This is a genomic window from Peptidiphaga gingivicola, assembly GCF_001652275.1.
Taxonomy (GTDB): domain Bacteria; phylum Actinomycetota; class Actinomycetes; order Actinomycetales; family Actinomycetaceae; genus Peptidiphaga; species Peptidiphaga gingivicola.
The window spans coordinates 519041-576711 of sequence record NZ_LVZK01000001.1; the positions used below are offsets into that span (position 1 = coordinate 519041).

The 57671-nt window shown below is 64.1% G+C and carries 48 protein-coding genes and 1 tRNA gene (2 of these 49 running past the window's edge); 26 read left to right on the forward strand and 23 right to left on the reverse strand.

Annotated elements, in window-relative coordinates; translation table 11 throughout:
* On the reverse strand, positions 1 to 950 hold the 5' portion of the coding sequence (locus tag A4H34_RS02095; protein WP_064230905.1) for an acrylyl-CoA reductase family protein. 64 nt of this gene lie to the left of the window's left edge; the window shows 950 of its 1014 coding nt (coding positions 1-950); its start codon is at positions 948 to 950; its stop codon lies beyond the left edge, outside the window.
* Positions 951 to 1124: 174 nt separating this feature from the next.
* The gene (locus A4H34_RS02100; RefSeq protein ID WP_064230906.1) at positions 1125 to 1679 is read right to left on the reverse strand and encodes a hypothetical protein; all 555 of its coding nucleotides are present in this window, start codon (positions 1677 to 1679) and stop codon (positions 1125 to 1127) included.
* Between the two features lie 195 nt (positions 1680 to 1874).
* On the opposite strand from A4H34_RS02100, the gene A4H34_RS02105 reads away from it, so the two are divergent.
* A complete protein-coding gene (locus A4H34_RS02105; RefSeq protein WP_009198059.1) occupies positions 1875 to 2384 on the forward strand; it encodes a peptidylprolyl isomerase in 510 nt (169 codons plus the stop codon).
* Positions 2385 to 2484: 100 nt separating this feature from the next.
* Positions 2485 to 3213, forward strand: coding sequence for a rhomboid family intramembrane serine protease (locus A4H34_RS02110; protein WP_064230907.1), 729 nt, complete (start codon positions 2485 to 2487; stop codon positions 3211 to 3213).
* Between the two features lie 114 nt (positions 3214 to 3327).
* Here A4H34_RS02110 and A4H34_RS10570 read toward each other — a convergent pair whose 3' ends face one another.
* Positions 3328 to 4020, reverse strand: coding sequence for a cell division protein CrgA (locus A4H34_RS10570; RefSeq protein ID WP_082903000.1), 693 nt, complete (start codon positions 4018 to 4020; stop codon positions 3328 to 3330).
* 379 nt (positions 4021 to 4399) lie between these two features.
* On the opposite strand from A4H34_RS10570, the gene A4H34_RS02120 reads away from it, so the two are divergent.
* From A4H34_RS02120 to A4H34_RS02125, 3 genes are read left to right on the forward strand one after another with little or no spacing between them, the layout of a single operon-like run.
* Positions 4400 to 5293, forward strand: a complete 894-nt coding sequence (locus A4H34_RS02120; RefSeq protein ID WP_231870920.1) for a class E sortase — start codon at positions 4400 to 4402, stop codon at positions 5291 to 5293.
* Positions 5294 to 5306: 13 nt separating this feature from the next.
* Positions 5307 to 5462 carry a hypothetical protein gene (locus A4H34_RS11165; RefSeq protein WP_040322492.1) on the forward strand — a complete coding sequence of 52 codons (156 nt, stop codon included), beginning with the start codon at positions 5307 to 5309 and terminating at the stop codon, positions 5460 to 5462.
* Complete coding sequence (locus tag A4H34_RS02125) at positions 5462 to 6097, forward strand: anthranilate synthase component II (protein WP_064230908.1); 636 nt, start codon at positions 5462 to 5464, stop codon at positions 6095 to 6097. Before A4H34_RS11165 ends, A4H34_RS02125 begins: the two co-directional genes overlap by 1 nt.
* Positions 6098 to 6379: 282 nt before the next feature.
* Here A4H34_RS02125 and pknB read toward each other — a convergent pair whose 3' ends face one another.
* From pknB to A4H34_RS02155, 6 genes are read right to left on the reverse strand one after another with little or no spacing between them, the layout of a single operon-like run.
* Positions 6380 to 8281 (reverse strand): Stk1 family PASTA domain-containing Ser/Thr kinase, encoded by a 1902-nt coding sequence (gene pknB, locus A4H34_RS02130; protein WP_064230909.1) that lies wholly within the window; start codon positions 8279 to 8281, stop codon positions 6380 to 6382.
* 46 nt (positions 8282 to 8327) lie between these two features.
* Complete coding sequence (locus A4H34_RS02135; RefSeq protein WP_082903001.1) at positions 8328 to 9770, reverse strand: peptidoglycan D,D-transpeptidase FtsI family protein; 1443 nt, start codon at positions 9768 to 9770, stop codon at positions 8328 to 8330.
* Positions 9771 to 9787: 17 nt separating this feature from the next.
* Positions 9788 to 11215, reverse strand: coding sequence for an FtsW/RodA/SpoVE family cell cycle protein (locus A4H34_RS02140; protein ID WP_009198050.1), 1428 nt, complete (start codon positions 11213 to 11215; stop codon positions 9788 to 9790).
* Positions 11212 to 12603 (reverse strand): PP2C family protein-serine/threonine phosphatase, encoded by a 1392-nt coding sequence (locus A4H34_RS02145; protein WP_064230911.1) that lies wholly within the window; start codon positions 12601 to 12603, stop codon positions 11212 to 11214. The genes A4H34_RS02140 and A4H34_RS02145 overlap by 4 nt, the downstream gene beginning before the upstream one ends.
* Positions 12603 to 13124 (reverse strand): FHA domain-containing protein FhaB/FipA, encoded by a 522-nt coding sequence (locus A4H34_RS02150; protein WP_009198048.1) that lies wholly within the window; start codon positions 13122 to 13124, stop codon positions 12603 to 12605. The genes A4H34_RS02145 and A4H34_RS02150 overlap by 1 nt, the downstream gene beginning before the upstream one ends.
* On the reverse strand, positions 13121 to 13816 hold the full coding sequence (locus A4H34_RS02155; RefSeq protein ID WP_064230912.1) for an FhaA domain-containing protein: 696 nt from the start codon (positions 13814 to 13816) through the stop codon (positions 13121 to 13123). Before A4H34_RS02155 ends, A4H34_RS02150 begins: the two co-directional genes overlap by 4 nt.
* Before the next feature lie 822 nt (positions 13817 to 14638).
* Between A4H34_RS02155 and A4H34_RS02160 the strand changes: the two genes are divergently transcribed.
* From A4H34_RS02160 to A4H34_RS02200, 11 genes are all read left to right on the forward strand, one after another.
* Positions 14639 to 14722 (forward strand) — tRNA-Leu (locus tag A4H34_RS02160).
* Between the two features lie 1190 nt (positions 14723 to 15912).
* A complete protein-coding gene (locus A4H34_RS11170; RefSeq protein ID WP_009198041.1) occupies positions 15913 to 16050 on the forward strand; it encodes a hypothetical protein in 138 nt (45 codons plus the stop codon).
* Between the two features lie 212 nt (positions 16051 to 16262).
* Positions 16263 to 18083, forward strand: a complete 1821-nt coding sequence (locus A4H34_RS02165; protein WP_064230913.1) for an asparagine synthase-related protein — start codon at positions 16263 to 16265, stop codon at positions 18081 to 18083.
* Positions 18073 to 18366, forward strand: coding sequence for a lasso peptide biosynthesis PqqD family chaperone (locus tag A4H34_RS02170; protein ID WP_082903002.1), 294 nt, complete (start codon positions 18073 to 18075; stop codon positions 18364 to 18366). Before A4H34_RS02165 ends, A4H34_RS02170 begins: the two co-directional genes overlap by 11 nt.
* A 1036-nt stretch (positions 18367 to 19402) precedes the next feature.
* Positions 19403 to 19543 (forward strand): hypothetical protein, encoded by a 141-nt coding sequence (locus tag A4H34_RS11175; RefSeq protein WP_009198034.1) that lies wholly within the window; start codon positions 19403 to 19405, stop codon positions 19541 to 19543.
* A 1760-nt stretch (positions 19544 to 21303) separates the two neighbouring features.
* Entirely contained in the window at positions 21304 to 23061 is a 1758-nt protein-coding gene (locus A4H34_RS02175; RefSeq protein WP_231870921.1) for an asparagine synthase-related protein, read from the forward strand.
* Positions 23051 to 23338 carry a lasso peptide biosynthesis PqqD family chaperone gene (locus tag A4H34_RS02180; protein ID WP_009198025.1) on the forward strand — a complete coding sequence of 96 codons (288 nt, stop codon included), beginning with the start codon at positions 23051 to 23053 and terminating at the stop codon, positions 23336 to 23338. Before A4H34_RS02175 ends, A4H34_RS02180 begins: the two co-directional genes overlap by 11 nt.
* The gene (locus A4H34_RS02185) at positions 23335 to 25611 is read left to right on the forward strand and encodes a lasso peptide biosynthesis B2 protein (RefSeq protein WP_064230915.1); all 2277 of its coding nucleotides are present in this window, start codon (positions 23335 to 23337) and stop codon (positions 25609 to 25611) included. The genes A4H34_RS02180 and A4H34_RS02185 overlap by 4 nt, the downstream gene beginning before the upstream one ends.
* Positions 25612 to 25650: 39 nt before the next feature.
* A complete protein-coding gene (locus A4H34_RS02190) occupies positions 25651 to 26379 on the forward strand; it encodes an ABC transporter ATP-binding protein (RefSeq protein ID WP_064230916.1) in 729 nt (242 codons plus the stop codon).
* Positions 26376 to 27164: an ABC transporter permease gene (locus A4H34_RS02195; protein ID WP_064230917.1), complete on the forward strand. Its 789-nt coding sequence runs from the start codon at positions 26376 to 26378 to the stop codon at positions 27162 to 27164. The genes A4H34_RS02190 and A4H34_RS02195 overlap by 4 nt, the downstream gene beginning before the upstream one ends.
* 2 nt (positions 27165 to 27166) lie before the next feature.
* Positions 27167 to 27853, forward strand: coding sequence for a hypothetical protein (locus A4H34_RS02200; RefSeq protein WP_064230918.1), 687 nt, complete (start codon positions 27167 to 27169; stop codon positions 27851 to 27853).
* 230 nt (positions 27854 to 28083) lie between these two features.
* Here the strand turns inward: A4H34_RS02200 and A4H34_RS02205 are convergent, their stop codons facing one another.
* Positions 28084 to 28899: a hypothetical protein gene (locus tag A4H34_RS02205; protein ID WP_064230919.1), complete on the reverse strand. Its 816-nt coding sequence runs from the start codon at positions 28897 to 28899 to the stop codon at positions 28084 to 28086.
* Between the two features lie 557 nt (positions 28900 to 29456).
* Here A4H34_RS02205 and A4H34_RS02215 point away from each other — a divergent pair.
* Positions 29457 to 31463, forward strand: a complete 2007-nt coding sequence (locus A4H34_RS02215) for an ABC transporter transmembrane domain-containing protein (RefSeq protein WP_064230921.1) — start codon at positions 29457 to 29459, stop codon at positions 31461 to 31463.
* The gene (locus tag A4H34_RS11340) at positions 31460 to 33427 is read left to right on the forward strand and encodes an ABC transporter ATP-binding protein (protein WP_064230922.1); all 1968 of its coding nucleotides are present in this window, start codon (positions 31460 to 31462) and stop codon (positions 33425 to 33427) included. The genes A4H34_RS02215 and A4H34_RS11340 overlap by 4 nt, the downstream gene beginning before the upstream one ends.
* A 140-nt stretch (positions 33428 to 33567) precedes the next feature.
* On the opposite strand, the gene A4H34_RS02225 is transcribed toward A4H34_RS11340, so the two are convergent.
* Together A4H34_RS02225 and A4H34_RS02230 are read right to left on the reverse strand one after the other, a co-directional pair.
* Positions 33568 to 34566, reverse strand: a complete 999-nt coding sequence (locus A4H34_RS02225; protein ID WP_064230923.1) for a DsbA family protein — start codon at positions 34564 to 34566, stop codon at positions 33568 to 33570.
* Between the two features lie 2 nt (positions 34567 to 34568).
* Positions 34569 to 35477, reverse strand: coding sequence for a macro domain-containing protein (locus A4H34_RS02230; protein ID WP_009198015.1), 909 nt, complete (start codon positions 35475 to 35477; stop codon positions 34569 to 34571).
* 140 nt (positions 35478 to 35617) lie between these two features.
* Between A4H34_RS02230 and A4H34_RS02235 the strand changes: the two genes are divergently transcribed.
* Positions 35618 to 36496 carry a ribonuclease H family protein gene (locus A4H34_RS02235; protein WP_064230924.1) on the forward strand — a complete coding sequence of 293 codons (879 nt, stop codon included), beginning with the start codon at positions 35618 to 35620 and terminating at the stop codon, positions 36494 to 36496.
* A 95-nt stretch (positions 36497 to 36591) separates the two neighbouring features.
* On the opposite strand, the gene A4H34_RS02240 is transcribed toward A4H34_RS02235, so the two are convergent.
* The 5 genes from A4H34_RS02240 to A4H34_RS02260 all read right to left on the reverse strand — a co-directional run bounded on the left by A4H34_RS02240 (position 36592) and on the right by A4H34_RS02260 (position 40899).
* A complete protein-coding gene (locus A4H34_RS02240) occupies positions 36592 to 37542 on the reverse strand; it encodes a DsbA family protein (protein WP_064230925.1) in 951 nt (316 codons plus the stop codon).
* A 92-nt stretch (positions 37543 to 37634) separates the two neighbouring features.
* Positions 37635 to 38306: an ABC transporter permease gene (locus A4H34_RS02245; protein ID WP_156510215.1), complete on the reverse strand. Its 672-nt coding sequence runs from the start codon at positions 38304 to 38306 to the stop codon at positions 37635 to 37637.
* Between the two features lie 92 nt (positions 38307 to 38398).
* Positions 38399 to 39736, reverse strand: a complete 1338-nt coding sequence (locus tag A4H34_RS10575; protein WP_082903004.1) for an ATP-binding cassette domain-containing protein — start codon at positions 39734 to 39736, stop codon at positions 38399 to 38401.
* On the reverse strand, positions 39729 to 40571 hold the full coding sequence (locus A4H34_RS02255; RefSeq protein WP_064230927.1) for a hypothetical protein: 843 nt from the start codon (positions 40569 to 40571) through the stop codon (positions 39729 to 39731). The genes A4H34_RS10575 and A4H34_RS02255 overlap by 8 nt, the downstream gene beginning before the upstream one ends.
* Positions 40558 to 40899, reverse strand: coding sequence for a PadR family transcriptional regulator (locus A4H34_RS02260; RefSeq protein WP_064230928.1), 342 nt, complete (start codon positions 40897 to 40899; stop codon positions 40558 to 40560). Before A4H34_RS02260 ends, A4H34_RS02255 begins: the two co-directional genes overlap by 14 nt.
* Positions 40900 to 41154: 255 nt before the next feature.
* Between A4H34_RS02260 and A4H34_RS02265 the strand changes: the two genes are divergently transcribed.
* Complete coding sequence (locus tag A4H34_RS02265; RefSeq protein WP_064230929.1) at positions 41155 to 43404, forward strand: S9 family peptidase; 2250 nt, start codon at positions 41155 to 41157, stop codon at positions 43402 to 43404.
* A gap of 235 nt (positions 43405 to 43639) precedes the next feature.
* Here the strand turns inward: A4H34_RS02265 and mtnN are convergent, their stop codons facing one another.
* The 3 genes from mtnN to A4H34_RS02280 all read right to left on the reverse strand — a co-directional run bounded on the left by mtnN (position 43640) and on the right by A4H34_RS02280 (position 46398).
* The gene (gene mtnN, locus A4H34_RS02270) at positions 43640 to 45019 is read right to left on the reverse strand and encodes a 5'-methylthioadenosine/S-adenosylhomocysteine nucleosidase (protein WP_064230930.1); all 1380 of its coding nucleotides are present in this window, start codon (positions 45017 to 45019) and stop codon (positions 43640 to 43642) included.
* Positions 45016 to 45489, reverse strand: a complete 474-nt coding sequence (locus A4H34_RS02275) for an S-ribosylhomocysteine lyase (RefSeq protein WP_064230931.1) — start codon at positions 45487 to 45489, stop codon at positions 45016 to 45018. Before A4H34_RS02275 ends, mtnN begins: the two co-directional genes overlap by 4 nt.
* A 486-nt stretch (positions 45490 to 45975) precedes the next feature.
* Positions 45976 to 46398 carry a Fur family transcriptional regulator gene (locus A4H34_RS02280; protein ID WP_009198005.1) on the reverse strand — a complete coding sequence of 141 codons (423 nt, stop codon included), beginning with the start codon at positions 46396 to 46398 and terminating at the stop codon, positions 45976 to 45978.
* Positions 46399 to 46620: 222 nt separating this feature from the next.
* On the opposite strand from A4H34_RS02280, the gene A4H34_RS02285 reads away from it, so the two are divergent.
* Positions 46621 to 48099: an L-serine ammonia-lyase gene (locus tag A4H34_RS02285; RefSeq protein ID WP_064230932.1), complete on the forward strand. Its 1479-nt coding sequence runs from the start codon at positions 46621 to 46623 to the stop codon at positions 48097 to 48099.
* Here the strand turns inward: A4H34_RS02285 and A4H34_RS02290 are convergent.
* The 3 genes from A4H34_RS02290 to A4H34_RS11185 form a co-directional block, all read right to left on the reverse strand.
* Complete coding sequence (locus tag A4H34_RS02290) at positions 48080 to 49219, reverse strand: PLP-dependent transferase (RefSeq protein ID WP_064230933.1); 1140 nt, start codon at positions 49217 to 49219, stop codon at positions 48080 to 48082. The genes A4H34_RS02285 and A4H34_RS02290 overlap by 20 nt on opposite strands.
* On the reverse strand, positions 49216 to 50634 hold the full coding sequence (locus tag A4H34_RS02295) for a MalY/PatB family protein (RefSeq protein WP_231870922.1): 1419 nt from the start codon (positions 50632 to 50634) through the stop codon (positions 49216 to 49218). The genes A4H34_RS02290 and A4H34_RS02295 overlap by 4 nt, the downstream gene beginning before the upstream one ends.
* Before the next feature lie 1092 nt (positions 50635 to 51726).
* A complete protein-coding gene (locus tag A4H34_RS11185) occupies positions 51727 to 52032 on the reverse strand; it encodes a DUF4190 domain-containing protein (RefSeq protein ID WP_197480394.1) in 306 nt (101 codons plus the stop codon).
* A gap of 867 nt (positions 52033 to 52899) precedes the next feature.
* On the opposite strand from A4H34_RS11185, the gene A4H34_RS02305 reads away from it, so the two are divergent.
* The 5 genes from A4H34_RS02305 to A4H34_RS02325 all read left to right on the forward strand — a co-directional run.
* On the forward strand, positions 52900 to 53481 hold the full coding sequence (locus tag A4H34_RS02305; protein WP_064230935.1) for a DUF4956 domain-containing protein: 582 nt from the start codon (positions 52900 to 52902) through the stop codon (positions 53479 to 53481).
* Positions 53481 to 54344: a VTC domain-containing protein gene (locus tag A4H34_RS02310; RefSeq protein WP_082903006.1), complete on the forward strand. Its 864-nt coding sequence runs from the start codon at positions 53481 to 53483 to the stop codon at positions 54342 to 54344. The genes A4H34_RS02305 and A4H34_RS02310 overlap by 1 nt, the downstream gene beginning before the upstream one ends.
* Positions 54345 to 54351: 7 nt before the next feature.
* Complete coding sequence (locus A4H34_RS02315; protein WP_064230936.1) at positions 54352 to 55863, forward strand: carbohydrate-binding domain-containing protein; 1512 nt, start codon at positions 54352 to 54354, stop codon at positions 55861 to 55863.
* Between the two features lie 381 nt (positions 55864 to 56244).
* Positions 56245 to 56829, forward strand: coding sequence for a DUF4956 domain-containing protein (locus A4H34_RS02320; RefSeq protein WP_009197990.1), 585 nt, complete (start codon positions 56245 to 56247; stop codon positions 56827 to 56829).
* Positions 56829 to 57671, forward strand: partial view of a VTC domain-containing protein gene (locus A4H34_RS02325; RefSeq protein ID WP_082903007.1) — the 5' portion only. Its footprint extends 18 nt past the window's final position; the window shows 843 of its 861 coding nt (coding positions 1-843); it begins with the start codon at positions 56829 to 56831; its stop codon lies off the right edge, out of view. The genes A4H34_RS02320 and A4H34_RS02325 overlap by 1 nt, the downstream gene beginning before the upstream one ends.

Here is a 57671-nt window from a genome sequence, read left to right on the forward strand (position 1 = left end):
TCGACGATCTGGAAAAGCGACGATTCGAGCTCGTCGAAGGCGATCTCCGAGGTGATCGCGCGCAGAGCTTCGGCCTTGAGGGAATCGGTCAAAATCTGCCACGTGCGTTTCCGCACGTCGTCCGAGGGGAAGGTGACGGTGACCCCGAGCAGGTTGACCCCTCGGAGGATAAAGGGGAGCACTGTGGCATTCAAAGCGTTTCCGCCGGCGTTGCCGAAGGCCGCGATCGACGCCCCCGGCGCCGCCGTTCGCGTGAGCCAGGCGAGGGTGTCGCCGCCGACGGCGTCGATGGCCCCCGCCCACAGGCCCTTTTCGAGCGGCCGCTTGCCAGACGTGTCCGGCCGCGGCTCGACGCGCGCGGCGCCGAGCGAAACAAGGTAGTCTTCGGCGTCCCGCCGGCCGGTGAAGGCCGTGACCTCGTAGCCGCGGGCGGCCAGCAGGGCTGTTGCAATCGAACCGGCGCCGCCGCTGGCCCCGGTCACCGCAACAGGCCCGGCGCCGGGGGCGAGGCCGGCGTCCTCGAGCTTGAGCACCGCCATTGCGGCCGTGACGCCGGCCGTTCCGATGGCCGCCGCCTCAAGGAGCGAAAACCGCGACGGCACAGGGGTGAGCCAGGCGGAGGGAACCCGCAGATACTCGCAGTATCCGCCGCTGTGCCGTTCGGAAAGGGTGGCGCCCACGATCGAGACGGGAGCTCCGACGGCGAGGCCGGATTCTCCGGGTTCGACGACGACGCCGACGGCGCAGCAGCCCCCGACCATCGGGAGCGATCGCGCGATGGGGGCCCGGCCCGTCGCGGCCAGTCCGTCTTTGTAATTGACGGAGGAATGCGTCACCCGGACGAGGGCGTCCCCCTCCCCGAGCTCGGAGAGGGGCACGCGCACGTATCGCCCGCGGACTCCTTCAGGCGTCTCAAACAGTTGGTATGCTGCGGCGTCGTTCGTCATCATTTGTCCAACTCTCGATGCGCAGGCCGGGAAGCCTGCGGCGGAAAGGTTTATCGGGTTCTCGGCTTGCGGCCCTGGGCTTGTGCATCGGGGCTGAACGTTGCGTCAAACCTCGGGCGCTGCCTCAACTGCCCCAAAACCCTGGGCGTTGCGTCAAACCCTGGGCGTCCGCCGTGTTCAGGCCTTGTGCTTGCCGGATTCGGCCTCGTCGGAATCCTCGGTGGGAACCTCGACGTCCTCCCAGTACGACTCGGCCCAGGGGTCCTCGACGGGCTGGCTTCGCTTCCACAGGAGGACGGCCGCGCCTGCTGCGCCGCCGAGGATGGCCAGAGTCCCCGTCAACTTGAGGAACCGGCGCTTCTTCTTGGGCTTGGGGTCGGCGAGGGCTGCTGTCGCGGACGCCTGAACGGCCTGGGCCTTGGTCTTGAGATCGCCCTCGGTCGTGCGGGCGGCGTCGACGGCTGCTCGGGCGACGCGCTTGGCCTTGGGGATGTAGTCGGTGACGGCCTTGTCTTTCGCCTCAGCTGCGAGCTGGGCAGCTTGGGCGGCCTTGGGGGCGACCCACTCCTTGCCCTGATGGGCGAGCTCTTGGGCTTGTGTTGCCAAGTGGGCGGCGACCGGACGGATCTTCTCGGCGGCCTGGCTCGCGACGGCCCCGGCCTGGGCCATGAGGTCCTGAGCCTGGGCGGCCTTCTTCTTAGCCTTCTTTTTCTTGGAACGGCAGCAGAACACTGCGAACCTCCTTCGGTTGTCCGGCGTCGACCGGAAATGACTGTACTCTCCCATTTTGCCGGGTTTGCCGCGAAATGTCAGCCCGAACGCGCTTTGCGCCCGGTGTCTGCCCATTCGTTTTCGCCCGCAGCGCATTAGTTTGCTGTGAATCGACCTGCCGCCCATCCCGCCGCGGCACTGTGGGAAGATGTACACATGGAAGCAACACTTCACACCAATCACGGCGACATCGTCGTGGAGCTGTATCCCAACCACGCGCCCAAAACAGTCGCGAACTTCGTCGAGTTGGCGACGGGCAAGCGCGAGTGGACCAACCCCGCTACGGGAGAGAAGACCACTGAGCCGCTCTATAACGGCACGATCTTCCACCGCGTGATCGACGGCTTCATGATCCAGGGAGGCGACCCTCTGGGTCGCGGAACCGGAGGCCCCGGCTACCAGTTCGAGGACGAGATCCACCCCGAGCTGAACTTCAACGACCCTTACGTGCTCGCCATGGCGAACGCCGGGCCGGGGACCAACGGATCGCAGTTCTTCATCACCGTGGCCCCGACGACCTGGCTTTACGGCAAGCACACGGTTTTCGGCAAGGTGGTCGACGACGCGTCGAAGGCCGTCGTCGACGAGATCGCCAAAGTGTCCACCGACATGCGCGACAAGCCCGCCGAGGACGTCGTCATCGAATCCGTCGACGTCGCTGAATGACATTCCGCAGGCCGCGATGAGTGCATTTGCCTCCGAACGAGACGACCCTGGGTTTTCGCCGTCAGGCGATCTGCCGAGCTCTGAAGAGCCGCGGAATTCCGTGGATGTTCCCGGCGTCGGCGAAACGCGCGATTCGGGCGGAGGCTCCGCGGGCGGCGCTCGCAGACGGCTGACCGTCTTCAGCGAGCATTGGCCCAGAGCGGCCGTGACAATGGTGCTCATCGCGGCTTGCGTAGGAGTCGACCTCGTCACCCGGGTTGAGGGATCGATCGGCTCCTATCTCGTGTTCATGCCGAAGCTCTCGGAGCAGGAACCCTATCGTTTTCTTGCTTCGGCGTTCGTACATGCCAACTTCTGGCACCTGCTGCTCAACATGTACGTGCTGTGGGTGTTCGGATCCGTTCTGGAACCCGTCATCGGGCACGCCAGGTACCTGGGGATCTACCTTCTCTCTGCCGTCGCCGGGAATGCCGCGGTCATCCTCACGGCCGACCCTCTGGGCAACTCGTGGTTCACCGCCACGGTCGGCGCGTCGGGCGCGGTCTTCGGGCTGCTGGGCGCCCAGCTCGTCGTCGCCCGGGTGTCCGGGGCGGACCTGACGGGTTTCCTGGTCTTCATCGCGCTCAATGCCGTCATCTCCCTGAGCCCCGACTCGGGGATCTCGTGGCAGTCCCACGCGGGCGGATTCGTCGCGGGGGTGGTGGCCATGTATGCCTTTTCGCGGGCGCGCGTCCTTTCGCCGGAAAAGAGGCGGATCGTCGACGTCGTCGCCTTCGCGGCGCTCAGCGAAACGCTGGTCGTCGTCGTCGCCGTATGGGGCTATTCCTGAACGCGCCTTCCTCGGCTTCGTCGGCAGTGGCGCTTCTTTCAGGCCAAGCTCTCGACTATGCGAGGCAGCAGCGACCGTTCACGCCGGGCCGGAAGGGCGCCGACCCGGCGGGCGTCACTTCCACCCCATCGTCATGAGGAACCCCGTGAGCATGAAGCCGAAGCCGATGAACAGGTTGCCGTTGCCCAGACCCTTGATCGGGAAGTTGCCGCCGAAGATGTAGGCGGTGACAACGATGACAAGGCCGACGATCATGAGGGTGACGAGCAGGGGCGCCCACCACTTCGGCGATTGAAGCCCCTTGACCCTGGCCGGCTTGCGCTCCTTCGACGAGGCCTTCTTTTCCGCGGCCTTCTTCTCTGTGGAGCGTTTCGTTCCCTTTTCGGGGTTTCCAGAGCTCTTCTTCGAGCCCTTCTTCGAGGATTCGGCGGAAGACTCCTTCTGCTTGCGGCGCGCCTTCGAGCCCTTCTCCGTCGTTTCCTTCTCAGAGGAACCGTCCTTTTTGGACGAGCCTTTTGCGGCGTCCTTCTTCGATGCGCGCTTCTTGCCCCTTTTGCCCTTTGCCGGGGCCTCCTCGGGCTCCCCGTCCTCGCCGGAGCCCTTCGCCGCGACGTCCTTGACGTCCTCCTCGGTGCGCTTCGCGGAAGCACCGTCTACTTCGGCGAGGTCTGCCTCAGCGGCATCCGTTCCGCCTTCGGCGGCGTGGCTCACGACGTCGGCGCCTTCCGCCGTCTCAGCCTGTTTCGCCGTGTCGAGATCGTCGACCTCGCCCAGCTCGTCGGAATCGAGCTTGTCAGAATCAGCCATGGTCATCCTTCCGGGTACGCGTACTCAGCCAAGAGTAGTCAAAAGGCAGGAGTGAGCGCATCTGCCCATCGAAAACTGTACACATTCGCGGCTGCGAAATCGCTGTAGACGAGCTCGGAAATCGGAAAAGCGGACACTCTCGGAACGGCGGGCCTGCAAGACTCCGCACCCAGCGGGCGCCGCGGCTCTGGCGCAAGTCTGGGACGAGCCGTGCGGCGTGATCTTGTACCCATTTGGGGCTCGGGGGCACGCATTGGCGTGGTTTCGCGGCGTCAGACGTGGAAGAGAGGGCCGCATCCCCGTAATCTATAAAGTTGCGGGCGCAAGCCGCCGCTTCACGAGCGTGCGGCAACCTACAGCGGAAGAAAGGACGTTGATCGTGGGACGTCACACATTGGGAGCGGACGGGCCGTTCACGCAACCCGACGCCGACGGCGTCGAGCAGCGGCCGGCCGCCCCATCTCCGTCGGGCGCTCCGGCATCCTCAGACGGGCTCGACTGGCTCCCCGGATGGGAGCGGGATTCTGGGGAAAGGGCCGAAGCCGCAGCGGTTGCCGCGCCTAAGGCTCGACGTCGCCCCAGCGTCTTCCAGATGCTTCTCGGTTTCATCGGCGAGCTGCTCATCACCGCAGGTGTGGTTATCGGCCTGTTCATCGTCTGGCAGGTCTGGTGGACCGACATCATCGCCGGCCAGGAACAGGAAGAGAGAATCGCGCGCGTCAAGGACCAATGGGGCAGCCAGAACGAGACGAAGATCGGCAGGGCCCGCACCGATCCGCCGCCGGCGGTCGACCACGTCACCGGAATCGGCGACGTCGAAGGGATCATGTACATCCCCAAGTTCGGCAAAGACTACGAGCACTCCATAGAGTACGGGACGTCGCTCAGCAAGGTCCTCGACAAGGGCGCCTTCGGCCACTACAAGGACACCGCCTACGTGGGAGAGGTCGGCAACTATTCGTTGGCCGCCCACCGTCAGACTTACGGCGCGCCGATGCGCAACGTCGACAAGCTCAAGGCCGGCGACCCCATCATCGTGGGCACGAAAGACGCCTACTTCGTCTACTACGTCAACTCTTCGTACGTGGTTCCGCCCAGCGACGTCGACGTCGTGGCACCCGTTCCAAAACAACCTGAGACAAAGCCCACTGAACGACTCATGACCATCACCACCTGCCATCCGCCTTTCGTCTCCGACAAGCGATGGATCATCCACGCGAAGTACGACCATTGGGTCGCGCGAAGCGACGGAATACCCGCGGAAATGAAGTAGAGAGGAAACCGACGTGTATTCATGGATCTGGCGCCACTTGCCCGGGCCCGCATGGCTGCGGTTCTTTGAGGCTCTCGCCCTCCTGTTCGCGGCGGTCGCGGTTCTGTTCACCTGGGTCTATCCCTGGGTCGCCGACACCTTCCCCGCCTTCGACAACACGGTGGGCTGATGGCGAAGCTTCTGGTCATCGACAACTACGACAGCTTCGTCTACACGCTCGTCGACTATCTGCGTCTGCTGGGCGCGAGCGCCACGGTGGTCCGCAACGACGTCGTGGATCTGGCTTCCGTCTCCTCCTACGACGGCGTGCTTGCCTCGCCCGGCCCGGGAACCCCGGCCAAGGCCGGGGCGACCGTCGCCGCCATCGAACAATGCGCCCAGACCAAGACCCCCATGCTGGGCGTGTGCCTCGGGCATCAGGCGCTGGCCGAAGTCTTCGGCGGGGTCGTCTCGCACGCGCCGACTCTGGTGCACGGGAAGACGTCCGTCATCCGCCACAACGGCAGAGGGCTCTTCGAGGGGCTTCCCTCGCCGCTTACGGTCGGAAGGTACCATTCGCTGGCGGCCGAGCCGGACACGGTCAGGGAGCTTGTCATCACCGCCCGCACCGACGACGGGATCGTCATGGGCGTCGAGCACGCCGAACTTCCCCTGTGGGGCGTGCAGTTCCACCCCGAATCGGTGCTGACCCAGGGCGGGCATCGGATGCTCGCCAACTGGCTGGCGGTGTGCGGCCAGCCTGAGGCCCTCGAAGCGGCGCGCGGAAAGGCGCCTCTTATACGGTTCGACGAGCAGGCCTCCTAGAGCCATTGAACTGGCCCGCGGAAGCCCTCCTAGTTTTCTAGCGAAAGCTTCTCGGCGCCGAAATCGATGCGACGACGGCGCGCGCTTGAGCAATGAAGGCGGGGCCGAACCAAACTGGTTCGGCCCCGCCTTCATTCACAGCCCGTGTGTTCCGACCGGACCCGCATTTCGGCCCGACCCGCGTGAGCCGGCCCGCCTTGCATCCAGCCCTGGCGCGAGTCGCTTTCGCAGCTCGCCTCTCTGGCCCCCGCGCCTCCCGACGGCAAGCGGCGCGGGCGTCCTTTAACCCGTTGGTGTAGGCGCGGGCGTCGGCACCTCAGTTGGGGGCGCCGTCGTCGGGTTGTTGTGAGTGGGACTCTCCGTCGGCACAGGTGTCGTCGGGTTGTTGCGAGTGGGACTCTCCGTCGGCTGTTGGATATTCGTCGTGTACTTCCCGACTTGAAGGGTGACGTTGCCTGCGCCGTCGACCTTTTTGCCGATGACCTTCCCGTCTTCGGCTTCTGAGTAGACCGGAACGTAGGTCACGTTGACCTTGTATCCTGCGTTCTCGAGCTTCTTCTGCGCATCCTCGGCCGAAAGATTCGAGACGTTGGGAACGTCGGAGTCGCTGCCGCCGGAGACCTTGATGTCCACAGCCGACCCCTCTTCGACGGACTCGCCCGCCTCGGGCGACGTCGAAACGACGGTGCCGCTCGTGGCCGAGTTGCCGCTCGAATTGGTGACTCTACCCACCTTCAGACCGGCTTTGTCAAGCTTCCTCTTCGCCTGGTCGAGGCTCACTCCGGTCACGTCGGGGACGGTGATTTCGGAGTTGCCGGAGGAGAAGTGGACGGTGACCTTCTGCCCCTTGCTCACCGTCGATCCGGGGGAAGGCGACGAGGTGACGAACTGGCCGGCTTTGACCGTGTCCGAGGCTTGGTCGCTGCCCTTGACGAAGACGAGCCCTTCGTCCTCGAGCGCCTTCCTGACCTGCTTTTCGGTCATGCCGGTGAGCTTGGGAACGGTGACCTTGTCGGTGCTGTCGGCGGACGCGCTGTTCGTCGGCTTCGGGTCGGGGCTGTCGCCCGAGAACAGCGCGTAGAGTCCGATGATGGCGGCCATGGCGAGAAGGACCCCGGCGATCCACATCATCTGACGGTTTCGCCTGCTGTTGTTCGTCCCGCCGGAGCCGACGGTCGGTTGAACGCCCGTTTGCGTCGGGGAGATGACGGGGGCCGACGTCGCGGTCCGCGGAAGCGCCGTCGTCGCCTGAGTGGCGGGTGTCGGCGGGTTCACCGGCATTGGCACGGTCTTCATGGCCGCCGTGACCGCGGGAGCGTTGACCCCTTCGCCGCGGGCAGCCGAGAGAAGGTCGCTCCTGAACTCTGCGGCGCTCTGGTAGCGCTCATCGCGATTCTTGGCCAGGGACTTCATGACGACCCGGTCGATAGTATCCGGGATGTCGGGGAACATCTCCGACGCCGGCTTGGGCGCTTCAGAGACGTGCTGGTAAGCGACCGCCACCGCTGAGTCGCCGGTGAAGGGGGGCTTCCCGGTCAGAAGCTCGTAGAGAAGGCAGCCGGTCGAATAGAGGTCGGACCGGGCGTCGACGACCTCGCCGCGAGCCTGTTCGGGCGACAGGTACTGCGCGGTTCCCACAACCGAGTTCGTCTGGGTCATCGTGGCCGCGGAGTCGGCGATGGCTCGCGCGATGCCGAAATCCATGACCTTGACCTTGCCGTCCGGCGTGAGCATCACGTTGCCGGGCTTGATGTCCCTGTGAATGATGCCTTCGTGGTGCGAGTACTCGAGTGCCGAAAGGACGCCCGTGACCACTTGCACCGCCTCTGCGATCGGAACGGGCTCCCCGGTCGTCAAAAGGGAGGCGACGGTGCGTCCCTTGACGTATTCCATGACGATGTAGGGCAGCGAGATCTCGTGCCCGGTGGCAGTTGTGACCGGGGATTCGCCGGTGTCGTAGACGGCCACGATCGACGGATGGTTGAGCGCGGCGGCGGATTGGGCCTCGCGCCTGAAGCGCGCAAGGAACAGGGGGTCCGCGGCCAGGTCCGTGCGCAGGATTTTGATGGCAACCGTTCGTGACAACCGGGTGTCGTAGCCCAGGTGGACCTGGGCCATGCCTCCGCGTCCGATGAGATCGCCGATCTCATAGCGGCTGCCCAAGATGCGGGGGATGTCAGTCACGCCGTCACCTTTCTCTCGCAGTGATTGTGGATTGGGGACGCCGTCATCATGAGGACCCCAAGTACGCTTGTATGACTTTCTTTGCGATGGGCGCGGCCACCGAGCCGCCGTCGCCGTTCCATCCGGCGTTGCCCGAGTTCTCGACCACCACGGCGACGGCGATCTTCGGATCGTCGGCGGGTGCGAAGCTCACGAACCACACGTGCGGCGGCGTCGAGGCGTTGATCTCCGCAGTGCCGGTCTTCCCGGCGACCTTCACGCCCGAGATCGCGGCTCTGTGGCCCGTTCCCGATTCGACGTCGGCGACCATCATCTCCTGTATGTGCTTCGCCGTCGTCTTCGACATTGCACGCCCGAATTCCTTCGGCTTGGTGGTCGAGATGACGTCGAGGTCCGATGTGAGGGTCTGCTTGACGATGTGCGGTTCCATGACGACGCCGTCGTTGGCGATCGCGGCGCCGATGAGGGCCATCTGCATCGGGGTGACCCGGATGTCTTGCTGGCCGATGCTGTCCATTGCCAGCGCAGATTTGCTGGAGGGCTCCGGGAACCGCGAGGAGCTGACTGTCTGCGGCGTCTCAAACGTCGTCCCAAAGCCGAACTTCTTGGCTTGTGCCAGCATCTTCTCCCCGCCTACGTTGACGCCTCCCATCGCGAAAGGAGTGTTGCACGACTGGATGAAGGCCTGGCGCAGGGAGACGCGCCCGGATCCGTCCCCGCAGGAGAGCTCGCCGGGGTTGTCGATCTTGTGGGTCGTCCCGGGAGGGGTCCAGGTGTCGGGCGCGTCGACGATCGAGTCGGGCGTGAGGTCCGAGTTCTCGAGCATCGCGGTGGCCGTGAGCATCTTGAACGTCGAGCCGGGGGCGTACTGGTCGCCTCCGAGGGCGCGGTTGACGAGCGGGCGGGTTTTGTCCGTGCTCAGCTGGCTGTAAGCGGCCCTTGCGGCCTTTGAGTCGTGGGTCGCCAGCTGGTTGGGATCGTAGGAGGGCGTGGAAACCTGGGCGAGGATCGCGCCGGTCTTGGGATTGATGGCGACGACGGCGCCGCGCTGGTTTCCAAGGGCCTCGGTGGCGGCCTTTTGCGCCGCGGGGTTGAGTGTGAGGGAAACTGCGCCGCCCTTGCGGTGCGAGCCCGATATCATCTCCTGGATTCGCTGGGTGGTCAGTGCGGAGTCGGACCCGCCGAGCACTCCGTTTTCTGCCCGCTCGATTCCCGTCATCGAATTGTGGGCGGTTGAAAAGTAGCCCGTGATATGCGCGTAGGAGCTTCCCGCCTTGTACTCGCGTTGATACTTGTACGGGTCGTCGACGGCAGTCGAGACCACGATGGATTCGCCGTCGACGATGATCGGGCCGCGTTCGGTTCCGTATTCTCGGTAGAGGGTCCGAGCGTTGCGCGCATCCGAATTTAGCTTCGGTGCCTGGACGTACTGCACGTAAGTGGCCATAGTCATGAGCGCCAAGAACATGGCGAAGACAAGGGAGGCCATTCTGCGGATTGGGCGATTCACAGTTTCACCACCTGCGTCTCAAGGGCGTCGTTCTTGTTCGAGGAGCTGTCTTTCTCCAGTTCGGGTATGGTCTTGAGGAAATCGTCCGAAGGCAGCGGGTCGGCGGTGGCCGGGCGCCTGGCCGAGTCGGATATGCGCAAAAGCAGGCCGATGATGATCCAATTCGTCATAAGGGCCGAGCCTCCGTGTGCAAGGAAAGGCATCGCGAGTCCCGTGAGCGGGATGAGGCGAGTGACGCCTCCCACGACGACGAAGCACTGGATGGCCACGGTGAAGGCGATTCCCGTCACCAGGAGCTTGCCAAAGCCGTCGCGGAGGACGACCGCCGTGCGCAGGCCGCGGACGACGATGATGAGGTAGATGCAAAGAAGCGCCAAAAGCCCGATCAAACCGATTTCCTCCGCGAAGGAGGCGATGATGAAGTCGGAGCTGGCCGCATAAACCTTGTTGGGGTAGCCCTGGCCCAGACCGGTGCCGAACAATCCGCCCGAAGCCATGCCGAAGAGCCCCTGCACCAGCTGGAAGGATCCGTGGGCGGAGTCGTAGACGTCCGGGTCCAAGGCGTGCAGCCACACGGTGAAACGGGCCTGAACGTGGGAGACCTGGCTGACGATGACGGCGACGCCGAGGGCGGCGAGAAGGCCGCCGATGGCTATCCAGGAAACCCGCTCGGTCGCCACATACAGCATGCCAACGAACAAGCCGAAGAAAAGGATCGCGGTTCCGAAGTCCTTTTCCATCACGAGGACGGCCATGCACGCCGCCCAGGCTGCGAGTATCGGAATGAAATGGCGGGCTTTCGGCCAACGAATGCCCAAGAACTTCGGACCCGCCAACGAAAGGTTGTCCCGTTCGGTGACGAGGTATCCCGCGAAAAACACGGCAAAGCAGATCTTGGCCAGCTCCGCCGGCTGGAAGGACATTCCGATGTTGATCCAGATGCGCGCGCCGTTGATCGTCCGTCCGAGCCCGGGAACCATCGGCAGCAACAGGAGGACGATGCCCGCAATGAGGCTGGTCCACGTGAAGCGGCGCAAGGTGCGATGGTTGCGCAAAACGATGACCGTGCCCACCATGAGCGCTATGGCGACGAAGGACAGCAGGAGCTGATTCGAAGCGTGGTCGGTCTCCTCGGCGATGTCGACCCGGTAGATCATGGCGAGCCCCAGCCCGTTGAGGGCGAGGGCGGCAGGGAAGAAAACCGGATCCGCGTAGGGCGCAAAGCGCCGGACGGCGATGTGCGCGCCTGCGGTGGTCAGAACGGTGACGAGGAAGATCTGGGGGAAGGAGGGCGGGAGGCCCGACTCTCCGACGCCCAAATGGACGAGGCAGTACGCGGAAAGCCCTGAGAAGAGGGCCAAGCCCAAGAGGACCGCCTCGGGAAGGCGTCCGCTTCGCGGGGAGGTTTGGGTGACGACACTCATGGATTGGCCCCCGGCGTCGGATTGGAAGTTTGGCTGGGCTGGCCGGGTTGCGCGGGCTGGTTCGACTGACCCGGTTGAACCGGCTGGCCGGGTTGCCCGGGTTGTTCCTGCCCGGGCGCGGTGGGCGTGGGCGAAGTCGTGGAAGGACTTGGCGAGGGAGACGGGCTCGGGGTGCTGCGCTGGGCCCTGAGATTGGAAACCACGGCACGGGCCTCGCCCAGCGAGCTGCGAGTGATCGGCGACGACAGCCGCTCGCGGGCCACCGACGGAAGCTGCGAGACGGGGATGTTCGTCCGCTCGTAGACCGAGGAGAACGAGATCGGGCCGATGGATTCGGGTATCCCCCGGTAGATCGTCACCTTGCCGCCGTCGACCGCGACGTAGTACTGCCCCTGGGTCCAGCGATAGGCCGCAAACAGGCCTCCGAACACGATGGCCAGAACGGCGAAGACGACGGCGAGCCTCGCGGCGGCGCGGGAACGAGGCGGCTCTTCGGGCACGGCCTCCGATTCGCTTTCCGCCGCGTTTTTGACGGCCCTCTTCGAGGTCAAGGCGGCGGCCTTGGCGGCTGCCGATGTGCCGCCGCGGGTCGGCTTGCGGTAGTCGACCGCGGCCGAGCCCACGACGATGGGATATTGGCTGCGGGGCACCTCGTGGGTGCTCTTGTCGTCGACGACTTCTGCAAGCACCACGGTGACGTTGTCCGGGGCTCCGCCCGCCAAGGCCAGCTCAATGAGGCGCTCGCCGGCGTGGACGATGTCCATGCCCGCCAGAGTCGACTCAATCGTGTCGTGGGCAACCACGCCGAACAGTCCGTCCGAGCAAAGCAGCCAGCGGTCGCCCGGAACGGCTTCTCGAATTGACTCGTCGATCTCGACGTCGCCGGGGGTGTCGCCGAGCGCTCGCATGATGACATTGCGCTTCGGGTGGTTCTCCGCCTCTTCGGGTGTGATCTGGCCGTGGTCGACGAGGAACTGGACGAGGGTGTGGTCATGCGTGACCTGGGTGAGAACGCCGTCGCGCAGGAGGTAAGCCCGAGAATCCCCGATGTGGACCATTCCGAGCTTGTTGCTGGAACGCAAGAGCGCAATGCATGTCGTACCCATCCCGCTGAGCTCGGGGTCGGCTTTGGCGCGGTCGACGAGGTCCGTGTGCGCCTCGTTGACGGCCGTGCGCAGAAGCGGAATGAGGTCGTCTGCGCCGTAGACGTCGTCGTCGAGCGAGGCAAGATGCCCCACGGCGACGGAAGAGGCGACGTCCCCGGCGGCGGCTCCGCCCATCCCGTCGGCCAAGACGAGCAGATTGGGCGAGGCGTATCCGGCGTCCTGATTGTTGGATCGAACCAGGCCGACGTCGGAGAACGCGGCGAATCGAAGTTGAATGCCCATTAACGCAACTCCATGGTGGTGCGCCCGATGACGACGGGAACCCCCGGCCCCACAGGCGTAGGCGTGGTTATGCGGTTTCCTCCGATGTATGTGCCGTTGGTCGAATCGAGGTCTTCCACCCACCATTGGCCGCCTTCTTGGTAGAAGCGGGCGTGCCTGGAGGATGAGTAGGAATCGTCAAGCACGAGGGCGGAATCGGGTGAGCGTCCGACGATGATCTGAGAGGTTCCAAGCGGAAGCGACGTGCCGGTCAACGGCCCCGCGGTCACGGTGAGTGCGGAGACGGTTGCCGGGGCTTGCCTCGCGGGCGCCTGTTGAGGTTCGCGGCCTGACGACGCTTGTTTCTGCAGCTGCTGCGCGGCCTTCGAAGCCTTCGCGCGCCGCCCCTTGACGAGTGCGCGGCGATCGCGCACCTGGGTTCCGTAGACGTCGCGGCGCAGCGTGAAGACTACGGAGAAGACGAAGATCCACAGCAGGGCGAGGAAGCCCAGGCGAAGAAGTGTGAGGACTAGTGCGCTCATGCTGTTCCCGGTGAGTTCCAGAACATTATGTTTGTGCGTCCGATCGTGATCGTGTTGCCGTCCACAAGAGTGGCGGCCGTGATCTTGTGGCCCTCGACGAAGCTGCCGTTCGTGGAGCCGAGGTCAGTTGCGATGACGCCGTTGGGCGTCGTCTTGAGTTCGAGATGACGGCGGGAGATCCCCGTGTCATCGACGGTGATGTCGCATTCGGACCCTCTTCCGATCACGGTGACCGCGCCGGTCAGGAGATAGCGGTCGGGGCCGATGGCGATGATCGGGTGGCCCGATTGGACCGACGACGTCGCCGGGGCGACCGCGCCTCGTTTGATCAGGGCCTCGACCTGAAGGCTGCCGGCTTTGAGGGCCTCGTCCGTGTCGAAGGCGATTCGAACCGGACCGAGGAGGGTGTAGTCCTGCTCTGTGGCGTAGGAGGTGACCGCCAAGGTGATCTCTTCGATCAGGGCGTCCTCGCTCCACTGAGCCATCGTCTCCCGGTCTTTCGCCGAAAGCCGGATGACGAAGTCATTCGGGCTGATGATGCGGTCGCGGCTCATCGTGGCAGAGTTCGTATCCATCGCCTTCTTGACTGCAGACGTGATCTCCACCGGTTTGAGCTCCGACTGGAAGGCGCGCGAGAAGACGGATGCCACCGCGCTCTCCACGCCCCTTTCGAACTTTTCGAATGCGCCCACAAGACACCTCCTATCAACGCAACATCAGTCTTAACGATACGGCGAAATCCCCCGCAAGGCATCATCGTACGGGCCTTCTCCCCAAAGGTTTGACGGCGAACACACTGGATTTGCGGCGCTTGACCGCGTTCGGGGCACCGAGTAAGCCGATAACGTAACTGCGGACCGACGTCAATCTGTGGAATGAAACACTCTTTAACACGACGGTAGCTGAATATGAAATGAGATGTTCAAGGCCAATCGACTCGACGTCGGAGTGCCCGTCAAGGCCGTCTCGCATGCATTGATCGGCGTAGATGCGGACGCTGGCCCGTCGGATCTGTTTGATGCCCATCTGTTCGAAAACCGAGGCGACCCTGCGTCCTCGGCGTGAAAGGAACCTGCATCGTCGGCGTGAAAGGAAACCGTGCCCAAGGCAATCTATTCTGCGCTCGCGAGAGCCCTCGCGGCAGCGTTATCGCGGCCGGCGCCGCCGCGATCGTGGGAGGCAAGATCGCCCACTCGACGGTCTCGGAGCAACTCGCCCAGGAGAGGATCGATGTGCCCCCTGTCAGGGCGGCGTCGAGGCGCCCAAAGACAAGGAGTCGCAGGAGGCGCTTCGTCCCTGCGTCGGGCAGAGGCTCACAACCGGCCCCGAGCGAAGGCCTTTGCCGACCATTGCATCCGCCAGCACATGCTCGAGGCCTCCGGCGGAGCGGCTCCGGCGGAGGCGGATAAGGCCGGCCGAGTCCGACGGCGCGGAGTGTCGCAAGGATCATCGCCGTCGGACTTGGAAAACCCGGCGGCGGCCTATATGCTGTAGGTCGCCGCGCAAGCGGCCAAGCTCAAGTGGCGGAATAGGCAGACGCGCACGGTTCAGGTCCGTGTGCCCGAAAGGGCGTGGGGGTTCAACTCCCCCCTTGAGCACAGACATGCGCATACACAACACTGCCTGACGATCCATTTTCCCCCCGCAACACGCGAAAATTAGAAAGCTGCAATACGCGAAGATTGGAAAATGGATGCCGACACGGGGCTACATGCCCGAGCATAGACACGCATGCAAAGCTGCCTCTCCTCATCAGGGACCCTTGTCTTTGACTTTCAGGCCTTCCGCGCTTAAATCCAGGAGGTTTCGAATTGTCTTGTACACACTCAAGCAGATCCTTGTACGAAACCTCAAACTTCTCTATATGAAACATTCGGATGCGTAAGATGAATCTTGGCGTTTGGCTCGCGTCTCCAAAGACGGACAATGCGTATTTTGTATTGGCAAAGCAAGGAATGAAATTCATTTATGAATGGCAATGAGATACTCACAATATATTGACCCATATTCGTCGTCTCGAATGTTATACGCGTCATTTGAAGGGAACGCGGGTGAAATTCGTGCGCTCGCTGATAGAGCTGACAGTCCGCCCTCTTTTCATACGCCTCATTGACCCTCGAATTCGATTGGAAGCGATGGACAAGAAGGTTTCATTAGCGGGACTAAACGTGTTTGTCAATGGTGTGAGTAAACCCTTAGTCATGCTTGTGCCGATCGATACTCGCTAGTAGTCTTCAAGCTAAGCGAAGTAAATACGACTAAAGAACACAGCTGACGGTGCCCTGGTACAGCATCGGGTTGAGTCACGATTCGACAGAAGAGAATCGATGCTTCGTAAGCCTTCACCTCTCAAGCGGATCGGTTGGCTATCGCAGCCGGCAAAGCTTGACAACAACCAAATAGAAGACCCGTCACGACTGAGACTGACATTTTCTCTGCTCAGGGGCTTCTATTAGGACGTTTCCATTTTGGCGGCGTTCTTTCCGTCAACCTGTCGCGCACACCCCTGTGCGCGTCGTCAAATGCATCGTTCTTCAATTTCCCCTTGCCACTCCGACCTCGTCAACTCTTCCTTAAGCGCTCGCCGCCCTAAACGCGGAGCGCGTTTCCCAGGCTTGGTTTCCCATTCGGGGGCCGTCAAAGACCAACTCGTTGCTGCCAGTCGTGGCGCCCGCGGCGTGACGGGTATGGAAGCCGCTGTCACATTGCTCTGCCGAACAGAGGAATCGTTCGTCGAAGCACGTGGAACGGCTTAAGTCACAAACAACAAACAAAGGAGGTGGCCTCAATGGCTACGTACGTTTCTCCCATGATCGAAGAGATCGCCGATTACACCGACACCACTCGGGGGTACTACCTCGGTTGGGCCGACGCCTTCGGCGGCGGTTTCGGAGGCGGCCGTTGGTACCCCTTGCCCTGGTGGTGAGTCCGTCGCGCTCCTGAGCGCAGCGAAACCCAGCCAAGGCGGGATTGGACGGCGAGAGCGGTCCGCCGCGGAAGCTCGGCCGTGAGAAGGCTGCGGCCGGGTGCCGCGTCGCCGGACGCCCACGCCGTTCTGATCCTTTCCTGAACGGCACATCCCTGGGTGTGGGCCAGCGTTCTGGCCCACACCCAGGTTTCAACTAGGAGCGAAGACGGATGCAGACATTGCTGGAAACTTTTCGACCCGACGAGCGCCGCCTGGTTTCGGTGCAGCTTTCGCCATATCTCGAGTGGTGGGTCGCCGACGGCCGCCGACGCGAACGGCTGAGCCGCTCCGACGTCGGTTTCGACGCCCCGGAGTCTATGCGCGAGGCGATTCTCGGACTGCCGCACCGTGCGACCATTCGCCGGGCGGCCGAGGAGCTCGTGCATACCGACAGCCCGGGCGTCGCCGTTCTCTTCGACGGCATGGAGGTGATCGCCTTGGTTCCGGCGTGGTCGGGCGAAAGCCTGTACTGGGCGGCCAAAGACGGCGTTCTTCTTCTGTCGACGTCGGCGCGCTCGATCGCCAAGGAGATAGGGGCCGACGTCAACCGCGCGTTCCTCGCCTCATTCTTGGTGGACGGCCTTCCCCTGGGAGTGATGTCCAGAATCTCTCCGTGGGACGGCGTCCAGGCGCTCGCACCCTTCGAAATGCTCCGGGCAGACAGAGATTTGAGAGATTCGAGCGTCAACGCCCGGCCCGTTCAGGTCCCTCCCCGCATCGAGCCGACGGGCGAGGAAGAGGGGGACGTCGACGACGGCGTGACGGCTTTGCGCCAAGCGCTTGTGGAGGCGGCGTATCGGCGGTGCGCCGGGCATGAAGGCGTGATTTCCTGCGACATTTCCGGCGGCGTCGACTCGGCTGCGAACGCCTATCTTCTGCGGGCGCTCCACGTGGACTTCGACGCGACGCACGCCTCGTCGAGCTCTCAGTACAACCTCGACGACATGTGGGCCAAACGCATCGTCAACGACGTCGGCGCGTCAGCCGCGTTCTACCCGGCGCTCGGATCGACAGGGCTCACCTTCGACGCCGGGGCGGCCTTCCCCAACGGCTACATTCCCGAGACGCCCGTCATGTGGTGCGACACCGAAGGATACGCCAAGGCGCTGGCGGACCGGATGGCGCCTGCCCGAAGGCGGCCGATCCGGCGGGGGAGGCACCACGCCGAGCGTTTCGACCCGCCGCCGGCCGCTCGCCTGCAGCTTATGGGGCTCGGCGGCGACGAGCTGTTTGCCCCATTGCCTGCGATAGCGTGGTCTTTGGCGCACCAGGCGCCTTTGCGGGCGCCCCGCCTGGCTATCGGCTACTGCAGAAACAACCGCATACCCCTGCGGCGCGGCATCCCGAGCATTGCCAGCAAAGTCAGGTACGGGCGGTGGGTTAGCCGCTCGATGCGCGAGCTCGCATCCAAAGGCTCGACGCCGAACGACGATCTGTCGTGGTCGGGTGGATTCTCCTTCCCCTCCTATATGCTCAACGACGCAAAGGAGCTCGTGCGCGCGCCGTTCGACGCCGGAAGGCTGGAGCCTTTGAACGAGGACCGCACCGTCAACCAGGCCTTGGAGTCTCTGTTGGGGCAGGCGGCAATCATCCGCCAGGTCAACGACATGCTCGGCCAGGGCGGCATAACGTGGACGTCGATCTTCGTCGATCCCGGCGTCGTGCGCGCGGCCCTCGCGCTCCCCCTGAAGATGCGCCTGCATCCCTATATCAATAAGCCTTCCCTCTACCGCGCCATGCGCGGGCTCATGCCGCGCGAAATCTTCGCGCGGGCGACGAAGGGCGAATACACGAAGGACTCGTACGAGACGTTCTTTGCTCGCCGGGAGTTCCTCGTGGACGAGCTCGCGCACGGATACGTGGGGCAGCTGGGCTTGATCGATCGCAGCGCCCTCAAAGCAAAACTGTCGATGCAGGCGGTCTCCAGCGAGTTCCTCTTCGAATTGAAAAGGCTGGTCGCCGCTGAAAGGTGGATCCGAAGTGTTCGGTAAAAAAGACGGAAAGAAGAACGCGGCGATCGACGGGCTGTCGCTGGCCCCGGGCGTCTCGGTTCTCGAGACGGAGAAGGGCACGGTCCTTTTCGACGGCAGGCAGGGCCGGTATTTCCAGCTCAACGAGCTCGGGCTGATCGTCGTGCGCTCTCTCGAAGAGGGAAAGGACGCTGACGCGATCGTCCGCCGCGTCGTCGAGGCCTACGACGTCGACGCGAAGACGGCCGACGCCGACGTGAGAGCCTTCCTCGCCCAGATCAAAGAACTCGGAGTCGCGGTGTGACAGGCCGACTCGCCTTGTGAACGCTCTCCGCCCCGCACGGTCAAGGGCGGGCGTGGGCGGCTGGTTGAGCATGCGATCGCGAAATGCCGTGAAACCGCGGAGCCTGCGGCGGGCTTCGGCGGGCGGCTCGCAACCCGTGGTCTGTGACGATTGCGGACCTGTCTGCTGACCCGCTGCATAACACCGCGGCCCGCGGACGGGACAATCTCGGGGTCGCGCGGTGGGCAGGCCTCGGCGGTTGACCACTTCGATTGCTCGTGAAATATTCAGGAATTCGAGTTCAGGGCTTTGTGCGGCGCTGCCAAAAGAACTAATCGATGTAATTTTTAAATATACACGTGGTTAAAAACTTAGTTAAATATGTAAGTAATCATTTATAATGATATTAGATTATTAGACGCTAGTCAATAGTCAGTTTGTCACCTTTTGCGCTCTTGAGTCGAGCCCACTTCGGAAGTAAGCTTTTAGTCAAGAAAGGAAACAAGGGTAAACACAATGAATCTGATGTGTTTGTCAAACTGAAGTTCGAGCTGCGGTTCTTTACAAAGGAGCCGAAGCCCCGCGGGATTTGAACCCCGAGACGACTTGATCGGCAATCCCGATCGAGCACGTCAAAAATTTGAAATAATCCATTTTTAAAGTTAAAGGGAAGAGATCCGTGTTCAGAAAGTCTCTCGCAATGATGTCGTTTCCGACGGACTGCAGCTCTACACAATGTATTTAGGTGCGCATCTCCTTTAGGCGTGGTTCTTCTTTAGGACGTGCAGTCGCTTTAAGCACACGCCGCTTAGGCGTACGCGTCGCCGGGCGCACGCCCGTCGGCCCCGATTGAATCGCTCTGACTCACCTCTCTCATTTTCCCGGATTCTCGGGTCTCACTAGCTTGGCTTCCCGTTTTTGGGAGGCCGTCATGGACCAACCCGTCACCGTCCATTCGTCTGTGGCGTGACGGGATGGAGGCCGCGTCGTTCCATGTCGCTCGTTTGAGCGTGCGAAGCGGCTTGACTGTATACAACAACGAATAGGAGGCAGCCTCATGGCTACTTACGTTTCCCCCGCGATTGAGCAGATCGCCGACTACACCGTTGCGACCCAGGGATTCATTCCCGGCCCATTCCGTGACATCTTCGGCGGCCGCGGCAACATCATCTTCTCAAACGGGAACCTCTCCAGCTGAGTCTCGTTAGGGCAGGCAATGTCCTAACGAACTAGCTGAGGCTGGGGGATGCGTCGACGCGTCAGACAGTGAGGGAACCTTACGCGTCGGCGCATCCAGACCGCACCGAAGGAAGCGTTTCGTGCTTCACGAAGTCTCTTGCCGAAAAACGGCATATTCTCGAAGCAATAATCTTGCAGTTTCTTGAAAATTACAAGACTATTAACAGACCAAATCCTTAATTTAAAGGGGGAAAAGTATAAATCAATGACTTCTATGTCACTATTTTAGTTCTTGAAACGACCTGTACTGAATAGTAGTCTTATAACTAAACAAACGGAACGAGGTTAATCAATGCAACTACGGTGCTCTGGTAAAGCAGCGAGTTGAAACTCGATCCATCACAAATGAATAGGATCTAAAATTACCCGTTAGTCTCAAATGGATTGGCTAATGCCAATGATCGCTCATGTCCGGTCCTAGGGCATCCGAGTTTTCGAATCCTTCGTCGAAAGCGCTTCTCGGGTTCGCAAAGATCTGCTGACATGCGTCGATCCCGACGGTGAAGAATCGTCGGCCTCGCGCTAGAGCGCTTTTCGAGAGCTCCTGGCGCTTTGTCATTTCTCTTATTCCCTCATACTTCTTGATCGGCGATTTAGTTCCGTCGGATCAAACAAGGGCATATGGCCTTTGCCGACGGCGACTGCCGCAGGCTTGGCTTTCCCAGGAAAGTCTTTAGACCAACCCGTCGATGCCTATCGAGGCGCCCGTGCAGTCGAAGTGCCCGCGGCGTGACGGGATGGAAGCCGCGTCGTTCCATGTCGTTCGTTTGAGCGTGCGAAGCGGCTTGACTGTATACAACAACGAATAGGAGGCAGCCTCATGGCTACTTACGTTTCCCCCGCGATTGAGCAGATCGCCGACTACACCGACACGACCCGCGGTTGGTTCCATGGATCTTGGAGGGACATTTATGGTGGTCGGGCTTTTGTTAGGGTTGAAAGGCCCTGGTAAGAATTGCGGCGAACCGTTTTTGAGAAGTCTGCGGCGCGGGTGTCACGACTAATCATTTCGGCTACGAGCCTGCAACAGTCTTGATCGGCAGCTGAAAGAGGAGCGGCATCAGTGCGCAGACAGGTTGTGGATGTCCGCAACTTAATTCTCCATGGCGGGGGCTGAGGACTAGATTTTCGGCTCCCGCCGACGGGCCTGACGGCAAATGATCGTCAAGTTCAACAATCAAAACGAATAGGAGGCAGCCTCATGGCTACTTACGTTTCCCCCGCGATCGAGCAGATCGCCGACTACGCCGAAGCGACCCGCGGCTGGTTCTACGGACCGCTGCGTGACTTTATCGGCGGGCGAGGACGCATCGTCCTCTGACCGGGCCGGCGTTGAGGTCGAACTGCGCGAAAAGCAGTGCCTTTGAGGATGTTTAGCGCATCATCGACTCAATGGCTTACAGAGAACACACCCGTCGCGAGCTTTCAAGCGTTGCGTTTGAATGCTGGGCGTCACTTTGCCGGATGCGGGCCGACGCCCTTGGTCCGCATCCGGTTCAAAACAATGCGTCGCCCGGTTCAAAACAATGCGAAGCCCGGCGGCGCCTCTGACGAATCAGGCGACGCGCCTGCGCAAGTCACCAGTAACTTCCGTATTTGGATTGAAAACCGACACAGACATCCCGGTTGAGACACCAACCCAAAGGTCCCGATAGGGACATCGACCCAGACGTTCCGATAGAAAAACTCACACACCCTGCCGGGAAACAGGAGGCAAGATTGACAGAGACACTAATAGAAGGAAGGCGTTCGGAGAGCTCCGGCCCTTCCTCGACACGGGTTCCGCCAGGCCTCGAATGGCGGGTGCTTGACGAAGGCAGGCGTGAGCGGACGGTCCGTTTCGGCGTGGCCTTCGACGTCCCGCAAGCCATGCGCGATGCGGTCGCAGCGCTGCCCGACGAGGTCACGGCGCGGCGTGCGGCGGAAGAGCTCGCAAACACAGACGGTTCGGGGGTCGCCGTTCTTTTCGACGGGGCGCAGACGATCGCTCTGGTTCCAGCGTGGTCCGGGCAAGCCCTCTATTGGGCCGTGAAAGACGGCGTTCTTCTTCTGTCGACGTCGGCGCGCTCAATCGCCAAGGAAATCGGAACGGCGGTGAGCCGGAACTTCCTCGCCTCTTTCCTGGTGGACGGCCTTCCCCTCGGCGTGGCGTCCAGGATCGCTCCCTGGGACGGTGTCCAGGCGCTCGCACCCTTCGAAGCGCTCCGCGTGGATCGCAATCTGACGGGGCGGGACTTCAAAGCCCGCCCGATCCAGATTCCGCCCGTCTTCGAACGGCCGGGAGAAAGCGAGGAAGACGTCGACAACGCGGTCGCGGCTCTGCGCCAAGCGCTGTTTGAGGCGACTTTCCGTTGGTGCGAGCGGGGCGGCCCGATCTCCTGCGACGTTTCGGGCGGGGTCGACTCGGCTGCGAACGCCTATCTTCTGCGCGCGCTCCATGTGCACTTCGACGCGACGCATGCTTCGTCGAGCTCTCAGTACAACCTCGACGACATGTGGGCCAAGCGCATCGTCAACGACGTCGGCGCACCCGCCGCGTTCTACCCGGCGATCGGGTCGACCGGGCTCACCTACGACGCCAGCGTGCCCTTCCCCAACGGCTACATCCCCGAAACGCCGCCCATGTGGTGCGACAGCGAAGGGTACGCCCAAGCGCTCGCGGACCGGCCCCGCCCGGCCGGCGTGCAATTCACGGGGCTGGGCGGCGACGAGCTGTTTGCCCCGCTGCCGGCCATGGAATGGTCTCTGGCGCACCAAGCCCCCTTGCGGGCGCCGTGCCTGGCCGTCCGCTACTGCCTCAACCGCCGCCTGCCCCTGCGGCGCGGCATCCCGAGCATAGCGAGCAAGATCGAGTACGGGCGCTGGATCGACCGCTCGATGCGCGAGCTTGCCTCCAAAGGTTCGACGTCGAAGGACGATCTGTCATGGTCCGGCGAGTTTGCCTACCCCTCGTACCTCTCGGGCGAGGCAAAAGAGCTCCTTCACGCCCCCTTCGACGCCGGGTCTCTCCAGCCGATGAACCGGGACCGGACCGTCCACCAGGTCTTGGAGTCTCTGTTGGGGCAGGCCGCGATCATTCGCCAGGTCAACGACATGCTCGGCCGGGGCCGAACAACGTGGGCCTCGATTTTCGTCGACCCCGGCGTCGTGCGCGCGGCCCTCGCGCTGCCTCTGAAAATGCGCAGACATCCCTTTCTGAACAAGCCGATGCTGTATCGCGCCATGCGCGGGCTCATGCCCCGCGAAATCTTCGCGAGGGCGACGAAGGGCGAGTATTCTCAGGATTCATACGAGACGCTGTACGCGCGCCGCAAGCACCTCGTCGGCGACCTTGCCGACGGCGCCGTCGCGGACCTGGGCCTCATCGACCGCGAGGCCCTCAAAACGAAATTGTCGATGCAGGCGCTCTCCAGCGAGTTCCTCTTCGAATTGAAAAGGCTAGTCGCCGCTGAAAGGTGGATCCGCAGTGTTCGCTAAGAAGAAAAAGGAAACGACGAACGAGGGCCTGTCGCTGGCGCCCGGCGTGTCCGTCCTTGAAACGGAGAAGGGCACGGTCCTTTTCGACGGCAGGCAGGGCCGGTATTTCCAGCTCAACGAGCTCGGGCTGATCGTCGTGAAGTCGCTAGGGGAGGCGATGGGCGTCGACGCAATCGTCCGCCGCGTCGTCGAGGCTTACGACGTCGACGCGAAGACGGCCGACGCCGACGTGAGAGCCTTCCTAGCCCAGATCAAGGAACTTGGAGTGGCGGCATGACGATTCAACTTTTCTCCGAAGAGACCACGCAAACCCGCTGGCGCGATCGGATGCGCGCGCGCCGGGCCATTCTCGCTTCGTCCCGGCTGGCCAAGGCGAAACCCGAACGCATCGAGCGCGTCATCGGCAAGTGGGCCTCGAAATACCCCGTGACGGACATGGAGACGGCCCGCACGGACAGGGCAGCCGTATGCTCCGTGAGCGAGCGGGCCAGGAGCCAGGAGGGATGCCTCCTGCGCTCGATCGCCGTGGCGAGGGCGGCCAAGTATCGCCGACGGTCGATCACGTGGTGCTCGGGCTTCGCCCTCGAGCCGTTCCGCGGGCACGCCTGGGTCGAGGTCGGAGGAGTTCCGGTCAGCGAAAACGTCGAAATAGCGGACTACACAAAGAGCTTGGAGGTTCGGGCGCGCGGCGACGCCGACGTTTCGGCGGCTTCCGGCGAATCCGCGGGCGCAGGCCTCCTCGAACCCGACAGGATGATGGAGCCGCCGCCTGCCGCGCCCGTGCGGCCGCGCGACCTGTTCGGGCTCGCCAAGGACAAGCGGCTTCTCGTCGTCGCCGCCCTCATGGCCCTCGTTGGCTCGGGGCTCACCCTTCTGATTCCGGGGTTCATCGCGAAGTTCTTCAGCGACGGCTCGTTCTCGCTGCCGAGCCTCGGGTGGATCGGGGTGTTTCTGGGGGTGCTGCTTGCCTCCGGCGTGGCGATGGTCTTCCAGTACTACTACCTGCAGAAGGTCGGCGAAACGATCGTCCGCGATGCCAGGGGCAAACTGAGCAACCACCTCCTACGCCTCCAGATCAAGGAGTACGACGAGCGAAGCGCGGGCGACCTCGTCAGCAGGGTCGCGGCGGACACGTCCAGCCTGCGAACCGGATTCCTTCAGATCTTCGTCGCGTGCACCACGGGATTTCCGCTCGTCATCGGGACGTGCGCGCTCATGCTCTTCCTCGATCCGTTCCTCATGGGGACGGCGCTCGCCCTCATCGTCGGCCTCGGCTTCGTCCTCTTCGCGGTGAGCCGTTTGATCCAAGGCGCCAGCCTTGTCGCTCAGCAAAAGCTCGGCAGCCTCACCTCGCAGGTTCAACGGGACATGGGCGGAATACGGACCATTCGCGCGACGAACGCCACCGACTCCGAGGCCTCGATGCTCGAAGGCCGGGTGGAGGACGCCTGGCAAGCCGGGCTGAAAATGGCCAAGGTCCAGTCGATCGTCAGCCCTATCGCCAACATCGGCTTCCAGCTTTCGGCGATCGTCGTCATCCTGGTGGGGGCTTACCGCACGAGCATCGGGGCGATGTCGATATCCGAGCTCGTCCAATTCGCGGCCCTGCTCTTCATTCTCGTCTCTCCGCTGGGCCAGATGGCTTCGGCGCTCTCGCAGCTGCACTCTTCCCTCGGATCTTTGCAGCGAATCAACGAAATCCTGGACCTGCCGCGAGAAGACGAGCTGGACATGGCGAACCTCCTTTCGCCCGAGCTTCTGAAGACCCTCGAGGCGTCTGCCAAACCCAACGCCCCTGCCATCGAATTCGACGACGTCGTCTTCACCTACGGCACCCGCGAATTCGGGCAGGAAATGGACGACGCCGACTCCCTTGTGCTCCACAAACTCAACCTGCAGGTCCCCGAGGGCAAGCGGGTGGCGATCGTCGGCCCCTCCGGCGCAGGCAAGAGCACCGTGCTCCAACTGATCGAGAGGTTCTACGACGTCAACCGCGGGGCCGTACGCGTATTCGGCAAAGACATACGCGACTATTCGCGCAGCGACCTTCGCGACGTGCTCGGATACGTCGAACAGGACGCGCCCGTGCTCTCGGGAAGCCTGCGGGAGAACCTCACGCTCGGCCTGGGCGACGTCGGGGACGACAGATGCATGGAGGCCCTGGAAAGGGTCAACCTCGGCTACCTCGCAACCCGCTCGGAGCAGGGGCTCGACGGGCCGGTCGGGGAATCGGGCGCCTCGCTGTCCGGCGGCGAGAGGCAGCGCCTGGCCATTGCCCGCGCCTTGCTTTCGAACAAGCGGATCCTCCTCTTCGACGAGGCCACCGCCAACCTCGATTCCCACAACGAGCGCCAGATCGGCGACGTGCTGAGGAACATGGCCGGCAACAGAACGGTTCTGGTGGTGGCTCACCGGCTGTCTACCATAATGGACGCCGATCTCATCCACGTCCTAGAGCACGGCAGGCTCGTGGCCTCGGGCACCCACTCCGAGCTCGTCGTCAAGTCGCAGATCTACAGAAACTTGGCAAGCGAACAACACCTGGTATAAGCTGCTCTTGTATATCGTATAATGAAACAGGGCGGGCATATGACCGACATAGAGACAAACGTCAACAGCATCTCCATAAGCGAGCTGCGAAAGAGCCATCGGGGCGTCGAGATTCTTCACGGCGTGGGCTTCACGGCCGCCCCCGGCGAGGTGACCGCGTTCCTGGGGCCCAACGGGGCCGGCAAGAGCTCGACCCTCAGGATTCTTCTGGGCCTCGACAGGGCCGACAGCGGCTCAGCTCTGTTCGGGGGCAAGCGCTACCGCGACATTGACCGGCCGCTCACCCGCGTGGGCGCGCTTTTCGACGGGCTGGCGGGAAACAAGATGCGTTCCGTGGCGTCCCATCTCGCAATCGTCGCCGAAAGCAACGGCATCCCTCACGCGCGAGTCTCGCAGACACTGGAGCAGACCGGACTCTCCGCCAAGCGAAAGTCGCGTCTTGGCACGCTTTCCCTCGGCGAGGGGCAGCGCCTCGGGTTGGCGGTCGCCCTCTTGGGCGAGCCCCAGTTCCTTGTGCTCGACGAGCCGACCAACGGCCTCGATCCCGCCGGAATTCGCTGGTTCAGGAACTTCGTCAGAGAGCAGGCGGCGCTGGGGCGCACGGTCCTGCTGTCGAGCCACGCGCTTTCCGAGGTGCAGGCGGTGGCCGATCGCGCGGTGGTCATCTCCAAGGGCAATATTCTGCTCGACTCCCCCCTCGCGGAGGCCACGGAAAAGATCTCCTCGCTCGAAGACCTCTTCTTCGAACTGACGGAGGGGGTTGCATGAGCGCCTTCTTCAGGAGCGTTTGGCTCGAGTTTCGGAAGATGGGGGCGGGCAGGGGCCTCGTCGTCTTCTTGTCCCTCCTGTTCCTTGTGCAGCCTCTGCTCTCCTACATCGAAGGCAGGCAGCTTCTCGCGATTGGCCTGGACGCGACGCCGCAGACCCATCTCCAGCTGGCCGAGCCCGTGGGAGATCCGCGGTACCTCGGTTTCGACGTTCTATCCGTGGGCGAGCTCGCCGTCCTCATCTACGCGGCCGTCCTCGGAGCGGCGGACTATCGAACGAGGGAAGTGCGGACCACCCTTCTCGCGGTCAACCGAAGGTCTCGCGTTCTCGGGGCCAAGTTCCTCGGCCTGGGTTCCTTCCTCTTCCTCGTCGGCTTTGCGTCCGCGTATCTGACGGTCGCAGCCCAGCAGCTTGCGGTGCACAGTCAAAGCGGAGTGGACCCGGCAACCCTCACCTCGGACGTCTGGCGGCTCATTGCCTGGAACGCGGTGCACTGGACTGCGCTCGGCCTCATGTCATACGCGATTTCGCTCCTGTGCCGCAACTGGCTGCCAGCCGCCGCCGTGCTGGCCCCGCTGACCATTGGAATAGGCAACGCACTTGTGAGCCGGTGGAGCGGAAGCGCCTACCTGCCCTCGGTGGCCGGAAGCTGCCTTTCCGCAATTCCGGACAAGTCGTGCCACGTCAGCCAAAATGCGAGTTTCGCGGCCCTCGTCGCATGGCTCGCGCTGTTCGTCGCCGCCGGATGGGCGGTGTTTTTAAGGCGAGACGTGGGGGCGCGATAGCCGTGGGGCTCTACGCGTCCGAACTGCGCAAGTCCATAACCCACCCGTTTGGCGCCCTCGGGGTCGCAGCCCCGCTGGCATGCGTGCCCGTCGTCGCGATTGCGGCGGCTGGCAACGCAGTCGGGGAAACCGAAAGCCTGCTTCGGTCCCTCCAGCTGTCCCAGCTTTTCACGGCGGTCCTCGCGATGGGGGTTTTGGGGCAGGAGTACGAGAGCTCGAGCCTTCGCGGGGCGCTTCTGGCGACGCCGCGGCGATTGCGCCTTTTGGCGGCCAAGCTGGCCGTTCTGACGACGCTCACGCTCGCCGCCTTGGCGGGAGGCGTTCTCGCGGGTTGGCTGAGCCTGTCGATGTCCGCCGGGGGCGTCGCTCTTCCCGGGGCGGGCAAGGCTGCCATGATCGCGCTTTCCTGGGTGGGAATGGCCTTCGTGGCCGCGGGCCTCGCCGTCGTCTGGCGGTCCGCCGTCGTCCCCGGGGCGGTTCTCATTCCCCTCTTCCTTGGGCTCTCCCAGCTGCTGTCGGGAATAGTCTCGGCAGCCCGCTTCCTTCCCGACCGTTCGACTTTCGCCGTTTTCACGCGGGCCGGGGGAGACGCCCTAGATCCGGGCCCCGGGATGCTCGTTCTCCTCGTGTGGGTCGTGTGCCTCACGGCGATCGCGGCATGGCTGTTCGAACGCAGGGACGTTCGTTAGCTTTGCGGTCGGTCGGCCTTGCAAAGTCGGCCCTGCAAAAGGAGAGAGGCAAGGCTGACTAGGCCTTCCGTTTGCGGATAAGATGACAGGCACCGACCCGGTTAGGAGGTGCAGCAGTGATCACCAGGGTCGACGTCGCCCCCGAGGTGCTCTGCTGGGCACGTCCGAGCCCTTCCGGGACGGCGGGGCGCTTGCATCGGCGGCCCCGCCGTCCGGTTTCTGCTACGCGCTCAAAGCGCCTTGAAGATGCCCGTGAAGGGGACTGAGACCGTCGGGGCAGTCTTGTCCTCAGCCGGGCGGAAGTTCACGAATCCTCCCAGCGGAGCGGTCTTGGAGCCGCCGCGAAGCACGTACTCGTAGAGGCTGTAGCTCGGATCGCTGATGGAAACGGTCACGGTCCGCTCGCCGTGCGCGGGCACCCTCACGCCGTAAATCGCTCTTCCGTCCACGCTGAAGGACGTCCTGAGGCGGGGGTTCGCCCACTTTCCTCCCTCGCCGCCGAGCTTCAGGAGGGTGAACCCGCTGAAGCCGAGGTACTGCGAACGGCTCCCGACGTTGTGCAGACGGACCGTGAATTTCCAGTAGCCGTCGGCAAACTCCGCCCGCGCTGCGAGATTCGAGGGGTCTGAGGCGCCGTCGACAGTCGCGTAAAGCTTAGTCTTGGCGGCGGCGTCGGCGTCAGTCTTGCCGTAGCCCTGCACTTGCGGGGCGACGAGGGCAAGGGAGCGCCCGTCGTTCGTCCGGGCAGGCGCCGACGTCCCCTGGAGAAGCAGGCGCACGAGGTTCTCTTTCTCCTGCGCGGAGCGCGAGGCGAAAGCGGGGTCGGATTGCACGCGTTGGCGCACGCGGGCGACGTCGGCGGCCGAAGGGGAGAAGGGCACGTTTTCAGCCGACGTCGGAGCGGCTTGCGCTGCGGACGCCGCCGCCTGCGCCGCCGGGGACGGCGTCGACGCATCGTCGGCCAAAGACGCCGACATCGGCAAGAAAGCCGAGACGGCAACCGCCGCAAAGGCGACGAAACGTCGGGGGGTTCGGATTGTTGACATGCATGCCTCGCATTCATCGTGAGCGCAGCGGCGCTCGGTTTCGGAGCCACGAGCTTTCAGGGAAAGTGACCCTCCACTTGATGGTAACAATTTCAACTACCGAATGGAAATAAAGAATTAAAGTAAATTTTGCGAAGCTTCTTTCGCGGGGCGTCGGACGTTTTCGGGCCGAGGACGCGCCTTAGGTGCGGACGTGCCTTCCGGATGGGACGCGTTGCGGGCTCGGACGTGCCTTCCGGATGGGACGCGCCGCGGGCGCGGACGCGCCCTCTCGGGAGTTGAAAGCCGTTGGCAGCGCGGGCGCCGTTCCTGAAGGCGAGGCCGCCGCCTCGTTTCCCGAGAAGAGTGGAAATTTCCGCAGAAAAGCGGAGAGCGTCCCCGGATGGGCAAGAAGCTTGCCCAACGGTGTGCGAATCGGCGAATTCCTGTGGTAATGTCTCAGGCTATGAATAACTTTCGTTGATTAGCTGCGCCGCGACGTCCATTCCGCGGCGACATGACCTCACCCCAGTCAGAGCTATACGCGGGGCGCTCAGTCCTGCCTACGAAAGACAACAATGGCATCCCATTCTCATCGCATATACATCGCCCCCATGCCCAGGCGCTTGCCGCGCTTCATGAGGGAAGACACCTCGGAGCCAGACCGCGTCCCGGCAACGCCGTCGGGCATCATGCGCAAGGCGTTCCGAGACACATGGAAAATCAACCTCGTCTATACGGCGATGGTCTGCATCGCCTCGGTCTGCGCCGCCCTCATTCCCTGGGCGCTCGGCAAAGTGCTCGATTCGGGGCTGGAAAACGGGTTGACCCCGGAGATCCTTCCCGGCGTCGGCCTGTTCGTCGGCCTCGTCCTCCTCAACTCCGTCACAAGCGTGTCCGAAGTGATGGAAATCGTCATTGCCATGCGGGCGGCGTGGAACCCCGCGCGGCGACTCATGCGCGTCGTATTCGGCCGGCGAACCGACGTCGGCCGCGACATGGCCTCCGGCGACATCGTCACGGCGATGACGGTGGACGCCGAGAGAGTCGGTTCGTTCACCGCTTATCTGCCGTCCGTCGTCGGATCGTTCCTCGGCTTCGCCGCGGTCGTGGCCCTCATGATCGGCATATCCGTGCCTTTGGGGCTCTTCGTCGCCGTCGGGATGCCGATTCTCATGGCCGTCACCAGCTGGATGGTCAAGCCATTCGAGGCGCGGGTGGCCGAGCAGCGGGAGGAATCGGGGATTCTCACCTCGATCGCCTCCGACGGAATCGCCGGATTGCGCGTCATGCGCGGCGTGGGAGGCGCCGACCTTTACAACGAGACCTACGCGGCGCAGTCCGCTCGGGTGCGCGACGCCGGCATCCGCGCCTCGAAGTACCGAGCGCGTCTGCGTGTGGTTTCGGAGGCCGGCCCGGCCTTCTTTACGGCGGTGGTGATCGGCCAAGGACTGTGGATGACGTACGACGGCGCAATCAGCCCCGGAGCGCTCGTGGCCTTCTACGGCTTCACCGCGTACTTGTCCATTCCCATTGAGGCCCTCATCGAAACGACGTACGTGGCCACTCGGGCATGGACGGGGGCGAAGAAGATGTCGCGCATCCTCGCGGCCAAGCGCCTCGCTTCCGACGCCCAGGCCGATCCCGGCCTCGCCGCGCCCGACTGGACGCGCGCGGCCTTGACCGACGCTGCGTCGGGGGTGCGGATCGGCCCGGGGAAGACGGTCGCCCTCGTATCGGGCTCTCCCGAGGATTCCGCCGCCCTCGCCGCGCGCCTGGCCCGAACCGACGACGCCGACGAAGTGTATGCCGACGGCGTCGATCTGCGCCGTCTCCGGCTGGCCGAGGTCAGGAAGAACATCGCCTACTCCGGCCCGATAGCCGAGCTGTACATGGGCACGCTCCGCTCGAATCTGCTCGGTCCGGACGCCGAGCCGATCGAGCCGCGCGCAGTGGCGGCGCAGGTTGCCGACGTCCTCGAGCCGGGCGGCGAGATTCGCCCGGTTCTCAGCGAGGAGCCGGGGGAGCGGCCGGTCGATGCCGGCCTGCTGCGCGCCCTCAACGCAGCCGACGGCGCCGACGTCCTCTCCTCGACTGAGGGAGGGCTTGACGGCCAGGTCGCCGAACGCGGCAGATCGATGTCCGGAGGCCAGCGCCAGCGAGCGGCGCTCGCTCGCGCGCTCGCGTTGGACGCGCCCGTCACGATCCTCGTCGAGCCGACCAGCGCCGTCGACTCGCACACGGAATCCCGGATCGCCGAGCGGCTGGCCGACTGCCGCGCTGGAAAGACGACAATCGTCGCCACCGTTTCGCCCCTTGTGCTCGGCCGATGCGACGAGGTCGTCTTCCTCGTCGACGGGAAAGAGGCCCTGCGTGGGACCCACCACGAGCTTTCGTCCCACCCGGAGTACCGGGCCGTGGTCCACCGCGGCGAAAGCGATGAGAGTGACAAAGGGCCAACCGCGCCGGACGCAAGATGCGAAGGCACAAGGGACGTCGGAGACGAGAAGGGCGGCGTTGACGGGAAGGTCGGCGTCGGCCTCGGCGAAGCCGACGCCGACCGCGAGAAGGGAGGTGCGAAATGAGGCTCCCGGTGGCCGGCACGCGCACCGCCATGCGCAAACTCCTCGGCCTCATCGCTGATCGCAAGGCCGAATTCGCGGTCGTTTTCGCGCTCCAGACTGCGCTCGCCGTCGTCGGCGTTGTCACGCCGATGGTCGTCGGCCGCGCCGTCGACGCCGTCGCCGCGGGAACGACGTCCTCCTACATCCGCAACGCGATCGTGTTCATCGCCGTCGTCGTGGTGGTTCAGGCCATTCTGGGGTACGCGGCAAGCCTGCGCGCCTACGTCTTCTCACAGAAGATTCTGGCCGTGCTGCGTGAGCGGGTCGTGAGGGCCGTGACCTCCCTTCCCCTCGGGACCGTCGAGGCCGCCGGCTCGGGCGATATGATCGGCCGCACCACGTATGACGTCGAGAGGGTCAGCTTCTTCATCGAAGGCGCTGTGAGTCGGCTGTTCATGACGGTCCTGACGATTGCCGCGACCCTTGTTGCGATCTTTGTGGCGGATCCTTTGCTCGGTGGGGTCGTGGTGCTGACCGCTGCGCCGATCTATTTCACGGTTCGCTTCTACGTCCGGCGCGGCATTCCGGCGTATCTTGCGGCTTCGGCCATCAGCGCGGGAATGTCCGGCGTTGCGTCGGAGACCGTGGAGCAGTCGACCACCGCCGACGCCATGCGGCTGGGGCGGGTGCGCGCCGAACGGATGGACACGCTCATTTACGAATACTGGCGCAACGAGGTCTACACCGGCTGGGTTCGGATGCTGTTCATCGTCATGAATCAGCTTGTCACCTATCTTCCCGTGGTCACCGGCCTTGCACTCGGCGGGTACATGATCGGAATCGGCCAAACGACGTACGGGACAGTCACAGCGATCGTCCTGTACGCGTCCCAGCTGCGCTATCCTCTGTGGACGTTCAGCTGGTGGGCCGACGAGTTCCAGTTCGCGATGGCCGCCTTTGCGAGGATCTTCGGCGTCGAAGAGGCGAGCGAAGCGGACGCCGGCGAAGAGTATGGTGAGAGCGGCACCGGCGAAGAGGCGGGCAAAGCGGGCGCCGGCGCAAGCAGCGCGCACGACACGGGCGAAAGCGGGGGCGGTGCAAGCAGCGCGCGTGACACGGGCGAAAGCGGGGGCGGTGCAAGCAGCGCGCGTGACACGGGCGAAAGCGGCCGTGAAGTCCGTGAAGAGCCAAACGCCGCCCGAGTCTCCGGTCCTGCCACGGGGGCGGAGGCGGCGGGACCGGATTCCTCCGGCGGGTTCGACGCCGCCTTGCACATCGAAGGCGTGCATTTTGCCTACCGCGACGGCCAGGAAGTGTTGCACGGCGTGACGCTGGACGTCGACGGCGGGGAGACCGTCGCGATCGTCGGTCCCTCCGGCGCCGGAAAATCGACGTTGGGGCGCTTGATCGCGGGAATCAACGCACCCGCGGCGGGGTCGGTGCGCATCGGACGGGCCGAAGTGTCCTCGATGCCGGAATCCGCCCTGCACACCGCCGTGGCCATGGTCACCCAGGAGCACCACGTGTTCCTCGGCAGCCTCGCCTACAACATGCGTTTGGCCAAGCGCGATGCGACGGACGAAGAGATTCGAAGCGCGCTGGAGGCGGTTGAGGCGACATGGGTGGACGATCTGGAAGACGGCCTCGAGACGAAGATCGGGTCGGGAGGGCTCGCCCTGACGCCGCCGCAGGCCCAGCAACTGGCCCTCGCCCGCATCGTTCTGCTCGATCCGGCGGTGCTGGTGCTCGACGAGGCGACCTCCCAGCTCAATCCGACGGAGGCTCGCTCGCTTGAGCGCGCGCTCGGCAGGGTCCTCAAGGGGCGCACCGTCGTCTCGATCGCGCACAGGCTGTACACCGCCCACGACGCCGACAGGGTCGCCGTCATGATCGACGGTCGCGTCGCCGAATACGGCAGCCACGACGAGCTGACGGCCCGCGGCGGCGAGTACGCAGCGCTGTGGAACGCCTGGCAGAGCGACTGAAAGGACGTCAAAGGACGTCGCAGCGACTGAACAGTGCGGGCGAAAATCTAGTCGGCGAAACTGAAGGGCCCTCTGTCGAGGGCCCTTCACCCTGCCGTTGGCTTATTGTTTGCCTGCAGGGGCTGTTTCAACGCTTGCCGTCACTGTTCCCTTGCCTGCAGCTCAATCGTGTTCTCGATGACCTGCGTGGGGGCGACTCCGGGAAGATAAGCGTCGCCGACCATGATTGCGGGGGTGCCGCTGAGTCCCAGGCCCTGGGCGAGCTGCTGCTCAGCAGAGGCTTCTTGTGCGACTTCGGGCGAGGCGTAGTCGGCCTTGAACTTGGCCATGTCCAGCCCGACCTTCTCCGCCACGGTCCGGACCGATGCGTCGGTGTATCGGGCGTGGTCCTGAGGGGAGGCCAGGTCTTTGTAGGCCGCGTCGGCGAACTCGAACAGCTTTCCCTGTTTCGCCGCGGCCAGCGCGGCGCGAGCCGGTTTGTCGGAACCGTACTGCTCGAAAATCACGAAGTTGTGCCACACCAGTTGGACTTTCCCGGATTTGGCCAGTTCTTCGAGCCTTTCCATGGATTGGGCGTGAAACTTCGCGCACATCGGACAAGAGAAATCCGTGAAAAGGTGGATCTTGACTTTTGCGTCGGCGGGGCCAAGCGTGCGGCCGGTGTTAGCGTAGGTCGGGATCTTGGATATGAGCTTTCGGCTCTCCTCGGAGACCGAGGGGATGTAGTCGTCCGTCGTCAGTCCTTTGGCCTTCGCGGCGGCCCTTTCTTTCTGCTGGAAGCTGTCGGGCAGAGAATGGCTCGACGACGCCTTGGCGCTGGCCTGCGAACTGTCGGTGTCCGCCGTTGCGTCGCTCTTCCCCTTGAGCACCACGAACGAAGCCACGAGGGCGACGGCCGCCAGCAAAGCGGTGACGACGACCGCCCATCCCGGCACCCCCTTGCTCGTTTTGACCGCAGAAAGGGAGTTCGCCGAGTTCAGTGCATTCAGGTCGACGCCTGGAATCTCGCGACTCGGCGGCGAGCCGAATCCGCCAGTGCTTCGGAATCCGCTTGGGTCCGGGGGATTGAGCGGACTCGAGGAGCCGGAGGGACGCGAATCGTCCGCTGCGTTGTTCTGGGGAGTGTCGGACCGGTCCATCGTCAGTCCTCCACCCAGCTTTCGAGGGCCTGCATGTACCCCTCGGCGTCGGCGTCCTCGAATATGTTGAAGACGACGAGCTCGATCACGTCCGTGCCGTGGTACTGGAGCCACTGGTTGACGGTGTCGAGGGCGATGTGGGTCGCCTCCTCGAAGGGGAAGTTGTTGCGGCCCGTCGAAAGCGCGCAGAAACTGACGTTGTGGATGTCGCCCTTTTCCAGGGCGAGGTCGAGGCACGAGGTGTAGCAGGCGGCGAGCTTTTCGCGATCTTCGTCCGTGATCTCGCCCCCGTTGAGGTGGGGGCCGAGTGTATGGAGGACGTATCGGGCGGGAAGGCGGTACCCGCGGGTGAGGACGGCGTCGCCGACCTCCTGATCTTTCCCCTGAATCTCGCGGATGACCGAGCAGTCGTTGCGAATCCAGGGGCCGCCCTGCCCTTGGATGTAGTTGTCGATGCACGGATGCAGGGGGTCTTTGCATCCCAGCAGATTCGGCATGGCGGCGTTGACGACGGCGTCGGCGGCCAACTCGCGGACGTCTCCTCGCCACATTGCCACGTTGCGAGCCGAACCGTAGTCGGACGCGGGCATCATGTCGGAAATGCGCATGAGATTTTCCGCCGTCGTGCGGCCCATGTGCGCCGAATGGCGGTAAAGGAGAAGGTTGATCGCGTCGGTGACTTCGTCGTCGATCGGCTCCGGGCCTCGAAGAACCAGCTCGTGGCGCAAAGCGAAGGCCAGCTCTTTCTGGGGGAAAATCGAAAGGTCGGGATCGATGCCCGGATAACGGCGGTTCTTCAGGCCTCCCAAGGCTACTCGCAGAAGGTCCAGATTGGAGCGGGGGTCGTCCACGGGTGTGGGAAAAGGTTCGTCTAGCCGAATCGCCTCGCGATATGCGGACAGGGGCAGCATGTTTCTCCTTCGCTGATCGCCAACGCAATCAATTTACCGTTCGGAGCTGGGAAAAGCACGAGGGCGACGGGCGAGTGCGCCTTTGTGCCTCGCCGCGGGCTATGCGTTCGCGCCGGCCAGGGCCCGGGTACCCTATTGGCATGGCCGAATGGATGACGATCGGCGAGCTCGCCGAGGAATGCCGCGCAGACGTCTACGCTCTGCGCGAAGCGCTGGAGCTGCTTGGACTTTTCGACGTCGGAGAGCCCACTCCGCTTGCGGTCAGGCATTCGCTCGCCACGCCCGAGGTCGACGACGGCGGCCGGGCGATCTCGCTCTGGCACGCAGACGCGGTCACTCTGGCCAGAGCCGTCCTTTCCGGGGGGCAGTTCGGCGATGCGTCGGCGTCGTACGGCCCGTCCGCCTCCGAAGACGCCGAGCCTGAATACGTGCAGGGCGATCTCTTCGACGTCGAAGCAGAAATCGAAACCGTCGGAGAAGGAGACGCGGGCGGGCCGGCTGCCGGTGGGGCGGGTGGAACGTCTGCGCGGAAGGAAGCCGCGGGAAACGTGGGCGCGGGCCCGATCGGAAGAATCGTCGAAGGTTTCGATGCGATCGTCGCCACAGACGGGGCCTGTTCCGGCAATCCCGGGCCGGGCGGATGGGCATGGGTCGAGCAGGTGACCGGCGAGCGCGACTGCGGAGGGGCTGCGCATACGACCAATAACGCAATGGAACTGACGGCGCTCGTGCGCGCGCTCGAGCATGTGGGGCCCCAACCGGACTTGCTCATGCGCATCGATTCGCAGTACGCCATCAAGGCCATGACGGTGTGGGCGAAGGCGTGGAGGCGGAAGGGCTGGCGCAAGTCCGACGGCGCGCCCGTCGCCAATCGGGACCTTGTGGAGCGGCTTTTGGAGCTTTACGAGGGCAGGCAGGGCCGGACCGAGGTCGAATGGGTGAAGGGGCATTCGGGCGACGCCGCGAACGAGCTCGTCGATTCCATGGCCGCCGCGCAGGCGGCGAGGCACCGGCGCTGAACGTCCCGCGCCATTGTGGGCGCGTCGGACATCGCCGAGGGAGCCGGGCAACGGGCGACGCCGCGGGCCAGCGTCTCACAAAGAAGACGGGCGCCTCACAAAGAAAAGCGCCTGGCTTGCGGCGGGTGTTCGCTGTCGCTGAGTGCCGCGGCCGCTTCAAGCATCGCTTCGGCGAAGACTTCTGGCGACTGGGCTCCGACGAGCATCGCGCGTGCGCCGACGACTGTGAGGGGAAGCCCGCGGATCCGCAGCCGTTTGGCGTCCGCAACGTCCCGATCGACGGCGGCCTCCCACTCGCCGATTTCCAAACGCCTCTCGAGAGTCGACAGGTCCGACGTCGCGAGTCCCGCGATCCGGCCAATCGTTCTCGGAGAGGGCTCAATTGCGTCCCCTTCTAAGGGGGTTTGATCGGCGTCTAAGGCGCCTTGATGGGCCTGGCCGCGGCCCCTTGGGGGAGCGTCCTCGGAGTGGACGAGACTGCCGGGTTGCACGCCCTTTTGAAGCCGGAGTTCACTGCCGGTCTGAACGGCGGCTTGGGTGAGACTGCCGGCTGGAGCCCCGGAGCCCGAGACTTTGTCGACGCCTAGGAACCAGTCGTCTAGGCGGATCACTGCTTCGAGGGCGCGGCGAGCGCCGTCGGCCGGGTCTTTCGCGTTTTCACGAACGGCGTGGACGATGCGATGCGTCAGGCGGCGCAAGGGTTTTGTGGGCGGGCGGCGAAGCCTTTCCTTCGCGATGGGGATTCCCTCGCTCGCGGCGATGGCCGCAATGGCCTCTGCGCTCGTCTCGGGCAAGGGATCGCCTGGAGAAAGAAACGAGTGGACGTCGACGACGACTTCGGGGAGAGCGGCGCCGGAGGCGGAGCTGCGAGCCTCGTCGTGTCCTGCGCTTGCGAAGTCGCGTCCCGCACGGAAGTCGCGTCCCGCACGTGAGAGGTTGCGCTGTGCGCGCGCGAGGTCGATTCCCCGCAAGAGGCGACCGAGCCCGATTCTGCTCCATGGGTCGGCGATGTCGTGCCAGATGTCGATCAGCAGGCGGGCGCTCATGGCGAAGGTGTGTTGACGGCGTGTCGGCGCAGATTGGCCAGGGCGCCGCCAATCGATCCGGGGTTGTCAGATTGTTCAAAGTTCAAGTCTGGTCAGAGCTCCCGTCTCGCGAAAGACTTCGCCCCTAAAACAACGACGAGGACCATGAGTGCGAGGCTCGTAGCGAAGGGAACGGCGATCGCCGCGGCTCCCACGGTCTTCCCCTCGGCAAATGACGAAGGCAGGGTCAAAAGGCCGGCAGGCGAGTTCTCCGCGATGGGCTCAAATGCGGAACCGATCATTGTGAGCAGCAGGGAGCCGACTCCGATTCCGGCGGCCGCGAGGGTCGAGCCTGTCAGAGACGACATGGCCACTGTCACGGCGAGGAAGAAGCATGCGCATGCGAACCATGTCGCGGTCGCCTCCGCGAGAGGGGCGACGGGGGCTTTTCTGTAGAAGCCGAACGTCGCTGCCCACACAACCGCCATTCCTGCGACAGACGCGGATGCGAGCACGGCGATTCTGGCCACGAGGGCTGCAAGGGGCTGTGAAGCGCGCGAAACTGGACGCACAGCCAACAATTGGGCGCGGCCGCTGGAGACGAGGGAGGATGTGGCCCCCGCCCCGGTGAAAATGACGACGAACATGACCGTTTGCGCCAGGTTCTTGGTCCACTGATTGTAAGCTTCGTGCCAATTCGGCTCGGGCATCGCTTTGCGAACGGCGTCGCCCATCATCGATCCGACGATGTCCGGGGCGAACCTCGAAAGGACTACGGATGTCACGCCAAAGAGACAAAGAACGGTCGGCAGGACGTAGCGGTGCCACGTTCTCCAAACCGCGTAGAGCTCGTGTTTGCACAGAATCGAGAAGCCAGTCATTTTCCCTCCGTCAAAGCTGTGAATACGTCTTCGAGGCTCGGTTCCAGCGGCGTGAGCGCAGAGAGGTCCCATCCTCCGCGGGCCATCAGCGCGGGAAGGGAGCGGGCGGCCGCCGAAGCGTCGGAAACGACCACGATGAAGTCGGCGCCCTCTCGGCGGACCCCGGCGCACCAAGGTTCTGCTTTGAGGGCCTGGGCCAGCCGGTCGCCCCCCGTGGAGACGAGGAGCAGGGAATGGTCTCCCGCGCGCTCGCGCAACTGCGAAATTGTGGATGCGGCGACCGCTTTTCCTTCACGCAGGACGACGGCGTGAGTGCATACCCGCTGCACCTCTTCCAGATTGTGCGACGACAAGATGATCGTCGCATGCTCGGCCAGCTGTGCGATGAGCCGGAGAACGGCCCGCCGTCCCGCGGGATCCAGGGCCGACGTCGGCTCGTCGAGGACGATGAGGTCGGGATTGCCGACCAGCGCTTGGGCGAGGCCGAGACGCTGCCGCATGCCGCGCGAGTAGCCTCCGATGCGCTGGCTCACCCCCGCCAGCTCGGCCAGTTCGAGCAAGGACGCAATCCGACTGCGCCGTTCGACCGCCGGCACCCCGGCCAAATCCGCGCTGGCCTCCAGGTATTCGCGGGCGCTCATCCACGCGGGATAGGCGGGGACGTCGGGAAGGTATCCGAGTCGGCGCCGCACAGCCAGGCTCCCCGCTGGATCGCCGAGAATGCGGACGTCGCCGGCATCCGCGCGAGCGAGTCCCAGGAGAATGCGGATGGCTGTCGTCTTCCCGGCTCCATTGGGACCCAAAAGCGCGCAAACGGACCCCGCGGGGATTTGAAAGCTCACATCGTCCAAAGCCAGTTTGTCCCCGAAGGCCCTTGAAACGTTGCGGAACTCGACTGCGTTGCCGGCCGGCGCCCCGGTTTTTACGTTCGCCGGCCTGAATTCCCACGCGGAAGGGCCGCTGCCGCCCGCCGGAAAGGCTCCGGCTCCATCGGTGTTTCCGCCGCCTTTGGGGCTTTCGTCGTCCCCAATCCGCCACTCGTCGTCTTGTTTGGCCTGGGCGGCCCACGCTCGTTCGCGTTTCTGCCAGGTCGCGCTTTGGCGGCGGGCGATGAAAAAGGCGATCGGCCCGGCAGTCGAGACGAAGAGGCAAATGAGAAGCCAGGCGATCTTTCCCGGCTGCGGCATCGACTCCGCATCCGTGCGGCTCCAGACCGCCAAGGCCGCCGCCATAAGAAGGAAATTGAGAACTATGAGCGCGATGATGAGTTTTTGCACTCCCGGGGACAATTCGCCCCAGGAGGTCGAGGCTCCGATTGCTGCGATCTTACCCATCCTGCTTCTCCTCGAACTGTTCGTGGACCCGTCCGTGAACTCGGGCCAGGCCGGCCCGAGTGGCGAAGAGCAGGGTTCCTCCTTCGACTGCGAGGAGGAAGCCGATGCTCAACGGAAAATAGAGGGGGTGGATGCGCCCCTTCTTCAGGGCGAACGAAGATCCGGCTGTGAGGAGAAAGGCGGTGTTCGCGGCCAAGGCTTGGGAGCTCTGCACGAGCAGGTTCGCGCGATTCGACGTGGGGGCGACTAGAGAAAGAAGGCTCACCAAGGAGCTGAGGCCGGTTATCGCGAGGCCGCCCGCCTTCGACGGCCAGGTTTTCTTCACCTTTCCGCTGAAGCCAATCCTTGTAGGTATGCGCAAACGCCGTCGGTGGACGAGCATGCCGACGGCGGCGGTCGCTGCCGTCAGGGCAAACGGCCCCCAGCGCAGAGCGCCGATGACGCGTTGCGGAATCGCGTCGAGCACCGCGGGATCGACGTCGTCCTCGCGGAGCAATCCCAGTTTGACGGCGATCGCTCCCAAATTGAGGTCCGTGGAATTCAGTTGCAAGATCGAACACCGCGAGGACCTTTGCTTGCCGGCGAAGAGCTTCGGAATGTCGGGGCTCCATATCGTCGCGCGCTGCGCATCCTCCGATCCGGCGAGAGCGTCGGAGATCTCCCGTGCGAGGGAGGTCGGCGAGCCGAAGGATTCGGGCCGAATTCCCTCCGACATCAATTCGTCGAGCTCGGTGAGCATCGTCTCCCGGCGTTTGACGGGAATGTTCGCTTCGGCGAGTTCGTGCGCCAGCTCTTCAAGGAACTTTTCTTCGAGCGGCGTGTCACTGTGAGTCATCAGCGTCTCCTAGTATCGAGTTCATGGCCGTGGCCAAAGTTCGCCACGCTGCGGTTTGTGCGACGAGGGCTTTCCGCCCTTTTGCCGTGATGCTGTAGTACTTGCGCGGAGGGCCTCCGCGCACGGAGGGCTCCCACGCAGCCGCGACTCGGCCCGTGCGGGCCAGCCGCGTCAGCATGGGGTAGACAGTTCCCGAATTTGCGGCCAACCCTTCGATCTCAGCAAGCGCCGAAATGATTTGGGCGCCGTACATGGGCGCAGGCGCGAGCATCGCCAGAGCTGCCAGTTCCAGGACGCCTTTGCGCAGCTGGGTCGCCTCATCGGCCATCGTTCCGTTCCTCCTTTGCGGGCATTGCCAGTATATAGGCATAACCGACTAGTTTGCAATGCCGAGTAGATGCGGGTCTGGCTGACCGGCCCGTGCTTATCGCCGTGCGGCCTGCATGCGGGCGGCTGTCGATGGCGGTGCGGGGTCGAGGGGACGAATCTGCCTTGCGGCCTGCATGCGGGCGGCCTCCTCGGACGGCCGCCTCGAATGTGGACAGTCGCCCCCGTCCGGGCTCGCTCGGGTAGGCTAGAGCCCATGCCAGCACCGATCGCCAAGAAGATTCCGACGTCGCGGACGTTCCACGGAGATTCCTACGTCGACAACTACGAATGGCTGCGCGACAAGAAGAGCTACGACGTGCTCGGCCTCCTGGAAGCGGAGAACGAGTGGACGGCCGAACGCACCGCTCACCTTGAGCCGTTGCAGGAGGAGATCGTCCGCGAGATCGCTTCGCGAACGAAGGAGGACGACACTTCGATTCCCGTGAGGCGAGGCCGGTGGTGGTACGTCACGCGCACATGGGAGGGCAAGCAGTACCCCGCCACCTACAGGCTCCCCGTCGATCCGGAGGATCCGGCTCGCCGTCCGGCCTTCGACGGGCGGGAGCGCCTCGTCTGGGACGGCAACAGCCTTGCCGAGGGGGAGGAGTTTTTCGGCGTGTCGGGTTTCGTCCCGTCTCCCGACGGGCGTTTGGGCGCCTTGGGCGTCGATTTCACCGGAGACGAACACTTTCGGCTGCGCGTCTTCGACGTCGAGACGGGCGCGGTGGTCGACGACGCCGTCGACGGCCTCGGATACGGCCTGGCATGGACGGCCGACTCAAAGGCGATCGTCTACTCGCGCGTCGACGACTCGTGGCGCCAATGGCAGATCTGGCTCCACAGAATCGGCTCCCCGACGTGGGAGGATCGGCTGCTCTTCCAGGAAAACGACGGGCGTTTCAACGTCGGCCACTGGGCTTCCCGCGACGGGCGATGGATCGTCGTCCACTCGTCGTCGTCTTCGACCGCCGAGGCCCTTCTCTACGACGTCGCCGACATCGACGCTCCGCCGATCGTCGTGTGCCCGCGGCGTCAGGGGCTCGACTACTCCGTGGAGCCCGCCGAAGACCTGCTCCTGATCGTCCACAACGCCAATGTCGCCGACTTCGAGGTCGCGTACGCCCCGATCGGTCAGTCGGGGCCGGAAGAATGGACTCCCGTTCTCACGCCCGAGGCCGGCGAACGGATTCTCGGAGTCGATGCTTTTCGCGACTTCGCAGTGATTTCCATGCGTTCAGGGGGCCAGCCCCAGCTGCGGTCTATGCTGAGAACGGGGGCGCATGGGTCCTCCGGCGCAGTCGGTCAGTCGCCGGAGTGGGCCGGCCAGTCGCCGGAGTCGGCCGGTCAGTCGCCGGATCCGCTTGACGGCCGGGAGGGGCTCGAATCGGCCCGAACGGCGGAGGGAGAAGCGGGGCCTCGCGGGAAAAAGCGGGGAGAAGCGGAAACTTCGCCGTGGTCTGCCCCGGTCGTCGTCCCGTCGGAGGATCTCGCCTCCATCGAGGTGGACGAGAACTACGTGTGGGAGGCGAGCGACGTGGTGTATTCCCTCCAATCCGTCCTGACGCCGCCGACCCAATTTGCTTACTCCCCGGCGACGGGCGAGACGAAACTTCTCAAAGAGCTCGAGGTTCCGAACTACGACCGTTCGGCCTACGCCCAGGAAGGGGTGTGGGTCGAGACCGACGACGGCGCACTCGTGCCGATGACGGTGGTCCACCGAGTCGACGTCGCCCCGGACGGCAAGAATCCCGGATACATCTACGGCTACGGCTCATATGAGGTCTCGCTGGACCCGGTGTTCAGGGCCTCGTACATCTCAATTCTGCAGCGAGGAGTGGCAGTCGCCTTCGCCCACCCGCGCGGAGGCGGCGAGATGGGGCGGGAGTGGTATGAGAACGGACGCCTGCTCAAGAAGCGCAACACGTTCACCGATTTCATCGCGTGCGCCCGCTGGCTGCGCACGTCCGGCTGGGTGGCCGAGGGGTGTTTGGCCGCCGAAGGACGGTCCGCCGGCGGGCTGCTCATGGGGGCCGTCGCAAATCTGGCGCCGAGCGAGTTCAGGGCGATCCACGCCGGAGTGCCTTTCGTCGACACCCTCACCACCATCCTCAAGCCGGAACTGCCGCTGACGGTGGGGGAATGGGAAGAGTGGGGCAACCCGATCGAATCGCAGGAAGTCTACAGGTACATGCAGTCGTACTCGCCAACCGAGAACGTCGGCAGACGCAAGTATCCGGCCATTCTTGCCACCACCTCGCTCAACGACGTCCGCGTCTTCTACGTCGAGCCGACAAAGTGGGTCCAAATTCTGCGCGAGCGGGCCACGAACGACCCGATGGCGCGCCCGATTCTCGAGAAGATCGAGATGGTTGCCGGCCACGGAGGCAAATCCGGGCGTTACGACGCCTGGCGTGAGCGCGCCTTCGAAATCGCCTGGATGCTCGATCAGATCGACGCAGGATGACCACACGGCGATCTCGCATCGACGTCGCAGGACTCTCGCCGGGCCAAACCTTCGCGTTGCCCGAGTTGCCGTTTGACTGCCGCCCCAACGGCCGGCAGTCAGCTTCCGATTGGCCCGTGCGTCGCCCGGGTGCGGATCGCCGTCCATTGCCACGCTCGGCCCGCCCGTTGTACGTTCGGCGGCTGTCGAATTGCCGTCGATTGCAGCCGTTGCCGTGGTCGCTGCCCGCCTGCGATCACTCCCTGGCCGTCATGATCGCGGCTCGCCACGTGTTGAAACGCTGACGAATCGCGGCGGAGGACGGGCGGCCGGGAACCTGGCCCTTCCCGCCGTCGGAAGACCACACGCCGTACGCGGCGACGGACGGGCTCAGCCCGTTGGTCTCAGCCCACAGCAGGAAGTCGCGCAGCGCCTGCAGGTACTCCTGCTCGGTGAACTTGACGGTTCCACGCTGGCGGCCGGACTTGACCTGGATGCCGAGGCTGGCCAACGCGTCGTTCCAATAGCCGTTCGACCGCTTGGAAACCGTCTGCGACGTCGGAGGCCACGCGATCTGCCCGCGGTCGGACGTCAGGCCGAGGGTCGTGACGTAGTTGCTGCGTTCGGCGTCGTACTTCTTCGCCGTCAGGGTAATGCTCGGGTCCGTGCGAACCGCCGTGATCGCGGCGGCGACGTGCCCCAATGCCTCGGCGACGGCCACGGCGTTGCCCGAGAGCTGGGAGCGCACGGCGGTCGCGATGTCATCGGGGATGACCGAAATGTCCTCGGCCGGTTCGAGCTTCAACGTCCTGGCGAGGATGAGCAGCAGGGCGCCGTCGATGGCCGCCTTGCTGAACAGCGGCGATCGGCCCTTCGTGTGCTGGTTGAAGTAGCCGGAGAGCATGACCGCCGTTGCCACGGCGCTGACTGCGGCGGCCTCCTCGATCGCCACGTGATAATCCTGATCGGCAGCCGGCCCGCACAGGTCGGAGACGCAGCGAAGCGACACGAACGGAATTCCCCACGTCGTGCAAATCTGCGCCGCCGCCGTAGACTCCATGTCGGTTGAGATGGCGTTGGGGAACGCCGCGCGCACGGCTTCCACCTTGTCGGACGTGACAAAAGAGTCGCTCGTGAGCACCTGGCCCGAACGAGAAGCCGAGCCGGAGTGGAAGAGCAGCTCCTCGTCGCCGGCGAACATATCCGGCTGGCCGGGAATCTGCCCCAGCTTGTAGCCGAAGGCGGTCGCATCGGCCGAACCGTAGGCGTAGGTCGATCCGACGACGAGGTCAAGCACGTTGACATCGGTCGCCAACCCGCCGGCGGAGCCGATGGACACGACGCATCTGGGGCTGTACTCCGAGAGGATCCACCCCAAGGCGCTCGCGGTGGCGACCGTTCCTACGCCCGTGCGCATGACGACGATTCGCCCGCTTGACGTCTGCGCATACCACGCCTGCCCTGTCGGAATGGGGATCTGAGTGATTCTAGATGCGGCGCCGAGCAGGGAGCGGCCGATGCCCGGGCGCTTTTCAGCGAGCTCGCGTGCGCGAGAGGGCGCCTTGGTGAGGATGTCGAGGAAGGGCTGTACCTCGACATCCTGTGCAGCCAGCACAATGGCGTTTACGGTGGTCACGCCTCAATATCCTTCCATACCTCGCGCTGCTTCAACATAGAGCGGACGGCATGTTGTGCCGCCTCAAGTGAGTGATGTACGCCCCATCCGCATTGAACCTCGTTCGCGGCCGGGACTTCCGTTGCTCGCAGTATATCTTGAAAAGTGGCGGAAATGAGTGAAATTGCCCCGTCAATGTCAGGCTCGGAAGCGAGAATGAGGTAGAAGCCAGTTTGGCATCCCATCGGAGAGAAGTCCACCACAACGTCACTGTGATTACGCGCATACTCCGCGAAGGAATGCTCAATCGAGTGCACTGCCGGCATCTCTAGATGCTCCACGTTGGGTTGACAAAAGCGCACGTCGTACTTGGTGAGCACGTCGCCATGCGGCAGTCGTTTGACGTCAGCGACTCTGACAAAGGGGGCGTGAACTGCGCGATGGTCTAGATTGAAGGACTCTACGTTCATTCGTTCTCGTTGATCGGACATCGGATTCTCCTCTGGACAGGCAAGCGTTGAAAATGCCGACGCTTCTCGCGGCCAGCGTCTACCATTATGTTACATACGACATCGTATATGGTGGAAGGCATTGAAAAAACTGGTCGGTGTTTCTCATTCTGTGAGACGGTGTGTTGGTGTGAAAGTTGAATTGTTGAGGGATGCGTCGGATTCTTTCGGATGTGGCCGACTCTTGTCGGGCGCGGTCGTCAATTTTAGAAACAATTGTACCCCGGATTTTTTCAGGGTCGCCTCATGGTTGGCTCAGAAAGGCCGAGCAAGATGGAAGCACGGGCGGACGCCCCGGGATATCGTGGACTCGGGCCCGCCGCCGAGGCGAAGGACATGCGCCTCGTACAAGAGAATAGCTTCGGTTTTCTCGGCATGGCGAGAATCCCTTCAGGCCGAAGCATTGGCGGGCGGCGATGCGTGGATCGCCGCCCGCTTGCTCTGCGCGAAGGCAGATTTGCGAATTTGCTATTTCCTTCGCTTTGCCTGGCAATCCGGGCAGTAGCCGTGATAAATGACCTCCGCCTCGTTGATCGTGTATCCGTGAGTGTGCGAAGCGTGAAGGCAGGGCTTCTCTCCTTTTGCGCAGGGAACGTCTTCAATCCTCCCGCACGACCGGCAGATGGCGTGATGGTGATTGTCGTTCCGGTTGATCTCGTAATAGGTGACGGTTCCCGCCGAACGAACCTCGCGCAGCAAGCCCGCCGTCGTCAGAGCGTGGACGATGTCGTAGACGGCCTGGACGGAAACCGAGCCGATCTGGTCGATGACCCCCTGCCGCAGGGCCTCGACGCTGGAATGCCCGCCCTCTTGCGCCGTGCGCAGAAGGGCCAAGCGCGGTTCCGTGACGCGCAGCCCCGCATCGCGCAGCGTGCTCGAATAGTCTCTCATCGCTCCTGCGGCTCTCTCTCGATTGTTTGCACTGTGCAGTGAAGTGGAAGCTCCCGGTGGGGACGTGGAGTTCCGGTGGGGATGCGAAGGCCCGTCCCGGTAGCATTGTAGTTGCTTGCGTCAGCCCTTGGGTACTCGTCGGCGCCGGTTCCGCCGGTCGGCCCACGGGCATGACACGTCCGCACCGCAGCGGCGTGTCGCACGTCGATTGGAAGGAATGCAATGGCTCCGCTTCACGGTCTGCCCGACGGCCCCGCCGCGGTCGTCTCAGGCCAGATCTCCGCAGAAGAGGCTTCGCGCCCCCTGTCCGTCCGGGACATCTTTCGCGTGGGAATCGGCCCTTCCTCCTCTCACACGGTCGGCCCTATGAGGGCGGGCCTGCACTTCGCCGAACATCTGAGAATCCCGGCGCGGGCGAAGCTCGGGCGCATCGTCGTCGAGCTCATGGGCTCCCTGGGCGCCACGGGGAAGGGCCATTCGACGGACAGGGCCGTCATGCTCGGCCTCGCCGGCCACTCTCCCGAGAACGTGCCGATTGACGTCGTCGACGCCATCATGGGCGACGTCGAACGCACCGGCGTCCTGAGCGTGGCGGGAGCGGGGGAAGTCGGATTCGCAGCCGAACGCGACATTCTCTTCCTCCCGGGAAAGATCCTTCCATTCCACGTCAACTCTCTCACTGTCCGCGCCCTCGCCGAAGACGGGGCGGTCCTCGGCGAGCGCACATACTATTCGGTGGGCGGAGGATTCGTGATGGAAGAGTGCGGCGACGCCGAAAGGGCCTCTGAGACGCGCCCGCTCGCGGCAGCCTGGGACTGCCCGGCGGCCTCCCCGCCCCCGTATCCGTATTCGAGCGCGGCCCAGCTGCTCGGCCACTGCGAGCGCGAGGGCCTGAGGATCTCCGACGTCGTCAAAGCCAACGAGCTTGCGCTCATGGGCGAAGAGGAGCTGCTGGCGGCCCTCGACGGGATCGTCGCCGCGATGCGCGAGAGCATCGAAGCCGGTTGCACGACGACGGGGCTGCTGCCTGGAATCCTCAAAGTGCGCAGGCGCGCCCCTCGGCTTCTGGCCGACCTGCGCGCCCGGCAGGCCTCGGACGACGGCGACGAGTTGGCCGGAATGGACTGGATCAACCTTTACGCGCTCGCGGTCAACGAAGAGAACGCCGCGGGCCACCGCGTGGTGACCGCGCCGACCAACGGCGCAGCCGGCGTGATTCCGGCGGTGTTGGCGTACTACATACGCCGCAAGGGCGGCTCTGCCGAATGCGTGCGCCGGTTCTTGTTGACGGCGTCGGCCGTCGGCGGCCTCATCAAGACGAACGCTTCGATCGCGGGCGCGGAGGTCGGATGCCAGGGCGAAATCGGATCGGCCTGCGCGATGGCGGCGGCCGGCCTCGCCGAGGCTCTGGGCGGCCAGCCGCAGCAGGTGGAGAACGCCGCGGAGATCGCCATGGAGCACTGCCTGGGGCTGACGTGCGACCCGGTGGGCGGGCTCGTCCAAATCCCCTGCATCGAGCGAAACGCCATCGCCGCGGTCAAGGCGATCAACGCCGCGCGGATGGCGCTGTGGGGCGACGGGCGGCACGCGGTCTCCTTTGACGCCGTCATCGAGACCATGCGTCAAACGGGGGAGGACATGCTCTCTAAGTACAAGGAGACCAGCCGCGGCGGTTTGGCCGTCAACGTCGTCGAATGCTGACCTCGAGCGCTCCGAGCAGGTCGTCGACGAGGTCCCGCCAATGCTCCAGGCCGACGCTCAGGCGGAGCAGGTCGTCTGTCAGCCCGTAGCCCATTCGCCTCTCCCGCGGGACGTCTGCGTGCGTCTGGACGGCTGGGCATGTGATGAGCGATTCGACGCCGCCGAGGGATTCGGCGAAGGTGAAGAGGCGAACCGATTCGAGGACTTTCGGCATGTCCACGGACTCGTTCGGGACGAAGCTCAGCATTCCGCCCCTGCCGGTGTAGTGCACGCGGTCGATGAGGGGGCTCTCTTCGAGGGCGGCCGCGACCTTTCGCGCGTTGTCTTGGTGGCGCTCCATGCGCAGGGCCAGCGTCTTCATTCCGCGCATGAGCAGCCAGCTGTCGAAGGGTCCGAGGGTCGCGCCCGTCATGTTGAGGCGAACGGCCAGTTTCTCGGCGAGGTCCTCTCGGGAGACGATCACGGCGCCCGCCAAGACGTCGTTGTGCCCGCCCAGGTACTTCGTGGCGGAGTGGAGGACGACGTCGGCGCCCGATTCCAAAGGCCTCTGGAAGATCGGCGTGTAGAAGGTGTTGTCTACGGCCACGATCGCGCCTGCCCGCCGACCCATATCGACGATTCGCTCAATGTCGATCTCGACCATCATCGGGTTGGTCGGCGTCTCGATGAAGACGAGGTCTGCCGGCTTGGACAGGGCGGCGCACAGGCCTTGTTCGCCTATGGCGAAATCCACGTCGTAGACGCCGGTCTTGGCGAGCTCGTCGAAGTAGCGGTACGTCCCGCCGTAGATGTCTTCGGCGGCGACGATCCGCGAGCCGGGGGCCGCCAGGGAGACGACGAGTTCGGCCGCCGCCATTCCCGACGACGTCGCGAATCCCGCCGTGCCGCCTTCGATCTGCGCGAGCGCGCTTTGCAGGACGTCGCGGGTCGGGTTGGCCGTGCGGGTGTAGTCGTATCCCGTCGAGGCGCCCAGTCCCGGGTGGGCGTAGGCAGTGGAAAGGTAGATGGGCGCGGTCAGCGCGCCGGTGCCCGGGTCGCTCGACGTGCCGATGTGCGCCAGAACCGTTTCGGCGCGACGGGGGGCCTTTTCGCGGCGGGAGGGTTCGGCGTGGGCGCTCACGAATCCCTCTCCGCCCGCTCGGCGTCCTCGTCCTGCCGGGTCTGCGAGGCTTCCTGAGGATCGCCCGGGGCCTCAGCGTCGGTTGGCGATGCCGAGTCGGCCGTGGCCCCGGAATCGTCCGGCGCTTCAGAACCGGCTGACGCTTCAGAATCGATCGACGCCGTTTCGAATGCGGCGGTTTCGAATGTGGCGGTCGCGGGAGCGGAAGTGGGCTCGTCGGACACCGATTGCGCCTCGACGGCGCGCCTGAGCCGATCGACCGCCTCCTTCAGCGTGCTCCGCGGGCAGGCGATGTTGATGCGGGTGTACCCGAGGCCTTCGTCCCCGAAGATCGCGCCGTCGTCGAGCCAAAGGTCCGCTTCGTTGACCATGAACTCGTCAAGCTCGCCGGCCTCGATCCCGAGATTGTGGATCAGCTTGCGGCAGTCGAGCCAGGGAAGGTACGTGCCCTCGGGTTTGACGAGCTCGATCCCGTCGATTCCCTCGAGCGCCGCCGCCAGAAACTCCAGGTTTTCCGCCATGTGCTCTCGGAAGGCGTCGAGCCATTCCTCGCCCTCGTTGTAGGCGGCGCGGCAGGCGGCGAGGCCGAGGGCGTTCGGTTCGCTGTAGCCCGCGGCGTTCGACTCGCGGATGAAATCCTGCCGCCGCTTCCGGTCGGGGACGACGATGTTGGCGAGCTGGAGCCCGGCGAGGTTGAAGGACTTCGACGGCGACGTGAAGGTCACCGTTCGATTCGACATTCCCGGCAGGGAGGAGAACGGCGTTGTGCGGATGCCCGGATAGGTCAGATCGGCGTGGATCTCGTCCGCGAGGACGAGGACGTCGAGCTTCGCGGCGAGGTCGGCGAGTCCGAGCAGCTCCTCGCGGGTCCACACCCGGCCGACCGGGTTGTGGGGGTTGCACAGGATCATCGTCCGCGCGCCCGAAGCGACGAACGTGGCCTCGAGGACGGCGAGATCGCGAATGTATCGCCCCTGCCCATTGCGCACGAGAGGCGCGTTGACCGCGGTGCGGCCGTTGTTTTCGACGATCGACCGGAAGGGGTAGTAGACGGGCTCCTCGATGACGACGCCGTCGCCGGGCTCCGTGAAAGCCCTGACGGCGTGAGTCAGAGCCGGGATCACGCCTCCGGCGGCGACGATCGACATCGGGTCGACCTCCCACCCGAAACGGCGGGACTGCCAGGAGGCGACGGCCTCGAAATAGGATGCGTCCGGACTCGTGTACCCGAAGATTCCGTGGGCGACGCGTTCGTGAAGCGCCCGGACGACGGCGGGGGCCGTCCGATGGTCCATGTCCGCAACCCACATGGGCAGGACAGTCTCGGGGTACCCGCGGCGCTCACGGGCGTCCCATTTCAACGACTCCGTGTTCTCGCGGTCAATGAACGAATCGAAATCGAACTCTTTGGTCACCTGCACGCCTTTCTCCCGGTCGTCGAAGCATCGGTGCGGTTTCAGGCGCCTGCGGCGAACGCAATGCGCGGCCCGGAACGCCGTTCCGGTCGGCTTCGACAGCCGCCCATCGACCGCGAATCTAGATTACCAAGAACCCAGATTGCCAAGAACTCGGGCTGTCAAAACTCGGATTGCCATGAACTCGGGCGATTAAAGGACCGCGGAGAGGGCGCGAGCATGTTCGTGACCGCTCCGAGGCTCAGAAGGCTGAACGTCAGCGACGCCGTCGCAAAGGGTTTTCTCGGGACGGTCGGCTGGGGGCCTCCGCGAACCGGTGTCTGAGGGGCTTGGCCTTGAGGAAACTCGTCCTGCTCGGCAACGGAGGTTGGCTGGTCGACGGCCGAGGCTGCCTGCTCAGCGGCAGAATCGGGGCATAAGACGATTGGGCGGGGTTTCCGGCCTAGAGGCCGTCGTGGGGCGCCGCCTCTGTCGGAGGCGTGCCCGTGCGAGAGTAATAAACGGCGTGAGGATGATCCCTGGTCGCCCGAATGCCAAGCCAGCGCAGGCCAGACCCTTTCCCGGCTTGCCGGTTCTCCGGACGGAGTGCAACGTGCAGTGACCGAAGCGGCGCCGTTGCCCTCCTCTTTGTTCGAAGGAAAGGCTCCGATGTTTGTGTTTTCTTTCGCACTCAATTCGTTTGGATCTAACGTGTTGAAAACCTTATTTTCGATTTCTTAATCTTAGTTCTACACATATTTGTGCTCTTTGAATTCTGACATTCGTGCAGCGACGTCGTAAACGGCCACCGTGACGTCGTCTTCGTCCAACCGGCCGTCCGCTTTGCCTTGGCTCGCCGCCCTTGGCCGGCTTGTTGGCGAGCACGGGGATTTCGCCGGCCGCCGCTGCGCCGCTTGATTCCCCTGCAAGCGCCCCGTCCTTGCTGTGCGGAAATGTTCGTCGACGCCGCAATGCGATGCGGGGCCCAGAATGTCGTTCTGAGCCCCGCACAGATTGCGAATCTTGATTGCCCGGACGCGGCGGCGCGAAGCCCGCCGAACTGGACTGCCATGGGCGCGCCGGGCGGTTCGCACGTCCGACGTCGCGTGGGCTTCATCCGAGTATGTCCGCGGTTCCTTTTAAAATCGTGATTACAAGCACGGCGAGAATGGCCGCAATGTAGCCGATGATCGTGCCGGCAATGGCTTCGGGCTTGCCCCCTTTGCCCGTCTTTCGGATGTCGTTGAGAGCGACGTGCCCGAGGATGACGCCCACTATGGGCAGGAGGAGAGCCAAGGAAGCGATTCCGAGCAAGGCGGTCACGATGCCCAGAAGGCTGCACGCCAGCGATGCGATTGCCAGAGGGTTCATCCCGCTGGCGACCGGCTGGCGGCCTCCGTAGGCCGCCGGGGGCGGCACCTGTCCTTGGGGGAAGGGCCCCTGGTTTTGTGGGAAATTGGGCGTCTGCGGTTGTGGAAGGCCTTGGCTGTCCGCCTGATGGTTTTCGTTTGGCGATGATACTTGCTGCGAGTTTTCGTTTGGCAATGATCCTTGCTGTTGGTTTTCGTTTGGCAATGACATCGCTCCCCTTTCTCTCGATGTTTCAGGTCTCGCGGCGATCCGGATCGCACCTGATGCCCGCCGGCGTGAACGACCTCGGAGTGCCAACTCATAGTAGCGTGAAGGCGTACAAAGGCAAAGTTGAGATACCATTCTGCCCCATCCGCGTCCGTGCGCAACGCTCTTGCGTCCGCCGGCTCCAGCGACCTTGCATCTTCGGCCCGCTCGAAGCTCGGATGGTCCAGCGAGTCAAGCCGCCGGCGACAGCCGTGTCGCAAATCGGCGACATTCGTTTTTCGCTCATGTCGAAATCAACGCCTAAATTGTCGAAATATCAATGAATATTTGCCGTCAGGAAAGAACCGCGATTCGCTGGCGCAAATTGAGTGTGTCGCAGACACTAGAAAACGAAGTCGATCTCTGGCACGCTGTTTTTAGTTGGATTGAAGCGATCCACACTTCTACAACTCAAATAAATTCATCGCATTGCGATCATGCCGGATCCGAGGCGTGCGGCTTTCGTTCCCACCTTCAGCGGTCGCCCCAACGTCAACCGTCTCTGCGCGCACCCGTCACGAGTTCGGAAAGGGTCAGGCAACGAGAGCCTGAGCCGTTCGACGACGGCGTCGGGCGTTGCGACAAACCGCAGAAGAAACCACGCAGCTTTCTGGGTCCGGTCTCCGCCCCGCGAGGGGCGGCGATGAAAGACCACGACAGGAGATATCCATGAACTATCCCCTCTTCGCCGTCGACCTCACAGCGATCGGGGCGCTGGCGTTCGCGCTGTACTATCCACGACATCGACGCAAAGACCTTGCCGTCGCCCTCCTGGGCGTCAACATCGGAGTTTTTGCCGTGACCACGGCTTTGTCCACGGCGACTGTGGGCGCCGGGCTGGGGCTCGGCCTGTTCGGCGTGCTCTCGATCATCCGTCTGCGCTCGACCGAGCTGAGCCAGGTCGAGGTGGCCTATTACTTCGCCGCGCTCGCCATCGGGCTCATCGGCGGAATGGGCGAGGGCATGTCCCTCGGCATCGCAGCGCTGCTCATCGCCGCGATTATCCTCGCCCTCGCGGTGGCCGATTCGAAGCTGGTGATGACGGGTTCGAGCCACATGACGCTGGTTGTGGACAGGGCCCTTTCCAATCCGGAAGAGCTTGCGCGATACATCGAGCGTCGCACCGACATGAAAGTGCGCGAGGTGAGCATCGTCAGGCTCGATTACGTCAACGACTCCACCATGGTCGACGTCCGCTGCTCGAAGGGGCGGGCCCAGATCCGGGAGACGAAGTCGTTGAGGGCCGCCTGATGGCCGTGATGTCTATGGCGGGCGAAGCTGAGGTGAAATCGAGTTCGAAGAGAGACGGATTCGAGCTGCTCGGCTTGCCGGAGATCTCTCTGCGTGAGCTGTCTGCGCGGGCCGAGCTGCTCAAGCGGACCGACCGCAAGTACCTCGTTCCGGACAGGACGGTCGTCGAGATGGTCGGCTTTCTCTGCGACATCGGGGCCTGCGCCTTGACGATCGACGGGCTTCAGACCTTCGGCTATCTCTCGGATTACTACGACACATTGGACTTCGCCCTCTACCGCGCGGCCGCCACAAAGCGCCGTCGGCGTTTCAAACTCCGCTCCCGGGTCTACCTCGATTCGGGGCTGCACTTCATGGAGCTCAAGACCCGGTCCGGGCGAGGGCAAAACGTCAAAGACCGCCTGCGGCTGGAGGACGTCCGCTCGAAGGACTACTTCTACCGCGGCGACCCCGCCGAACCGCTCAAGCGTTCGGAGGTGCTCCGTTGGGCGGCGAAGCTGCTCGTTCGCCGCGGCGTGACGGCGACTCACAGGGAGGGTTTCAGAACCCTGGCGAGCCTTGTGCCGTCAAGCCGCTCGTACTACCGGCGTTCGACGCTTTGCCTCCCTGACGATTCCAGGTTGACGATCGACCAGGGCCTCGTGCTCGCGGGCCCCGGAGAGGTCTCCGGGTTCGAGTTTCCCGAAGTGGTCGTCGAAACCAAGTCGAGCGGGCGCACGTCCGACGTCGACCGGTGGCTGTGGTCCCGCGGCATACGGCCGTCCCGAGTGTCCAAATACGCCATTGGCACGGCAATAGTCCATCCCGAATTGCCGGCCAACCGCTGGCATTCGACAATGACCAAACTAGGACTAAGGAGATAGCTATCCGATGACTGGGAAAATCCAAAGACACGCGGCGGCGGTCCTCGCCGTTGCGGGCCTCGCCCTGGCCGGCTGCGGCGACGGAAAATCGAACCCGAGCGGATCGAAGTCGACGTCCAAGGGATCGTCGATTGTGGGCTCCGGTGAGACCGACGGGTTGAAGATCCTCGATTCGCTGCGCAGCGTCTCCGGAAAGAAAGTCCCCACGGGAGGCGACATTTACGCGTCGTCCGTCAAGCCGAACGGGGCCACTCCCGAGGCGGTCATGGCGGAGAACCAAAAGCCGCACGCCGATTCCAACGACGCCGATTACAAGGAGTCGTCCGCGACGACGATCCAGCTCGACGGCACGCCGAAGGTTTCGGGCAATGGCGCGAGCGCGACGCAGGACGCCGTGACCATCAAGCAGGACGGCGTCTACGTGCTCTCAGGCTCCTTCAACGGGACGGTCACGGTCGAGGCGCCGGACACGGCGAAGGTGAAAATCGTCCTCAAGAACGCCAACATCTCCTCGTCCAAGGACTCGGCCATTCGGGTGAAGACGGCCGACGAGGCGGTCGTCATCGCCGCAGAAGGCACCTCCAACAGCCTGTCCGACACCTCGAGCTACGCCGGCAATGCGAAGGGGCCGTCAGCCGCCCTTGCGTCGTCCGCGGACCTCACCGTGGGCGGCAAGGGCGAGCTCAAGGTCACCGGCAACGCCAACGACGGCATCTCCAGCTCCGACGGCCTCGTCGTGACCGGCGGGAAGATCAGCGTCAGCGCCCCCGACGACGCCGTGCGCGGCCAGGACTACGTGGTCATAGCCGGCGGCACGCTCGACCTCAACGGCAAGGGCAACGGCATCAAGTCCGAAAACGAGACCAAGTCGGGCCGCGGATATGTGCTCGTCACGGGCGGCGACCTGACGATCAACGGCGGTTCGTCCAACGCCGTGAACGCGAAAACCGAGATCGTCATCGCAGGCGGCAACATCAAGATTGCGGGCTCCAAGGAGGGCATCGAAGCGGCGCACGTCCTCCTTGCGGGGGGCAAGGCCGACGTCAAAACGACCGACGACGGCATCAACGCCACCGGCGTCAGGCCTTGGCTCTCCGTCTCCGGGGGCGAGTGGCGCCTGGACACCGGAGGCGACGGCTTCGACTCCAACGGCGCCGCCTACATCGGCGGGGGAAAGATGACGATCTACGGCCCCACCGACACGCGTGCGGCCTCGCTCGACGCCGAGACCGGCCTTGAAATCGACGGCGGCACCCTGTTCGCCGCGGGCCCCTCGGGCATGGACGAAACGCCGTCGTCGGGCTCCTCTCAGACGGCGATCAAGGTCGACGCCGCGGTCAAGGCGCAGACCGCCGTGACCGTCGTCGAATCGGGGGGCAAGGAACTGGCCAAGCACACCCCCACGAAGGACGTGAGTTCGATCTTCTTCTCCTCCGCCGACATTGCGAAGGGCAAGGAATACAAAATCGTCGTCGACGGCCACGAGATCGCCAAGGCCAAAGCCGGCGAGTTCAAGTAGGGCGAAACTGCGCGGGCCCGGCCCGCCGCCTGCCCTCCAGACGCGAATCCCGCGGAACATTTCCAGGCGTTCCGCGGGATTCGCCTGTCTAGAGCGGAGTCCGCTTTCCTAGAACGAGAAAAGCCCGCCTAAAGCGGGATTCGCCGCCTGGACGCATTCGCCGCCGGGCGCCGTCGATCGCAAGCGCCTCCGGCGCTGCCGGGTTGAATCGCGTCAGAATCGCGTTGCTCAACGTAAAACAAAGTTCGAGAGTATTCCCAGAAAAGCTTCGGATAAAACATTGGGAAAATCGAGCTGCGTTTCGCATTCTTGACGGGTCGGCGAAGCAATGCCCGCGGCTCGGAACGTCCGGGTGCGTGGGGCTCGCAAGAAGGAGGCAGTATGGACGTCCGACTCTTTGCCCTTGACATAGCGGCGATATGCGCGCTCGCGTTCGCGCTGTACTATCCGCGCCATCGGCGCAAGGACCTTGCGGTCGCACTCGTGGGCGTCAACATCGGGGTGCTGGCAGTGACAACGGCTCTGGCCACGGCGACCGTGGGCGCGGGGCTGGGGCTCGGCCTGTTCGGCGTGCTCTCGATCATCCGTCTGCGCTCGAGCGAGCTGAGCCAGGTCGAGGTGGCCTACTACTTCGCCGCCCTTGCCATCGGGCTCATCGGCGGCCTCGGATCGGGAATGCCGTTCGCGGCGGCGTCCGCCCTCATCGGCGGCATCGTTTTCGCGCTCGCCGTCGTCGATTCCAGGCGCGTCATGTCCGGCTCCCGGCACATGGCGATGGTGGTCGACCGTGCGATCGGCGACGCCGACGAGCTCGCCCGGTTCATTGAGGCGCGCACGGGCATGGCCGTGCGCGAAGTGAGCGTCGTCAGGCTCGATTACGTCAACGATTCCACGACGGTGGACGTGCGATGCGGCGGGAAAGCAGCCGTCGAGAGCGCTCGGCCCCGAAACCTGAGGGCCGCCTGATGGCGGTTCCCGACATGCGAACCGCCGACGTCGTCGGCGAATCTTTCGCGCGGCTGCCGGAGATCTCCCTCGACGAGCTCGCCGCCAGCGCCTCGCTTCTCACGAGAATCGATCGCAAGTACCTTCTTCAGGCCGACGTCGCGGCGGACCTCGTCGCCTCGCTGGCGGCGAGCGGGGCGCGCGCGTTGACCATCGACGGGCAGTCGGCCTTCGGCTACCTGTCCGACTACGACGACACGCCTGATTTCTCTCTCTATCGCGCGGCCGCCACGAAACGCCGTCGGCGTTTCAAGCTCCGCTCCCGCGTCTACCTCGATTCGGGGATGCACTTCCTCGAATTGAAGACTCGTTCGGGGCGCGGGCACAACGTCAAAGACAGGCTCCGTTTGGAGGACGTCCCGGTGGGCGTCTGCGCGGCCATACGCCTCGGGCGCAGCGTGAAACGCCCCGATCTGCTCGTTCGGCCCGAAGTGCGCGAATGGCTGGCCGAACGCCTGGCGGACAGGGAGATCGCCGGAACCCGCCGCGAGGCGCTGAGGGTCGCGGCCAGCCTGACCCCGGCGGCCCGATCGGTCTATACGCGTTCGACCCTTTGCCTGCCCGAAGGCTCTCGGCTGACGGCCGATCGCGCCCTCGTCCTCTGCGCGCCCTCGGGCGACGCCCGCGTCGAGGTTCCAGGCGTCGTCGTCGAAACGAAGTCCGCCGGGCGCGCCTCCGCCGCCGACAGGTGGCTTTGGAGCAACGGACATCGCCCGCTGAGGATCTCGAAGTACGCGCTCGGCGTCGCGTCGATCCATCCCGAATTGCCCTCCAACCGTTGGAATAGGGCGATGAAAAGACTA

Excerpts from the sequence above, each read along its gene's own strand:
- A4H34_RS02105 (WP_009198059.1), top strand. The coding sequence starts at position 1,875 with ATGGAAGCAACACTTCACACCAATCACGGCGACATCGTCGTGGAGCTG.
- A4H34_RS10570 (WP_082903000.1), bottom strand. The coding sequence starts at position 4,020 with ATGGCTGATTCTGACAAGCTCGATTCCGACGAGCTGGGCGAGGTCGAC.
- A4H34_RS02125 (WP_064230908.1), top strand. The coding sequence starts at position 5,462 with ATGGCGAAGCTTCTGGTCATCGACAACTACGACAGCTTCGTCTACACG.
- A4H34_RS02135 (WP_082903001.1), bottom strand. The coding sequence starts at position 9,770 with ATGGCCTCCCTTGTCTTCGCCATGTTCTTGGCGCTCATGACTATGGCC.
- A4H34_RS02140 (WP_009198050.1), bottom strand. The coding sequence starts at position 11,215 with ATGAGTGTCGTCACCCAAACCTCCCCGCGAAGCGGACGCCTTCCCGAG.
- A4H34_RS02145 (WP_064230911.1), bottom strand. The coding sequence starts at position 12,603 with ATGGGCATTCAACTTCGATTCGCCGCGTTCTCCGACGTCGGCCTGGTT.
- A4H34_RS02150 (WP_009198048.1), bottom strand. The coding sequence starts at position 13,124 with ATGAGCGCACTAGTCCTCACACTTCTTCGCCTGGGCTTCCTCGCCCTG.
- A4H34_RS11170 (WP_009198041.1), top strand. The coding sequence starts at position 15,913 with ATGGCTACGTACGTTTCTCCCATGATCGAAGAGATCGCCGATTACACC.
- A4H34_RS02165 (WP_064230913.1), top strand. The coding sequence starts at position 16,263 with ATGCAGACATTGCTGGAAACTTTTCGACCCGACGAGCGCCGCCTGGTT.
- A4H34_RS11175 (WP_009198034.1), top strand. The coding sequence starts at position 19,403 with ATGGCTACTTACGTTTCCCCCGCGATTGAGCAGATCGCCGACTACACC.
- A4H34_RS02185 (WP_064230915.1), top strand. The coding sequence starts at position 23,335 with ATGACGATTCAACTTTTCTCCGAAGAGACCACGCAAACCCGCTGGCGC.
- A4H34_RS02190 (WP_064230916.1), top strand. The coding sequence starts at position 25,651 with ATGACCGACATAGAGACAAACGTCAACAGCATCTCCATAAGCGAGCTG.
- A4H34_RS02195 (WP_064230917.1), top strand. The coding sequence starts at position 26,376 with ATGAGCGCCTTCTTCAGGAGCGTTTGGCTCGAGTTTCGGAAGATGGGG.
- A4H34_RS02205 (WP_064230919.1), bottom strand. The coding sequence starts at position 28,899 with ATGTCAACAATCCGAACCCCCCGACGTTTCGTCGCCTTTGCGGCGGTT.
- A4H34_RS02215 (WP_064230921.1), top strand. The coding sequence starts at position 29,457 with ATGGCATCCCATTCTCATCGCATATACATCGCCCCCATGCCCAGGCGC.
- A4H34_RS11340 (WP_064230922.1), top strand. The coding sequence starts at position 31,460 with ATGAGGCTCCCGGTGGCCGGCACGCGCACCGCCATGCGCAAACTCCTC.
- A4H34_RS02225 (WP_064230923.1), bottom strand. The coding sequence starts at position 34,566 with ATGGACCGGTCCGACACTCCCCAGAACAACGCAGCGGACGATTCGCGT.
- A4H34_RS02230 (WP_009198015.1), bottom strand. The coding sequence starts at position 35,477 with ATGCTGCCCCTGTCCGCATATCGCGAGGCGATTCGGCTAGACGAACCT.
- A4H34_RS02235 (WP_064230924.1), top strand. The coding sequence starts at position 35,618 with ATGGCCGAATGGATGACGATCGGCGAGCTCGCCGAGGAATGCCGCGCA.
- A4H34_RS02240 (WP_064230925.1), bottom strand. The coding sequence starts at position 37,542 with ATGAGCGCCCGCCTGCTGATCGACATCTGGCACGACATCGCCGACCCA.
- A4H34_RS10575 (WP_082903004.1), bottom strand. The coding sequence starts at position 39,736 with ATGGGTAAGATCGCAGCAATCGGAGCCTCGACCTCCTGGGGCGAATTG.
- A4H34_RS02255 (WP_064230927.1), bottom strand. The coding sequence starts at position 40,571 with ATGACTCACAGTGACACGCCGCTCGAAGAAAAGTTCCTTGAAGAGCTG.
- A4H34_RS02260 (WP_064230928.1), bottom strand. The coding sequence starts at position 40,899 with ATGGCCGATGAGGCGACCCAGCTGCGCAAAGGCGTCCTGGAACTGGCA.
- A4H34_RS02265 (WP_064230929.1), top strand. The coding sequence starts at position 41,155 with ATGCCAGCACCGATCGCCAAGAAGATTCCGACGTCGCGGACGTTCCAC.
- A4H34_RS02275 (WP_064230931.1), bottom strand. The coding sequence starts at position 45,489 with ATGTCCGATCAACGAGAACGAATGAACGTAGAGTCCTTCAATCTAGAC.
- A4H34_RS02280 (WP_009198005.1), bottom strand. The coding sequence starts at position 46,398 with ATGAGAGACTATTCGAGCACGCTGCGCGATGCGGGGCTGCGCGTCACG.
- A4H34_RS02285 (WP_064230932.1), top strand. The coding sequence starts at position 46,621 with ATGGCTCCGCTTCACGGTCTGCCCGACGGCCCCGCCGCGGTCGTCTCA.
- A4H34_RS02305 (WP_064230935.1), top strand. The coding sequence starts at position 52,900 with ATGAACTATCCCCTCTTCGCCGTCGACCTCACAGCGATCGGGGCGCTG.
- A4H34_RS02310 (WP_082903006.1), top strand. The coding sequence starts at position 53,481 with ATGGCCGTGATGTCTATGGCGGGCGAAGCTGAGGTGAAATCGAGTTCG.
- A4H34_RS02315 (WP_064230936.1), top strand. The coding sequence starts at position 54,352 with ATGACTGGGAAAATCCAAAGACACGCGGCGGCGGTCCTCGCCGTTGCG.
- A4H34_RS02320 (WP_009197990.1), top strand. The coding sequence starts at position 56,245 with ATGGACGTCCGACTCTTTGCCCTTGACATAGCGGCGATATGCGCGCTC.